Annotated in this window: 58 protein-coding genes, 1 tRNA gene and 5 pseudogenes (2 of these 64 only partly in view); 25 read left to right on the forward strand and 39 right to left on the reverse strand. The window is 39.1% G+C overall.

The annotated features are described in order from the left end of the window. Both fmt and def read right to left on the reverse strand, forming a co-directional pair. On the reverse strand, positions 1-508 hold the 5' portion of the coding sequence (fmt, locus tag HNQ69_RS04285) for a methionyl-tRNA formyltransferase (RefSeq protein WP_183228842.1). Its footprint begins 422 nt before the window's first position; 508 of the gene's 930 nt are visible here — the first part of the coding sequence; the start codon lies at positions 506-508; its stop codon lies off the left edge, out of view. Continuing rightward, on the reverse strand, positions 508-1,038 hold the full coding sequence (def, locus tag HNQ69_RS04290) for a peptide deformylase (protein ID WP_183228843.1): 531 nt from the start codon (positions 1,036-1,038) through the stop codon (positions 508-510). Before def ends, fmt begins: the two co-directional genes overlap by 1 nt. A 90-nt stretch (positions 1,039-1,128) precedes the next feature. Here def and HNQ69_RS04295 point away from each other — a divergent pair, with 90 nt between their 5' ends. Both HNQ69_RS04295 and HNQ69_RS04300 read left to right on the forward strand, forming a co-directional pair. Beyond that, on the forward strand, positions 1,129-2,313 hold the full coding sequence (locus HNQ69_RS04295) for a DNA recombination protein RmuC (protein WP_183228844.1): 1,185 nt from the start codon (positions 1,129-1,131) through the stop codon (positions 2,311-2,313). 109 nt (positions 2,314-2,422) lie between these two features. Beyond that, a complete protein-coding gene (locus HNQ69_RS04300) occupies positions 2,423-3,010 on the forward strand; it encodes a transglycosylase SLT domain-containing protein (protein WP_183228845.1) in 588 nt (195 codons plus the stop codon). 454 nt (positions 3,011-3,464) lie between these two features. Here HNQ69_RS04300 and HNQ69_RS04305 read toward each other — a convergent pair whose 3' ends face one another. Both HNQ69_RS04305 and HNQ69_RS04310 read right to left on the reverse strand, forming a co-directional pair. After that, positions 3,465-3,716 (reverse strand): BQ00720 family protein, encoded by a 252-nt coding sequence (locus HNQ69_RS04305; protein WP_183228846.1) that lies wholly within the window; start codon positions 3,714-3,716, stop codon positions 3,465-3,467. A 26-nt stretch (positions 3,717-3,742) separates the two neighbouring features. After that, positions 3,743-4,174, reverse strand: a complete 432-nt coding sequence (locus HNQ69_RS04310; RefSeq protein ID WP_183228847.1) for an Hsp20 family protein — start codon at positions 4,172-4,174, stop codon at positions 3,743-3,745. Positions 4,175-4,293: 119 nt separating this feature from the next. On the opposite strand from HNQ69_RS04310, the gene nth reads away from it, so the two are divergent. The 10 genes from nth (at position 4,294) to HNQ69_RS04360 (ending at position 14,042) form a co-directional block, all read left to right on the forward strand. Next, on the forward strand, positions 4,294-5,034 hold the full coding sequence (gene nth, locus HNQ69_RS04315) for an endonuclease III (protein WP_183228848.1): 741 nt from the start codon (positions 4,294-4,296) through the stop codon (positions 5,032-5,034). Between the two features lie 169 nt (positions 5,035-5,203). After that, a complete protein-coding gene (rpmI, locus tag HNQ69_RS04320; RefSeq protein WP_183228849.1) occupies positions 5,204-5,407 on the forward strand; it encodes a 50S ribosomal protein L35 in 204 nt (67 codons plus the stop codon). Positions 5,408-5,440: 33 nt separating this feature from the next. Then, positions 5,441-5,842, forward strand: coding sequence for a 50S ribosomal protein L20 (rplT, locus tag HNQ69_RS04325; protein ID WP_183228850.1), 402 nt, complete (start codon positions 5,441-5,443; stop codon positions 5,840-5,842). A gap of 95 nt (positions 5,843-5,937) precedes the next feature. Beyond that, positions 5,938-7,011 (forward strand): phenylalanine--tRNA ligase subunit alpha, encoded by a 1,074-nt coding sequence (pheS, locus tag HNQ69_RS04330; protein WP_183228851.1) that lies wholly within the window; start codon positions 5,938-5,940, stop codon positions 7,009-7,011. Positions 7,012-7,054: 43 nt separating this feature from the next. Then, the gene (gene pheT / locus HNQ69_RS04335) at positions 7,055-9,469 is read left to right on the forward strand and encodes a phenylalanine--tRNA ligase subunit beta (RefSeq protein WP_183228852.1); all 2,415 of its coding nucleotides are present in this window, start codon (positions 7,055-7,057) and stop codon (positions 9,467-9,469) included. 285 nt (positions 9,470-9,754) lie between these two features. Continuing rightward, positions 9,755-10,663, forward strand: a complete 909-nt coding sequence (locus HNQ69_RS04340; RefSeq protein WP_183228853.1) for a metal ABC transporter substrate-binding protein — start codon at positions 9,755-9,757, stop codon at positions 10,661-10,663. Then, positions 10,660-11,490: a manganese/iron ABC transporter ATP-binding protein gene (locus tag HNQ69_RS04345; RefSeq protein ID WP_183228854.1), complete on the forward strand. Its 831-nt coding sequence runs from the start codon at positions 10,660-10,662 to the stop codon at positions 11,488-11,490. Before HNQ69_RS04340 ends, HNQ69_RS04345 begins: the two co-directional genes overlap by 4 nt. Continuing rightward, positions 11,487-12,353, forward strand: coding sequence for a metal ABC transporter permease (locus tag HNQ69_RS04350; protein ID WP_183228855.1), 867 nt, complete (start codon positions 11,487-11,489; stop codon positions 12,351-12,353). Before HNQ69_RS04345 ends, HNQ69_RS04350 begins: the two co-directional genes overlap by 4 nt. Further along, positions 12,350-13,255 (forward strand): metal ABC transporter permease, encoded by a 906-nt coding sequence (locus HNQ69_RS04355; protein ID WP_183228856.1) that lies wholly within the window; start codon positions 12,350-12,352, stop codon positions 13,253-13,255. Before HNQ69_RS04350 ends, HNQ69_RS04355 begins: the two co-directional genes overlap by 4 nt. Positions 13,256-13,655: 400 nt before the next feature. Further along, complete coding sequence (locus tag HNQ69_RS04360; protein ID WP_183228857.1) at positions 13,656-14,042, forward strand: YbaN family protein; 387 nt, start codon at positions 13,656-13,658, stop codon at positions 14,040-14,042. Between the two features lie 325 nt (positions 14,043-14,367). On the opposite strand, the gene pncB is transcribed toward HNQ69_RS04360, so the two are convergent. The 18 genes and pseudogenes from pncB to HNQ69_RS08495 form a co-directional block, all read right to left on the reverse strand. Further along, on the reverse strand, positions 14,368-15,672 hold the full coding sequence (pncB, locus tag HNQ69_RS04365; protein WP_183228858.1) for a nicotinate phosphoribosyltransferase: 1,305 nt from the start codon (positions 15,670-15,672) through the stop codon (positions 14,368-14,370). A 75-nt stretch (positions 15,673-15,747) separates the two neighbouring features. Further along, positions 15,748-15,894: a hypothetical protein gene (locus tag HNQ69_RS08415; protein WP_484478990.1), complete on the reverse strand. Its 147-nt coding sequence runs from the start codon at positions 15,892-15,894 to the stop codon at positions 15,748-15,750. Positions 15,895-15,998: 104 nt separating this feature from the next. Beyond that, a complete protein-coding gene (locus HNQ69_RS08420) occupies positions 15,999-16,265 on the reverse strand; it encodes a GH36-type glycosyl hydrolase domain-containing protein (protein ID WP_484478991.1) in 267 nt (88 codons plus the stop codon). Positions 16,266-16,306: 41 nt separating this feature from the next. Continuing rightward, positions 16,307-16,639 carry a GH36-type glycosyl hydrolase domain-containing protein gene (locus HNQ69_RS08425; protein ID WP_484478992.1) on the reverse strand — a complete coding sequence of 111 codons (333 nt, stop codon included), beginning with the start codon at positions 16,637-16,639 and terminating at the stop codon, positions 16,307-16,309. Between the two features lie 173 nt (positions 16,640-16,812). Beyond that, positions 16,813-17,115 (reverse strand): annotated as a pseudogene (locus HNQ69_RS08430) (hypothetical protein); the annotation flags it as partial. 140 nt (positions 17,116-17,255) lie between these two features. Continuing rightward, positions 17,256-17,465, reverse strand: a complete 210-nt coding sequence (locus tag HNQ69_RS08435) for a hypothetical protein (RefSeq protein ID WP_484479003.1) — start codon at positions 17,463-17,465, stop codon at positions 17,256-17,258. Further along, positions 17,399-18,228 (reverse strand): annotated as a pseudogene (locus tag HNQ69_RS08440) (hypothetical protein). The gene HNQ69_RS08435 and the pseudogene HNQ69_RS08440 overlap by 67 nt, the downstream one beginning before the upstream one ends. Then, on the reverse strand, positions 18,123-18,653 hold the full coding sequence (locus HNQ69_RS08445; protein ID WP_484478993.1) for a hypothetical protein: 531 nt from the start codon (positions 18,651-18,653) through the stop codon (positions 18,123-18,125). Before HNQ69_RS08445 ends, HNQ69_RS08440 begins: the two are co-directional and overlap by 106 nt. A gap of 77 nt (positions 18,654-18,730) precedes the next feature. Beyond that, positions 18,731-19,135 carry a hypothetical protein gene (locus tag HNQ69_RS08450; protein ID WP_484479004.1) on the reverse strand — a complete coding sequence of 135 codons (405 nt, stop codon included), beginning with the start codon at positions 19,133-19,135 and terminating at the stop codon, positions 18,731-18,733. Continuing rightward, positions 19,018-19,389 carry a hypothetical protein gene (locus tag HNQ69_RS08455; protein ID WP_484478994.1) on the reverse strand — a complete coding sequence of 124 codons (372 nt, stop codon included), beginning with the start codon at positions 19,387-19,389 and terminating at the stop codon, positions 19,018-19,020. Before HNQ69_RS08455 ends, HNQ69_RS08450 begins: the two co-directional genes overlap by 118 nt. A gap of 76 nt (positions 19,390-19,465) precedes the next feature. Further along, on the reverse strand, positions 19,466-19,621 hold the full coding sequence (locus tag HNQ69_RS08460; RefSeq protein WP_484479005.1) for a hypothetical protein: 156 nt from the start codon (positions 19,619-19,621) through the stop codon (positions 19,466-19,468). Positions 19,622-19,821: 200 nt separating this feature from the next. Continuing rightward, positions 19,822-20,046: pseudogene (locus HNQ69_RS08465) on the reverse strand (hypothetical protein); the annotation flags it as partial. Positions 20,047-20,118: 72 nt separating this feature from the next. Beyond that, positions 20,119-20,364, reverse strand: coding sequence for a hypothetical protein (locus HNQ69_RS08470; protein ID WP_484478995.1), 246 nt, complete (start codon positions 20,362-20,364; stop codon positions 20,119-20,121). Between the two features lie 9 nt (positions 20,365-20,373). Then, on the reverse strand, positions 20,374-20,628 hold the full coding sequence (locus tag HNQ69_RS08475) for a hypothetical protein (RefSeq protein ID WP_484478996.1): 255 nt from the start codon (positions 20,626-20,628) through the stop codon (positions 20,374-20,376). Positions 20,629-20,843: 215 nt separating this feature from the next. Then, on the reverse strand, positions 20,844-21,146 hold the full coding sequence (locus HNQ69_RS08480; RefSeq protein WP_484478997.1) for a hypothetical protein: 303 nt from the start codon (positions 21,144-21,146) through the stop codon (positions 20,844-20,846). 473 nt (positions 21,147-21,619) lie between these two features. Then, positions 21,620-22,111, reverse strand: coding sequence for a hypothetical protein (locus HNQ69_RS08485; RefSeq protein WP_484478998.1), 492 nt, complete (start codon positions 22,109-22,111; stop codon positions 21,620-21,622). Between the two features lie 664 nt (positions 22,112-22,775). Then, complete coding sequence (locus HNQ69_RS08490) at positions 22,776-23,048, reverse strand: hypothetical protein (RefSeq protein ID WP_484478999.1); 273 nt, start codon at positions 23,046-23,048, stop codon at positions 22,776-22,778. Continuing rightward, on the reverse strand, positions 23,021-23,425 hold the full coding sequence (locus tag HNQ69_RS08495) for a hypothetical protein (protein ID WP_484479000.1): 405 nt from the start codon (positions 23,423-23,425) through the stop codon (positions 23,021-23,023). Before HNQ69_RS08495 ends, HNQ69_RS08490 begins: the two co-directional genes overlap by 28 nt. Before the next feature lie 85 nt (positions 23,426-23,510). Between HNQ69_RS08495 and HNQ69_RS08500 the strand changes: the two genes are divergently transcribed. Further along, positions 23,511-23,648: a hypothetical protein gene (locus tag HNQ69_RS08500; protein WP_484479001.1), complete on the forward strand. Its 138-nt coding sequence runs from the start codon at positions 23,511-23,513 to the stop codon at positions 23,646-23,648. Here the strand turns inward: HNQ69_RS08500 and HNQ69_RS08505 are convergent. The 4 genes from HNQ69_RS08505 to aroA all read right to left on the reverse strand — a co-directional run bounded on the left by HNQ69_RS08505 (position 23,645) and on the right by aroA (position 28,427). Further along, the gene (locus HNQ69_RS08505; RefSeq protein ID WP_484479002.1) at positions 23,645-23,902 is read right to left on the reverse strand and encodes a hypothetical protein; all 258 of its coding nucleotides are present in this window, start codon (positions 23,900-23,902) and stop codon (positions 23,645-23,647) included. The two genes, HNQ69_RS08500 and HNQ69_RS08505, sit on opposite strands and share 4 nt — an antisense overlap. Positions 23,903-24,614: 712 nt before the next feature. Beyond that, a complete protein-coding gene (rpsA, locus tag HNQ69_RS04375) occupies positions 24,615-26,321 on the reverse strand; it encodes a 30S ribosomal protein S1 (protein ID WP_183228859.1) in 1,707 nt (568 codons plus the stop codon). A 133-nt stretch (positions 26,322-26,454) separates the two neighbouring features. Further along, positions 26,455-27,102, reverse strand: coding sequence for a (d)CMP kinase (cmk, locus tag HNQ69_RS04380; RefSeq protein WP_183228860.1), 648 nt, complete (start codon positions 27,100-27,102; stop codon positions 26,455-26,457). Then, positions 27,099-28,427 carry a 3-phosphoshikimate 1-carboxyvinyltransferase gene (aroA, locus tag HNQ69_RS04385; RefSeq protein WP_183228861.1) on the reverse strand — a complete coding sequence of 443 codons (1,329 nt, stop codon included), beginning with the start codon at positions 28,425-28,427 and terminating at the stop codon, positions 27,099-27,101. The genes cmk and aroA overlap by 4 nt, the downstream gene beginning before the upstream one ends. A gap of 186 nt (positions 28,428-28,613) precedes the next feature. On the opposite strand from aroA, the gene HNQ69_RS04390 reads away from it, so the two are divergent. The 3 genes and pseudogenes from HNQ69_RS04390 to ilvD all read left to right on the forward strand — a co-directional run bounded on the left by HNQ69_RS04390 (position 28,614) and on the right by ilvD (position 31,618). Further along, positions 28,614-28,985, forward strand: a complete 372-nt coding sequence (locus tag HNQ69_RS04390) for a TIGR02300 family protein (protein ID WP_183228862.1) — start codon at positions 28,614-28,616, stop codon at positions 28,983-28,985. A gap of 121 nt (positions 28,986-29,106) precedes the next feature. Beyond that, positions 29,107-29,182, forward strand: a tRNA-Ala gene (locus HNQ69_RS04395). 614 nt (positions 29,183-29,796) lie between these two features. Further along, positions 29,797-31,618, forward strand: a pseudogene (gene ilvD, locus HNQ69_RS04400) (dihydroxy-acid dehydratase). A gap of 353 nt (positions 31,619-31,971) precedes the next feature. Here ilvD and mutS read toward each other — a convergent pair. After that, the gene (mutS, locus tag HNQ69_RS04405; protein WP_183228863.1) at positions 31,972-34,704 is read right to left on the reverse strand and encodes a DNA mismatch repair protein MutS; all 2,733 of its coding nucleotides are present in this window, start codon (positions 34,702-34,704) and stop codon (positions 31,972-31,974) included. A gap of 216 nt (positions 34,705-34,920) precedes the next feature. On the opposite strand from mutS, the gene HNQ69_RS04410 reads away from it, so the two are divergent. Beyond that, positions 34,921-37,218, forward strand: a complete 2,298-nt coding sequence (locus HNQ69_RS04410) for an NADP-dependent malic enzyme (RefSeq protein ID WP_183228864.1) — start codon at positions 34,921-34,923, stop codon at positions 37,216-37,218. A gap of 53 nt (positions 37,219-37,271) precedes the next feature. Here the strand turns inward: HNQ69_RS04410 and secB are convergent, their stop codons facing one another. Then, positions 37,272-37,754 carry a protein-export chaperone SecB gene (gene secB, locus HNQ69_RS04415; RefSeq protein WP_183228865.1) on the reverse strand — a complete coding sequence of 161 codons (483 nt, stop codon included), beginning with the start codon at positions 37,752-37,754 and terminating at the stop codon, positions 37,272-37,274. A 142-nt stretch (positions 37,755-37,896) separates the two neighbouring features. Further along, the gene (locus HNQ69_RS04420) at positions 37,897-38,403 is read right to left on the reverse strand and encodes an FxsA family protein (protein WP_183228866.1); all 507 of its coding nucleotides are present in this window, start codon (positions 38,401-38,403) and stop codon (positions 37,897-37,899) included. 185 nt (positions 38,404-38,588) lie between these two features. Here HNQ69_RS04420 and HNQ69_RS04425 point away from each other — a divergent pair, with 185 nt between their 5' ends. Then, positions 38,589-39,281, forward strand: a complete 693-nt coding sequence (locus HNQ69_RS04425) for a Tim44/TimA family putative adaptor protein (protein WP_183228867.1) — start codon at positions 38,589-38,591, stop codon at positions 39,279-39,281. Positions 39,282-39,338: 57 nt separating this feature from the next. Further along, the gene (locus tag HNQ69_RS04430; protein WP_183228868.1) at positions 39,339-39,929 is read left to right on the forward strand and encodes a Smr/MutS family protein; all 591 of its coding nucleotides are present in this window, start codon (positions 39,339-39,341) and stop codon (positions 39,927-39,929) included. Between the two features lie 967 nt (positions 39,930-40,896). Here the strand turns inward: HNQ69_RS04430 and HNQ69_RS08315 are convergent. The 5 genes and pseudogenes from HNQ69_RS08315 to HNQ69_RS04450 all read right to left on the reverse strand — a co-directional run bounded on the left by HNQ69_RS08315 (position 40,897) and on the right by HNQ69_RS04450 (position 45,407). After that, on the reverse strand, positions 40,897-41,283 hold the full coding sequence (locus HNQ69_RS08315) for a MoaF-related domain-containing protein (RefSeq protein ID WP_425486674.1): 387 nt from the start codon (positions 41,281-41,283) through the stop codon (positions 40,897-40,899). Further along, positions 41,208-41,444 carry a hypothetical protein gene (locus tag HNQ69_RS07865; RefSeq protein WP_246348491.1) on the reverse strand — a complete coding sequence of 79 codons (237 nt, stop codon included), beginning with the start codon at positions 41,442-41,444 and terminating at the stop codon, positions 41,208-41,210. The genes HNQ69_RS08315 and HNQ69_RS07865 overlap by 76 nt, the downstream gene beginning before the upstream one ends. Before the next feature lie 800 nt (positions 41,445-42,244). Beyond that, positions 42,245-43,231, reverse strand: a complete 987-nt coding sequence (locus HNQ69_RS04440; protein WP_183228869.1) for an Hsp33 family molecular chaperone — start codon at positions 43,229-43,231, stop codon at positions 42,245-42,247. A gap of 33 nt (positions 43,232-43,264) precedes the next feature. Continuing rightward, positions 43,265-44,189: pseudogene (argF, locus tag HNQ69_RS04445) on the reverse strand (ornithine carbamoyltransferase). Between the two features lie 3 nt (positions 44,190-44,192). Further along, positions 44,193-45,407, reverse strand: a complete 1,215-nt coding sequence (locus HNQ69_RS04450) for an aspartate aminotransferase family protein (protein WP_183228870.1) — start codon at positions 45,405-45,407, stop codon at positions 44,193-44,195. A 457-nt stretch (positions 45,408-45,864) separates the two neighbouring features. On the opposite strand from HNQ69_RS04450, the gene HNQ69_RS04455 reads away from it, so the two are divergent. Then, a complete protein-coding gene (locus HNQ69_RS04455) occupies positions 45,865-46,395 on the forward strand; it encodes a GcrA family cell cycle regulator (protein ID WP_183228871.1) in 531 nt (176 codons plus the stop codon). A gap of 680 nt (positions 46,396-47,075) precedes the next feature. Here HNQ69_RS04455 and HNQ69_RS04460 read toward each other — a convergent pair. The 5 genes from HNQ69_RS04460 to ccmA are packed head-to-tail and all read right to left on the reverse strand — an operon-like array spanning position 47,076 to position 50,003. Next, on the reverse strand, positions 47,076-47,675 hold the full coding sequence (locus tag HNQ69_RS04460; RefSeq protein ID WP_183228872.1) for a DsbE family thiol:disulfide interchange protein: 600 nt from the start codon (positions 47,673-47,675) through the stop codon (positions 47,076-47,078). Then, entirely contained in the window at positions 47,650-47,901 is a 252-nt protein-coding gene (locus HNQ69_RS07870) for a hypothetical protein (RefSeq protein ID WP_246348495.1), read from the reverse strand. The genes HNQ69_RS04460 and HNQ69_RS07870 overlap by 26 nt, the downstream gene beginning before the upstream one ends. After that, on the reverse strand, positions 47,889-48,668 hold the full coding sequence (locus tag HNQ69_RS04465) for a heme ABC transporter permease (protein ID WP_183228873.1): 780 nt from the start codon (positions 48,666-48,668) through the stop codon (positions 47,889-47,891). Before HNQ69_RS04465 ends, HNQ69_RS07870 begins: the two co-directional genes overlap by 13 nt. Before the next feature lie 43 nt (positions 48,669-48,711). Continuing rightward, complete coding sequence (ccmB, locus tag HNQ69_RS04470; protein WP_183228874.1) at positions 48,712-49,380, reverse strand: heme exporter protein CcmB; 669 nt, start codon at positions 49,378-49,380, stop codon at positions 48,712-48,714. Beyond that, the gene (ccmA, locus tag HNQ69_RS04475; protein ID WP_183228875.1) at positions 49,377-50,003 is read right to left on the reverse strand and encodes a heme ABC exporter ATP-binding protein CcmA; all 627 of its coding nucleotides are present in this window, start codon (positions 50,001-50,003) and stop codon (positions 49,377-49,379) included. The genes ccmB and ccmA overlap by 4 nt, the downstream gene beginning before the upstream one ends. A 299-nt stretch (positions 50,004-50,302) precedes the next feature. Between ccmA and acnA the strand changes: the two genes are divergently transcribed. The 5 genes from acnA to recF form a co-directional block, all read left to right on the forward strand. After that, complete coding sequence (gene acnA, locus HNQ69_RS04480; protein WP_183228876.1) at positions 50,303-52,990, forward strand: aconitate hydratase AcnA; 2,688 nt, start codon at positions 50,303-50,305, stop codon at positions 52,988-52,990. A gap of 229 nt (positions 52,991-53,219) precedes the next feature. Beyond that, entirely contained in the window at positions 53,220-53,486 is a 267-nt protein-coding gene (gene rpsT / locus HNQ69_RS04485) for a 30S ribosomal protein S20 (RefSeq protein ID WP_183228877.1), read from the forward strand. Positions 53,487-54,195: 709 nt separating this feature from the next. After that, complete coding sequence (gene dnaA / locus HNQ69_RS04490; protein WP_183228878.1) at positions 54,196-55,761, forward strand: chromosomal replication initiator protein DnaA; 1,566 nt, start codon at positions 54,196-54,198, stop codon at positions 55,759-55,761. 188 nt (positions 55,762-55,949) lie between these two features. Further along, positions 55,950-57,071, forward strand: coding sequence for a DNA polymerase III subunit beta (gene dnaN, locus HNQ69_RS04495; protein WP_183228879.1), 1,122 nt, complete (start codon positions 55,950-55,952; stop codon positions 57,069-57,071). Positions 57,072-57,091: 20 nt separating this feature from the next. Next, positions 57,092-57,505 carry the 5' end (the start) of a DNA replication/repair protein RecF gene (gene recF, locus HNQ69_RS04500; protein ID WP_183228910.1) on the forward strand. Its footprint extends 720 nt past the window's final position, so the window shows 414 of its 1,134 coding nt (coding positions 1-414); it begins with the start codon at positions 57,092-57,094; its stop codon lies beyond the right edge, outside the window.

Here is a 57,505-nt window from a genome sequence, read left to right on the forward strand (position 1 = left end):
TGTTTGAAAGTTCATCAGTGGTGGTATCCTCAGTAATAGGGATAGAGCGTGATAGAGCAATAGGCCCCGTATCAAGCCCTTCATCCATTTTCATAATCATTATTCCCGTTTCTTTATCACCAGCCATAATTGCACGCTGAATAGGCGCAGCCCCACGCCAGCGTGGCAAGAGTGAAGCATGAGCATTAAAGCAACCAAAACGTGGTGTTTCAAGAATAGCCTTCGGTAAGAGAATTCCATAAGCAACGACAACAGCTGCATCAACGCGAAGCGCCGCAAAGTGGGCTTGCTGTTCGGTTGTTTTAAGTGTTTGAGGTGTGAATACAGGAATGGATTTTGCTTGTGCTGCGTTGTGAACAGGTGAGGGGATTAGTTTTAGTCCACGACGTCCTGCTGGGCGGGGGGGTTGGCTGTAAACAGCCACAATATCATGGCCTGCATCCAATAAAGCATGTAAAATGGGAACAGAAAAATCAGGTGTTCCCATAAAACTTAACCGTAATGCCATTACAAAATTGCTTCCTGTGTGTTTTTTTCTTTCGCGCGTTTTTTAAATTTTCGTATCACCATATCGCGTTTGATTTTTGAAATGTGATCAATAAAAAGGCAACCGTTTAAATGGTCAATTTCATGCTGTAAGCAAGTGGCTAGGAGATGATCCGCTTCAATTTCTGTTCGTTTTCCTTCGCGATCTGTATAGCTAACGCAGAGGCGTTTTGGACGTTCAACTTCCGCATAATACTCAGGAATAGAAAGGCAGCCCTCTTTGCAAATATTGCGCTCATCTGAAAGCCATAAGATTTCAGGGTTAATAATAACAAGTGGATTTTTTGGGTCATCATTTTTGGAGACATCCATGACCAACATACGAAGGGGTACACCAATTTGAATAGCAGCAAGACCCACCCCTTGGGCATCATACATGGTTTCCAGCATGTCATCAGCGAGTTTTTGGAGAGTTGAATCGACATGCTCGACAGGTTTGGACACTTCTCGTAAAATCGGATCAGGTAAAGTAACTAAAGATCTAATTGGCATAAGCAGAGATTAATCAATGGTTTGTTACGGGTCAATATTGAATAACAGATTCTTGCATTTTTTTACGTTAAGAGCGTTATATTATTTTTCATGTTTGATTCGTTTTTTTCTTTTATATTCACTGATGAGTCTTTTGTTAAGCTGAATGCTTTGCTTTTACTTATACTCGTTTGTTTAATATTTTTTATTCTAATACGTTCTCATCACAGAAAGGCACTTTGGGAAAGTGAAGCTGCTGAACGTGCCCGTGAAGCACAAATGCAGATGGCTACATTGCTAAAAACACAAGCTGAAATGCAAGGGCGGATGCAAATGATGGCAGAAATTTTTGGTCAAAGACAGGCTGAATTGAATAAGTCACTCAGTGAGCAGCTTAATGGGATCACAGCTAATTTGGGTCAAACACTTCAGGTACAGACCAAATCGACTTATGAAAATTTAAATCGTTTGCAAGAGCGTTTAGCGGTGATCGATGCAGCGCAAAATAATATTCAGTCGCTTACAGGGCAGGTTGTTCAGCTACAGGCCATTTTAAGCAATAAGCAAACGCGTGGTACTTTTGGTCAAGGGCGGATGGAAGCAATTATTGTGGATGCTCTACCAACAAATGCCTATGTTTTTCAGGCAGTTCTCTCAAATGGAAAGCGACCAGATTGTCTCATTCACATGCCGAATAAAGCACCTTCTCTTGTTGTTGATGCTAAATTTCCTCTCGAGGCTTGGAATGCAATGCGTAAAGCAATATCAGTGCAAGAACGTCAAGAGGCAGAGCGCCAATTTCGTACCGACATGGAAGTTCATATTCGTGATATTGCACAAAAATATTTAATTCCTGGAGAAACACATGATACTGCCCTTCTCTTTGTCCCATCGGAATCGATTTTTGCAACAATTTATGAGGATTTTGAGTCATTGGTACAAAAAGCCAATCGAGCACATGTGATTATTGTCTCACCATCTTTGTTGATGTTATCTATTCAGGTTGTCCAAACCATTATGAAAGATGCACGGATGCGTGAACAAGCGCATTTGATACAGTCTGAAGTAGCAAAATTGATGGAAGATTTTGGACGGATGGATATGCGTGTTCGTGCGTTACAGAAGCATTTTTATAAAGCGGGTGAAGATATAGAGGGAATTTTAATCTCATCCTCAAAAATTATGAAGCGGGCTAATCGCATTGAAACTTTTGAATTAAAAGACAATAACTCTGAATCAACGAAAATGGCAACATCTGTGCAGTCGCAAACATTGCATTTGGTTGATGAAGAGTGAGGAAAGCAAAGCTTTTTAGTAATTACAAATATCGTTATACTCTTTATGGATTGGTAATAATTTTTTAGTATCCACATCTCATTATTTCCTAATGAGAGGAAAAAAGGATATGCGAAACCTTTTGTTTTTAGGGGCATTGGTGTTTCTGCTAGGGGGATGTGCAACAAGCACCCCCATCTATACAAATAATGCTTGTGCCATTTTAGCTCAAAAAGATGGTTTTTTTGATAATTGGAGAAAGGCTTCTAAAAGAGCAGAAATGCGCTATGGGATTCCTATGCCTATTATTCTTGCTACCATTAATATGGAATCGAGCTTTCGTCATAATGCACGTCCTCCGCGCACAAAACTGCTTGGTTTTATTCCATGGAAGCGTCGGTCAACAGCTTATGGTTATTCTCAAGCGCTTGATAGTACATGGGCAATGTATCTTCGCTCTACAGGAAAGTCTTTTGCGCGTCGTACTAATTTTGCAGATGCTGCTGATTTTGTTGCTTGGTACCATCGTCAAAGTGTTCAGCGCAATGGTGTGAGGTTTGATGATGCCTACAGCCTTTATTTAAATTATCATATGGGGCATGGTGCTTATGCCCGCAGTAGAGGACATGTAGCGTCTGCGCTTGCACAAGCAGCACAGCGTATGGCAAGAATATCGAGACAGTATGAACAGCAACTAAAGGCATGTGGGCAACGTTAAGGAGGGCTATAAAATAGCTGGTCAAGGATTGTGTTAGTTTTGAAATTGGCTTAAATGTCGGATTTTTTATAGCTCGAATGAGCAATATAATTTTTATGATTACACGAATTGAATAAATCCAGGTAATAAAAAATTTTTGCAATGCATTTGAGGGATTTCTTCATCAAAAATTTTTTTTAAAAGGAAAATACAATTTCAGGAGGTAAAAAGTTTAATCTAAAGCCTGCCAAAAGAAGAAATGAAAAAGCACTGATACATACATTCCAAAAAGATTAGTAGTTTATAAGAGGAATGGCGTAGAGTTAAGCGCAACCATACTTTTTAATTAGCAGTTATGATATTCTTGAAACGAAAATTATTTTGCTCCAATAGATCCATAAAAAAGCTTATCATTATGCTTTCTCAGGCAAAATTGATAGAGCTAGGTGTTTCAATTATTTTTTTTTGAGATAATCTAGTGCAGAGTTACAATTTGTAGTTCATGCTCATTGGCCCCCGCAAGAGCGATAGAGCGCTCATCAGATAAAATAATCGGATAACCTGTTTCACCAAAAAGAGCCCATATTGTAATGCCTGGGGTCATTGGTGGAAGATCTGGAAAGTTTTTAGCGAGGTCATCTGTACAAACCTTTTTTAAATAAGCGATCTGCCCTACCTCAGAGTAAGATGTGTCTCGCAACGACAAATTGTGTTTATGCACTCCCATTTCATTACTCCTTTACGCCTTGACTCTTATGACTCACGACTTCTGACTTTAATCGGAATCTGCTTTATTTGTTTTTTTAGTTTTGGTTGGTGTAGATTAATTGATAAAAGACCATTTTTCAACTCGGCATTTGTCACATGCATTCCCTCGGCGAGAACAAAGGTTCTTTGGAATTGGCGTGCTGCTATACCGTGATATAAATATTGACGATTGTGATTGTTTGTTTGCTTACCGTGAATAATCAATTGATTGTCGTCGAGCAAGATATTGAGATTATTAACTTTAAATCCAGCAACAGCCAAAGTTATGCGTATATGGTTTACGTCATCGTTTTTGTGTAAACGCTCAATATTATAGGCTGGATAAGCGTCATCCGCTTTACCAATACGTTGTAATGTTTTTTCTACAGTTTCAAATCCTAAAAGAAAGGGATTGGAGAAAGGCGTCACATGTGTCATTGTGAATATCCTCTTCAAAGCGACTTTGCTTGACTAAGTTCTATAAAAAGCGTTCGCTGCATCCCTCTCATATGGCGATTGTGGATAATAACTTCAAGAGAGAATATTGAGAGAGTTCAATGGCTCAAAAAACAAAAAAATTATCACAGACGCGAAAATCTTCTGGAAGGTTGTACGCGCAAGACGAAATTGAGGAAATATTTCGTCGTTTTTCTATTCAACGTCCGATGCCTAAAAGTGATCTTATCTATACCAATGTTTTTACTCTTTTGGTTGCAGTTGTTCTCTCGGCTCAAGCGACAGATGTGAGTGTTAATAAAGCAACAAAAGAATTATTTCGCCTTGCGGATCAACCAGAAAAAATGGTTGCATTAGGAGAAGAAGAAATTGCACGCCATATTCGTACAATTGGTCTTTGGCGTGCAAAAGCGCGTAATGTTTATGCGCTTTGCAGTTTTTTAATTGACCACTTTGGTGGTCAAGTGCCTGATAATCGTGAAGCCCTTATGAAACTTCCTGGAGTGGGGCGTAAAACGGCTAATGTTGTTCTGAATGTTGCTTTTGGTCAGCCTACATTGGCGGTAGATACGCATATTTTACGCCTTGGAAATCGTCTTGGTTTAGCACCTGGTAAGACACCAGAAATTGTTGAAGAAAAGTTACTAAAGATTATACCCGCTCATTATCTTCGTTATGCGCATCATTGGCTTATTCTACATGGTCGCTATATTTGCCAAGCGCGTAAAATACAATGTACACGGTGCATCATTGCTGACCTCTGTAAAGCAGCAGTAAAAACAAATGCAATTCCAGCGCCTTTGGTTGAAGTTCAGGGCAATGGAGCACCGATTTTTTTTTGATATGGTCTTGCTATTTTATGTATACTGGCTTATGGAAATGCTGTTGGAACCGCCCGGCAGGGCATGCCGTGGCTGTTTAAATGCTTATTCAAGCGTTGGTCCGCTTGAATGAAGAAATCCACTTTAATGAATAAAGTTGTAAATAAATAAAAATGTATGGAGTAGCAAAATGCCCAAGATGAAGACCAAATCATCCGCTAAGAAGCGGTTTAAAATCACTGCGTCAGGCAAAGTTAAGGTCGCAGCTGCAGGTAAACGCCATGGTATGATTAAACGTTCGAATAAATTTATTCGCGATGCACGTGGAACAATGGTTTTGAGCGAACAAGATACGAAAAAAGTTATTCATCATTATTTGCCGAATGGTTTGTAAACCTTACGCTTTTGATTTTGAGGAGAGTATTACATGGCACGTGTAAAAAGAGGTATGACAGCGCACGCTAAACACAAAAAAGTTCTGAAACAGGCTAAAGGTTTTTACGGTCGGCGTAAAAATACCATTCGTGCAGCTAAGGCAGCAGTTGATCGCTCAAAACAGTATGCTTATCGTGATCGTAAAAATAGGAAGCGTAATTTCCGTGCTTTATGGATTCAGAGAATTAATGCGGCTGTTCGTGCAGAAGGTTTGACTTATGGGCGTTTTATTGATGGTTTATCAAAAGCTGGTATTGAAGTTGATCGTAAAGTTCTGTCAGACATAGCCATCCACGAAAAAGCAGCATTTTCCGCTTTGGTAACTTCCGCAAAGGAGGCTTTGGAATATTTAAAGGATACGACGCCTAATGCTTTTGAAGGCGCTGTAAAATAAGCCAGTCGTGTTCTCTTAAAGCGTTTATTTATTCGGGATCCCGTACTGGTTGTTGCTAGTGCGGGTTTTTTTTATTCAAAAAATAGGCAAAAAATATGAGCGACATTGAATGTCTAGAACAAGAAATTTGTTTAGCTTTAGAAGCAGCGAGTGATGAACAGGCACTTGAAACAGTGCGTATTGCGGCGTTAGGTAAAAAAGGCAGTATCTCTGAAAAATTAAAAGCTTTAGGGAAGATGACTGCTGAAGAACGACATAAAGTGGGACCAGTTCTTAATGGATTAAAAAATCGCGTTTTAGAGTTATGGGCGCAGAGGCGTGATCTTCTAAGGCGCCAAGCAATGGATGTGCGTCTTTCTCGTGAAACGGTTGATGTGACCTTGCCTGTTCGTTCTTCTCCTATAGAACGGGGACGTATTCATCCTATCTCACAGGTGATTGAGGAAATCATAGCCATTTATACGAATATGGGTTTTTCCCTTGCAGAGGGCCCCGATATTGAAACAGATTATTATAATTTTACGGCATTAAATTTTCCTGAAGGTCATCCAGCGCGTGAAATGCATGATACCTTCTTTTTTGATATTGGTAAAACGGGAGAGCGGAAATTATTACGCACGCATACCTCACCTGTACAAATTCGTACAATGGAAAAGCAAAAGGCACCGATACGTATCATTATTCCTGGAAAAACTTATCGTATGGATTCAGACGCAACGCATTCGCCTATGTTTCATCAGGTAGAAGGCCTTGTGATTGATAAAACCTCTACCATTGCACATATGATGTGGCTTCATGAAACCTTTTGTAAAGCTTTTTTTGAAGTTTCTTCTGTAAAGATGCGTTTTCGTCCCTCTTTTTTTCCTTTTACTGAGCCGTCTATGGAGGTCGATATTCAGTGTGATCGTTCTGGTTCAGAAGTAAGGTTTGGGGAAGGGCAGGATTGGTTGGAAATCTTAGGGTGCGGAATGGTGCATCCTCGTGTACTAAAAAATGTTGGTTTTGATCCCGATGAATATCAGGGCTTTGCATGGGGCATGGGCATTGATCGTATTGCCATGTTGAAATACGGCATGCCTGATTTGCGTGCCTTTTTTGATGCAGATCTGCGGTGGTTAGATCATTATGGTTTTCGCTGCTTTGACATGCCTGCTTTTTCCCTGGCTTAAGCGATGTGTGATCTTAAAAACAGTTTTCATATGAGGTTTTAAAATGAAATTTACATTGTCCTGGTTGAAAGATCACTTAGAAACAGACGCATCTCTGAATGCAATTTGCGATAAACTCACAGCTATTGGTCTTGAGGTTGATCATGTTGATGACCGTTCTTCTTTAAAGGGTTTTGTAATTGCAAAAGTTTTAACGGCAATAAAACATCCTGATGCAGATAAACTTCAGATTTTGTCGGTAGATACAGGGGCTGGTACACCTATTCAGGTTATCTGTGGGGCACCAAATGCACGTGCTGGGCTTATTGGTGTTCTTGCTATACCAGGGACTTATGTTCCTGGACTTGATGTCACGCTATCTGTAGGCAAAATTCGCGGTGTTGAAAGTTTTGGGATGATGTGTTCCCAAGCAGAGCTTGAATTACCAAATGAACATGATGGAATTATTGAGCTTCCAGATGATGCACCTATTGGAGGTTCGTTTGCTGCTTATGCAGGTTTAGATGATCCGGTCATTGATATTGGTTTGACCCCTAACCGTGCTGATTGCACAGCTGTTCGTGGTATTGCACGTGATTTAGCTGCCGCTGGAATGGGACGATTAAAAGAATTGTCTTTGCCACAATTTGACGCTTCCTTTGAAACGTCGCTGCAAGTTTCTTTAGATTTTTCGAAAAGCGCATTGTTATGTTTAGGCTTTGCGTGGCGTGAAGTTCGCAATGTTCAAAATGGGGTATCACCACAATGGATGCAGCAGCGTTTGCGTGCTATTGGTTTGAGACCGATTAATGCATTGGTTGATATGACCAATTATATAAGTTTTGATCTTGGCCGTCCACTTCATGTTTTTGATGCAGATAAGATTAAAGGGAATTTGCGTGTACGATGTGCTTATGAGGGTGAACAGCTTCAGGCTCTTAACGGAAAAATCTATAATTTGGGCGTTAAAGATTGTGTCATCGCAGATGACGAAGGAGTTGTTTCGATTGCCGGTATTATGGGTGGTGAAAGAACAAGCTGTGATGAGATGACATGTCGGGTTATTATTGAATCAGCGCTTTGGGATGCTCAGAGCATTGCGCAGACGGGTCGTGCCTTAGGTCTTATCAGTGATGCTCGTTATCGGTTTGAACGGGGTGTTGATCCAGCTTTTATGGAAACAGGGCTTGAGATTGCAACAGAATTGGTTTTACGCCTTTGTGGTGGTGAAGGTTCAAAGAGGAGGGTCGTTGGTTATCAGCAACCAGGAATTAAACAGATTGTTTTTCCTTTTTCTGAAATTAAACGTTTAACACATTTAGAAATAGAACGTGCACAAGTTGTGACTATCTTGGCAAGACTTGGATTCGGTATTGAAGGAGAAGGAGATGCTGTTACGGTTAAAGTACCAACATGGCGCTCTGATATTGTTGGCAAAGCTGATTTAGTAGAAGAAGTGATGAGGATTTATGGGCTGGATAAAATTAAGCCCATTCCGTTAGCAGATTTTGCAGAGGGAAAAGGTCCAGTTTTAACATGCGCACAGGTTCGTTCACGCATTGCGCGTTTGGCTTTAGCATATCGCGGTATGAAAGAGGCTGTGACCTGGTCTTTTATTTCTGAAAAACAAGCGCTGGTTTTTGGGGGTGGTCAAACACAGCTTAAATTAGTAAATCCTATTTCTACTGATCTGTCTGTAATGCGTCCTTCTCTTTTGCCTGGTTTGCTGGTGGCTGCACAAAAAAATGCTGATCGTGGTTTTCCAGATTTTGCATTGTTTGAAGTTTCTAGCATCTATGAAGACGATACAGCTGATAAACAACAACGTGTTGCTGGTGGGATTCGCCGTGGAACAGAACGATTTGAAGGAGCAGGGCGCTTTTGGAATGGTAATGCGGTAGCAGTTGATGTTTTTGATGCAAAAGCTGATGCATTGGCTGTTTTAGAAGCGTGCGGTATGGATATCAGCAAGGTCCAAATTGAAGTGGGAGCACCTGATTGGTATCATCCTGGTCGTTCAGGGGTTATAAAGCTTGGATCAAAGGTTATTCTTGGTTTTTTTGGTGTTTTTCATCCTGTTACGTTAGAAAAGTTAGGTGTCAGTGGTCCTCTATGCGGTTTTGAAATTTTTCTTGATCAAATTCCAGAGTCAAAGAAAAAGCCAACGAAAAGCCGTTCTCCTTTGAAATTATCGCCTTTTCAAATGGTGCGACGTGATTTTGCATTCGTAGTGGATAAAACAGTTGCTTCCTCTCTTATTGTGCGTGCTGCAAGTGGAGCAGATAAAAAACTTATTCATTCAGTGCAGATTTTTGATCTTTTTGAAGATCCAAGTCTTGGTGAAGATAAGAAATCTGTTGCGATTGAAATTGCTATTCAACCCGTTGAACGTACTTTAACCGATGAGGATCTAGAAGAGCTTGCTTTGAAAGTCGTGGAAAAAGTCACGAAGATGACAGGCGCATGTTTGCGCTGTTGAGTTTTCTTATCCTCTATTGGTTTTTTATAAAGAAGGAGCACTTTTGCGTGTTCTCTTATTTTTTAGGCATTCAAAGTTTATAGAATTTCTTGAAATGGATTTTCATATCAAAAAAGCCTCTTTTTAAGTCGTCTTTGTTCAAGGCAAAAAAATGTTTTAAGAATCTTTAAAAGTTATTTTTTCTCCTAATCCTTCATTGCAAATTAGAAAGATAACTGCTATTGATATATAATAATGCAAATCATTTGCAATAAAGAGAGAGGCTATGAAGGAAAGAGAGAATCGATGAGCGTAAAAACGTTTTTTACCATAATGTGGGGGAGTATCGTTTTTCTTACACCCAATTTTGCTTTGTGTGCTGGCAAATTTAAAGCTGTTACGACTTTCACCATCATTGCTGATATGGCGCGCAATGTGGCAGGTGATGCTGCTGATGTTGAATCAATCACAAAACCGGGTGCTGAAATTCACGAATACCAACCGACACCTCGCGATCTTATGCGCGCGCAGGGCGCAAATCTTATATTATGGAATGGATTAGAGTTGGAGCTTTGGTTTGAAAAGTTTTTTCAAAATATCAAGGATGTTCCAAGTGTTGTTGTTTCAGAAGGTATTGTGCCAGTTAAGATTGGTGAGGGACCTTACAGTGGTAAGCCCAATCCTCATGCATGGATGTCACCAACTGCAGCTTTAATTTACGTTGATAATATTCGCGATGCTTTTATAAAATATGACCCTGAACATTCTGCTACTTATAAAGAAAATGCCGAAATTTATAAGAAAAAGATTCGCTCAATGATTGATCCAATTAGGGCTAAATTGGAAGTATTACCAAAAGACAAACGCTGGCTTGTGACCAGTGAAGGTGCATTCAGTTATTTAGCGCGTGATTTTGATTTGAAAGAACTCTATCTTTGGCCAATTAATGCTGATCAGCAAGGGACACCGCAGCAAGTGAAGCATGTTATTGATATGGTTAGTAAATACAATATTCAGGTAGTTTTTTCTGAGAGTACTATTTCGCCTGCGCCTGCTAAACAAGTTGCAAGAGAAACAGGGGCTAGATACGGTGGTGTGCTTTATGTTGATTCTTTAAGTGAGAAAAATGGTGAGGTGCCAACCTATATCGATTTATTACGTGTTACAAGTGGACGTATTAGCAATGCCTTATTATACGGAGTAAAAGATCAATGATAGGATCTGGAATATTTGCTCAAGGGGTAACGGTAACGTATCGGAATGGACATACAGCTTTGCGCGAAGTGAATTTTGAGAGCCCAAAAGGTTCCATTATGGCATTGGTTGGCGTTAACGGATCAGGTAAGTCAACATTGTTTAAAGCTATTATGGGGTTTGTGCGACCATCAAAAGGAAAAATTCGCATTTTTGATTTGTCAGTTGATACGGCTTTGAAACAAAATCTTATTGCTTATGTTCCTCAGAGTGAGGAAGTTGATTGGAATTTTCCTGTTCTCGTTGAAGATGTTGTTTTGATGGGGCGGTATGGCCATATGAATTTCTTTCGCTATGCGCGAGCACGGGATTATGAAGCTGTTCGCATTGCATTAGAACGCGTTGATATGTTGGCATTTGCCAAGCGCCAAATTGGTGAACTTTCTGGAGGTCAAAAAAAGCGTGTTTTTCTAGCACGCGCTCTTGCACAGCAAGCAAAAGCTATTTTATTAGATGAGCCATTTACAGGGGTTGATATCACAACGGAAGATAAAATCATTGCGTTGTTGCAAGATCTGCGTAAAGAAGGCGCTGTAATATTGGTTTCTACACACAATTTAGGCTCTGTTCGTGAATTTTGTGATCACACGGTTTTAATAAAGGGAACTGTTTTAGCTTCTGGGTTAACAGAAAGTGTCTTTACAAAAGAAAATCTTGAGAAAACTTTTGGTGGTGCTTTGCACCATCATATTTTTGATCTTCAAAGCATGAAAAAAAATAATGTTTTTACAGGGAATAAACAGCCTCTCATTCTTGAGAATACTCAAAGTATGGAGCATGTTGCATGATTTCTTGGTTGCTTGAACCGCTGAGCTATCAATATATGGTTAATGCAATGTGGGTTTCAGGGTTAGTGGGATGTGTTTGTGCCTTTCTTTCTGCTTTTTTGATGTTAAAAGGTTGGTCATTGATTGGTGATGCACTTTCCCATTCGATTGTACCTGGAGTAGCAGGGGCTTACCTTTTAGGCTTACCTTTTTCACTTGGAGCTTTTTTTTCTGGTGGGCTTGCTGCGGCAGCAATGCTCTTTTTTAATCATCGAACAAAGCTAAAGGAGGATACTATTATTGGGCTCATTTTTTCTTCCTTTTTTGCTTTTGGATTGTTTCTTAAATCATTAAAACCGATGGCTGTTAATATTGATACGATTGTTTTGGGAAATATTTTAGCCGTTAGTTCATCAGATATACTACAATTGGCTTTTATTGGTTTTTTTTCTTTGTTTATATTGCTTTTGCAATGGAAAGATCTCCTTGTTTCTTTATTTGATGAAACACATGCGCATGCTATTGGATTAAACGTAAAGTTTTTAAAGATTCTCTTCTTCACACTGCTTGCTGCTTGCACTGTCGCTGCAATGCAAACGGTTGGAGCGTTCTTGGTTATTTGTCTTGTTGTGACACCGGGGGCAACAGCTTATCTTTTAAGTGACAGGTTTGCGAACGTTTTAGTTATTGCAGTTATGATTGGGACATTTACAAGCGTATTGGGTGTTTATGTGAGTTATTTTTTGAATGCGCAAACAGGTGGCGTTGTTGTGCTTTTTCAAGCGTTTCTATTTATGATGGCTTTTATTTTTGCTCCTAAACACGGTTTTATTGCTGCGCGCTTACGTATAAAAGCGGCAAAAAGAGGTGTGGTGTTATCATGATTGATCAATTACTCCTTCCTTTTCAGTTTTCTTTTATGCTTAAGGGTATGGTTATTGTCATGATCCTTTCTGTTCCAATGGCCATGCTTTCTTGTTTTCTTATTTTAAAAGGATGGGCGCTTTTAGGAGATGCAATTTCCCATGCGGTTTTCCCTGGCGTTGTGATTGGTTATATGACAACACCGTGGGTGATAACATTTTTGACTTCTTTGCCATTTGCTTGGTTTCAACATGTGCGTCCAGCCAATGTTACAATGACTTTGATTACTTGTGGTGCTTTTGTTGCGGCTATGGTTTGTTCTCTCCTGACGGGTTTTTTAGGGAGTAACAGCCGTATCAAACAAGACACGGTGATGGGGGTTGTTTTTTCATCAATGTTTGGTTTAGGACTTGTTTTGGCAACGTCTATTTATAGCAGCTTAGATTTGAATCATATTTTATTTGGTAATCTCTTAGGGGTTAATTGGCTTGATATTGCGCAGACGGCGATCATTTCTATTATTGTCACTTTTATTTTGGGAGCGAAATGGCGCGATTTTATGCTGTATATTTTTGATTCAGTTCAAGGCCGTGCGATGGGATTGCGAATATCAGTGCTCCACTATACTCTGTTAACAATGATTTCTCTCACGATTGTTGCAGCCTTAAAGGCTGTGGGCATTGTTCTTGTTATTTCTTTATTAATAGCACCGGGAGCTATTGCTTATCTTATCACGAAGCGGTTTTCTTTTATGTTGGTGATTGCTGTACTTGTTGCAGCTTTTTCCGGTTTTCTAGGAATTTATCTAAGCTTATTTATTGGCTCTGATTCTGCTTCTACAATTGTATTGATTTTAACACTCATTTTCATTGCCATTTTTATATCGATTTTCTTTCGTCGAGTCACTGTTCAAGAAATTTAAGTGTGATAAATTTCATGCATATCAGCCATGCATTTTTGTGTCTTGTCTATCGTATTTATTTTGTATAAAACGACAGGGCTAGGTTATTTTCCTCCTAATGTCTAGCAAAGGGATGCGGTGTAATTCTCCCCCCCGAACGCTGCATTCATGATTAAGAGGCTGCACTGATTTATTCTGCAGCCTTTTTTATTTTTTAGCTTCCTAAAAATTTATGCTGATTTCTTGAAAACCTTAAAATGATCATCATATTGCGCGGCTACTTAATATTTAGAAGAAAGTATCATAAGAAATTTATTTATGAATGAATTGGTGTTAGGGAATAGTTGTCCGTTAAAACATATCATATGAAAAGCAGTGGGATACAATGGTAATCTTTTATAGAGGAAAATAGCACGAAAGGATGGAAAACGATTTTAAGATATCTCGCCTTGTGCGTATTTTCATTTCTATAATGGGGTGGGCAATGGTTGTTTTGGGTATTATCGGTATAATGTTACCTATTATGCCAACTGTACCTTTTTTATTATTTGCTTCATGGTGTTTTGCTCGTTCATCACCACGTTTTCATCGTTGGTTGAATGATCATCGCGTTTTTGGTCCACCTATTAAACGATGGGAGGAAAAGCGGGCCATTCCACCATTTGTTAAAATTTTTGCGATAGTGAGTATGGTGGGTGGCTTTTTATCCTTTCTAGTGATGGTGCATCCTGCTTTGTGGTTTGCCTTATTGGTTGTTGCTATTTTGCTGTTGATTACTATTTACATTGTGACGCGTCCTTCTGCATAATGACAGAAATAAAAGATTTTATGAGTTGAAGATTTTTTTATTTTTACTGATTTATGAAAGTCACTGACAGGAGTCATCGTCTCAAAATTAGGGGATACTGTCTATTTAAGATATATACGAGCTGATAAGCTTTTTGAGAATGTTATACTATGCGTATAGTATTAGATAAATGATATGTTCGTAAAACAATTTTATGAGCAATGATAGACTATCTTTATAAAAAGGTGCTTATTTTATTAATGATAAGAGAGTCTGCATCAGCTTACCAGTATTAGTTAGCAATTTTATAGCCATTTGTCTTTAATTTTATACAAATCTGACTTATTTAAGTCTTTATGGGTCTAGCGATACGTTTTTCATTGCCGAAAAAATTGAGATAACGTTGTATTTCTCTTGGGGTACCGATAGTTTTTTCAGGATTATCTGACAATTTTACGGCTGGTTGACCATTTGCATGAGTAACTTTACAAACAAGGGAAAAAACATCAAATGTTGCGATTTTCTGAGGTGCACAGCCTGCAAAATCGTTAGTAAGATCTGTTCCCCATCCAAAATTCATACGCACTTTACCATGGAAGTGATGGTAGGTTTTTTCAATTGTATCGACATCAAGCGCATCAGAAAAAATCAATAATTTTTCACGTGGATCTTTTCCTTTTTCTTTCCACCATTGAATAATGCGTTCGCCGCCCTCAATAGGGGGAGCACTATCAGATCTAAAACCTGTCCAATCAGCTACCCAATCTGGGGCATTGCGTAAAAATGCTTCTGTGCCAAAAGTATCAGGCAAAACAATGAGAAGATTACCACCATAATAACGATTCCAATCTTGCAAAACCTGATAAGGCGCCTTGCTCAGTTCATTATCATTATTGGCGAGTGCAGCAATGACCATAGGTAATTCATGTGCATTGGTCCCAAGAGCTTCTAAATCTGTATCCATGGCGAGGAGAACATTAGAAGTTCCCGTAAAAGAATCACCAATGCCTTCCTTTAATGCTTCGACACACCAGCGTTGCCATAAAAAAGAATGGCGACGTCTTGTGCCAAAATCAGATATTCTGATATCAGGTAATTTTTTAAGACGTTCAACTTTACTCCACATTTTTGCTTTGGCACGTGCATAAAGGATATCGAGAGCAAAACGCCCAAATTTTTTCATAGCAGCACGTGAACGTAATTCACTGATAATAGCAAGGGCAGGGATTTCCCACATGGAGCTATGGGTCCATGGACCATGAAAATGGAGAATATATTGACCATCTTTGCGGGTTAGTTCATATTCTGGTAGTTGAAAATTCTCAAGCCAATGAAGAAATTCTGGTTCGAAAATTTGTTTACGTCCATAAAATGTATTACCAGCAAGCCAAATCATTTCTTTTTTCGTAAAGCGCAAGCTAAGGGCATGATCAAGTTGGGCACGCAACTCACCTTCATCAATATCGTCGGCAAGACGTATTGTTTTTGTACGATTTATGAGGGAGAAGGTAACATTGACATTGGGGTAAAGTCCCCAAATCATTTGCACCATAAGAAGTTTATAAAAATCCGTATCGAGAAGTGAACGAATAATAGGGTCAAGCTTCCAGGTATGGTTGTAAACACGTCTCGCAATGTCTGGATGATTCATAACCCTTTTTCTTTCAGTCTCGTGGAATCTAAAATTATTTGTGCACTAACACGATCAATATAGGGAACACGCAGACTATAACAACTCTAAGGTTTTGAGCAAGAATAAAAAAGCTTTTTCTTTTTTAGATTTGATGGCACGTATGATTTTATGTTTTCCTGTTTTTTGTAACGGTATTCCTGCATGAACGCCTGTATCTTTTTTACCATTCATACTGAGCATATTTTCAGATCCCTATTTCACTTTAATGATGTAAACGGCATCATGAAATTTCATTTTGCTTCATATTTTAGCCATAAGGATGGCATGTTTGGATGTTAAAATAACTAGTCGCCTTGAAGGCGAAATCCAAGAATAGCCTGTGTTGCGGCGCGATAAAACCATCCTCCTGAGCCTATATACCATGTCCAACCGTCTTGTCCACGATGTGGTTCAACGGTATAAATATCTGCAGCCATAACATAAGGTTTAACGCGATAAATTTCAGGATCTTGTCCATGAGTAATTGGGTTGATCATAGAAAACAGAGAATAAGCTCTGTCTGCTTCAGCCATTTCAGCAAGTGCTAGAATGCTCCAAATGGCACCATGCATGTATTGACCGCCATTTTCTGGAATTCCTGTAGGATAACCTTTTATCTAACCGGGTTCGAGAGTAGTTTTATCAAAAGGTGGCTAGAAGAGACGTATAAGACCGCCTTTTTCATCGCACAGGTGTTCAAGCATTGATGCCATTGCTGTTTTTTGGCGTTTGAGAGATGCCATTTGAGAAATAGCAGCCCAAGATTGCGCAATGGTATCAATTTTGCATCATCATTTATTTTAGAACCAAGAGGCGTTCCATCATCAAAATAACCACGTTGATACCAAGCACCAGCCCATCCATTTTTTTCTAGGGAGTTTTTCAAATGCTCAAGATATGTACTCCATGCTTGCATATGGTTGTTATCACCACGTTTTTTTTGCAAGAGGAATAAATGCTTGTAGTGTGGCACCAAGAAACCACCCCAACCAAATGGTTTCCTCTTTTCCTTCGATGCCTACTAAGTTCATGCCATCATTTCAATCACCGCCTAAAATAAGGGGGAGTCTATGTGATCCAGAGCCTTTGATAGCAAGATCTAAAGCTAAAGCACAATGTTCATAAATTGTGGCGACCTCTGAAGATTGTGTAGGTTGAAAGTAAGAATTGTGTTATCCTTCGGTCAGAGGAGGCTCCTTCAATAAAATTAATTGGGGTACCAAGAAGTGTGTAGTTACCAGTGGTGTTTACATAAAGAGCTATTCCATATGCAAGCCAAACGATGTCATCAGAAATACGTGTACGAACACCGGCATTTGTATCAGGCAACCACCAATGCTGTACATCGCCTTCAAGAAATTGATATCCTGCAGCTTTTAACAATTGTTTACGCGCCAGTTGTGGTTCAAATAATAACAAGGATAAGTTGTCTTTTAATTAGTCGTGGAAGCTAAATACACCACTGGCTTGATAAAAAGCTGCGCGTGCCATTATACGGCAAGCATATGTTTGATCAGGGAGCCAATGGTTGACCAAAATATCAAAAGAGGGATCAAGTGTTTTTACTTGGAGTGGGAAAAAAAGTCACTCCATTGCTGCCTTTGTTGTTTGAGCAGCGTTTTGAAATTAGTTTCACGCACTTGGTCTAGCAATTTTTCAGCTTCTTGCCTGTTTTCAGCACTGCCAAGATAGAAAATGATTTCTTTTATTTTCTCTGGTTGAAGATCAATATCATAGGCGAATGCTGAACAAGGATTACATCCTGCTTCAATTGTATTTTTAAAAGAGCACCAGCTTTACAGATCGCCTGAGGATATGTAACCGTTCCCGTTACACCGATAAATTCAATGCGATCGGTGATCGTACTTGTTGGTATTTGTGATGCTGATAAAAATACCACTTGTTGCGATTTTTCGGTGTGATAAGGATTTTGAATAAAATGCACACCACATTTAGGTCATAAGAAGAAAGTATAAAGGGTGCATATTTTGTGCGGACATTGCATAAAATCCATTCAACATAATTATAAAGGCGTAAATTGCGTGGTTCTTTCCATTCATTTTTGAGGATAAGGCGTGAAAGGCGAATCGGTTTTTTCAAATCGATTGTGGGGGTCAGTTCTAAAGCAATTTCTGAATGTGTGGATTTAAAGGTTAAAAATCCAAAACCATGGCAAGTCTCATAGATAACATTTTCATCACATTCGACAGCAGAAATAGATGAGAAACCTTTTAAATACAGACGATCAACAAGATAAAGTGCTTCTCCTGGACGATTGCAAATGGAATCATTGCTTCAAGAGATTAATTGATAATCACGGCTATTGTTAGCCCAAGTAAAGAGTGCGCCTTCAGCAGAAACATGAAAGCTAAAGCTGCTGTTAGCAATAATATTAATCCACGGTGTGGTGGTTTGTCCGTGAAGGCGTATTACATAATGGTTATGGTTGTTAAAACCACCATAATCATTCCAGTATTGTATATCTTTTCTATCAACGGAGAGAAACGGTGGTTTTTGTTGACTGATAAGACCAATGGAAGTAAAAGGATTTTTTTCAGTTCGTGTTGCAGTTGGTCTTCTTTCGTTATATTTTTGGTAATTGAACGCAATAATAAATAACATAATAAATAATAGAGCTCTTGATGACTCTTTCGAGTTCCTAAATCAAAATCACTTACTTCAAGCCGTTTAAGTTGTTCAGACAAAGACCCATTTTGGGCGTAAAGGACAATACGGGCTGATGCAAGAAGCATTTTAAAACTCTGTTCATTCATCTGATCACGCCGAAACGTGAAAATATGTTGACGTTCACCTGTTTCATGAATGTGGTGACGATAAGGTTCGCATACCCATTCAATAGCATGTTGTGTATTTTGTATATAGGAAAATGTTTGTTCATTGAGAATGATCAGATCCACAATAAGCCCACGCATACGCCAATATTCATGGGCTTTAAGCATTCACGCAGGACAGTTATATCTCCCTCATTATCTAATCTGAGAAGACAAATAGGAATTTCTCCTGAAAGTGGTATAGGTCAGAGATCAGATTGTTTACCAAGTATTTTGGCTAATGTTTTTGGAGGGAGACGCCATGCTCGATCAGGATAGAGAAGCGGTGTTATATATTTTTGATAAGTAAAAGCTTCTTTAAGGTTAACGCCGTTCTGGTAGAGCGAGACTTGTGAACGTGTCCATGTCATTGAAAATTCCTGCTGGAATATATTGGGGTGTCGATAACGTTTAATATGATTTGGCAACGTTTCTTTTGCATGAACAGCAAAAGTCCAAAAGATAAGTTCAGCTTTTTCATTTGCTGGAATTTTTATATGGCATCGGAGTGAAATAATAGGATCAAGAACATAACCTTGGCTTTTGCTAAAACGAGTATTTTTATCAAAAGCAGCAGGTTGATGAATGGATCGTCCTCGACAAGTAAACAGTGAGTGATCTGTTTCAGCTTCTGTTTCTTGAAGATTCTCATTATATCGGTAACAAAATGGGCAATGTGAATCTCAGGGTCACTAGAAGAACGTTTGCGCCTTTTAGCGAAAATTGTTCTTCCTTCTTCAGCAATTTCTATTTCTATAAACATATGTGAAAAGACAGGATGGGCGCAATCCGTGTCCATGGTTGCAAGTGCGAGTTCGCCATACGAGGTTACTTCAATGAGACGGTCCTTATGCGTTATATTCATAAGTTGAATACGTCTTCCTTTGCTGCACCCTTCAGATTGTAATAAGACCTTTCAAGGGTTGATTGAATACTATCAACTATTTTTGGATATTCAGCGTTTTCATCTGTAAAAATGCAAACAGTTTCTTTTTCAACAATACGTGTTGGTTCCCAGTAACAGACCACCAACGTCCATTATGCGTATCACGTAGAAAGAATAAAGTGCCTTGTTGAGCTTCTGTCGGGTCAGGCATAAAACGTGTAATCACATAATCATACTAACGGCTGTAGCCAGAATCATTAGTTGTCAGCATTGTAGAATAGGGACCGTTAGATAAAAGCAAAGTTGCACGTGGTTTAAGCAGTGGATTCTTGATAATACGAAAGGGGCGTCATCAAATTCTCGAGAGTTATGACGCATGCGATTAACCGCCTTTGTATGAATGATGGGAATTTAATGCGACGCTCTTTCCTGTAATAAAAATTGAATTACTTTAACGATTAGATCATGGTGGAAACGGTCACGTCTCCGCCCTTGAAAAATAATATTGTCTATAGCGAGAATGGACATGCCATGATGGTGCGCATAATAATTGCGTACAACGGCGTATTTTTCTCCTGTTTTTATGCGTGAAGGAGTAAAGTCGACAGAATCGTAATAACCATATGTTCCTAAAGTGCTAAGATCACGTAGTCGTTTTAAATTGGTTACGGCTTGATGAGGTGCGTATTGTTCCGCTAGAAGGTTGGCCTAGGGAGCAATAACAGCATTGCGTAAGAGCCCACGTTGGAGTCCGAGGCTCGGAGCACAAAAATTGGCATATTGGTAATTCATTAAGTGGTCGTGAGCATTAAATGTAGCTTCTGAAATACCCCATGGTAATCCGCGTTTTTTAGCGTATTCTATTTGATGACGAATAATCAATCGATTCGTTTGGTCTAGGAGAGATCGCAAAGGTTCGCATATAAAAAGAGACGACATGAGATATTCGAACATGGATCCCGACTATGATAAGAGTGCACCTTTCCAACCAATGGGGACGAATAGTCGACCAAGATGAAGCCAGTGTTTAACTTTTATATCTCCTTTTGCTATGGCAAAAAGACTTGTGAGCCGGGCTTCTGAAACAAGCAGATCGTAACAACTTTCATCGAGTTTGTTTTCTTGAACACGGTATCCAATAGCCAAGAGATGCCGTTCAGTTTGTTCTAAAAAATCAAATTTCATATCAAAGGCTATTTGCCGAGCCTTTACAGCCAAAGTGCTTAATTGTTTGCATAGTTTTTTGCTATCATAGGCACCAACAGTATCGTGATGATGGGCATTACAGGTTTCTAAAAGACATTTAGCCCATGAGAGTGCGCGAGCGGATTCTGTTGTTTGAACTTTTTAATTAAGTTCAGCTATTAGGTGAATAATATCACGGGCAGTGAGTGAAGGGTTATTAAGATGAGAAGTCATCGTATTTGTTTTTTCTACAAAATCACAAACGGAGTGATCAAAATTGACGATACACCCTTCAATTTTTTTTGTAAGGGACGTAAACTTGGTTGATTATCTGAAATTTCTTTGACAGTTTCAGTAAGAATGGTATGAACATCACACAAGCCTGCTCGATCACTTTGAAAAAAAACATAAGGTGGTTCAGCCCATTCACTTAAGGCTGAAGCAAGTGTCACCAAATGGCCAGCGAGATTTCCTGAATCAACGGTTGATACATAGGTAGGCAAGAGAGGTTTGAGTGTATCTGTTGCATACCAATTGGTAGAGATGTCCACGGAATTTTTCCATTTTTTCAAGAGTGCTTAATGTACATTCAATGCTTGGAATAGCCTCTTCAAAACTAATCCAGCCAAAATCACGCGCAGTAATAACAGAAAGAAGATAAACTCCAATATTTGTAGGAGATGTACGATGAGCAATAAGAGGTTCGGGATCTTCTTGAAAATTATCAGGTGGTAAATAATTGCTTTGTGCATTGACAAAGGTTGCATAATAAACAAGTCCTTCGAGCAATATGTCGGAGTGTTTTTTTATCTTCGGAAGATATATCAAGAGTATCTTGAAATGTTGATGGTTGACTGACAAACCACGCAATAAAGGGTGAAAAAACACGCGATTCTAAAGGGTAAAGCAATAAAGCTTGCGAAAGCATTAGACAAGAGAGGAAGTACTATAGCAAGAATGCCTGTAAGCGATGCTGGCCACATTGTAAGAATGTAGAAGCCAAGACTGTTGCGAATCGACCTGGTTAAGGCAGAAGTTTTCCATTCAAGCAGGTATTTTTTGAAATCATCATGCGATAAAGTGTACGAATAATCGCATCAGTCATAAAATAAACTGAATGAGTAAGAAATATATTTCCACCTGTGAGGGTTGTTTTTTTCAAAATTAATTGAAGATCTCCGCGCAAATAATAATCAGTATTGGATAGAATAAGAGTTTGTAATACGCCTAAAATTGATGAGATGAAGAGGCTAAGCAATAAGAATGTTTGCCAGATAATTGCTGTTTTAAAAGGTAAAAGAGACCATCCTGTGATTGCTGCGATCAACCACATAAGCGGTGTGAGAGAATGGCGCAAATTATCTTGTATTTTCCAACATGTCGTGGAGCTAATTTGATGAGGGAGAAAAAGATAACGCAAGAGTTGCCAATTACTGCGAGTCCAACGGTGATAACGTGCAACATCAACATTATAGGCTGTTGGATAATCCTCAATCACTTCTACATTAATATACATGCAGTACGTGCATATCCTCCTTCTAAAAGATCATGACTAAGAACAGTAGTTTCTTTAATTTTACCATTAAGAGCTTATTGAAACACATCAATATTATAACAAGCCTTTTCCAATGAAAGTTCCTTCTCCCAAAAGATCTTGATAAGTGTCAGAAACAGCAAAGACATAAGGATCAATTTCACGATTGGTGGAAAAAATTCGTTGCAGAATTGATGTTTCTTTTCTTTTTGTAAGAGAAAATGTAATACGAGGCTGTAAATGCTATAGCCTTTTATAAATTCTCCATTTTGTGGGTCGAAAATAGGGTGGTTAAGTGGATGATTCAGTTTTCCAACGAGCTTTGTGACACTTGCAGGGGTAAGCCGTGTTTCTGCATCTAGAGTTATAACAAAACGGCAATTCATGGGGAGATGTGGATTTTGGGGATAAAAGCTTATATTTTTTTATCGCCTCTTAATAGCAGATTGAGTTCATGAAGTTTTCCACGCTTTCTTTCCCATCCCATCCAGCAGTTCTCGCTAGTATTATAAAGACGTTGACGGTGTAAAAGAAAAAAGAGCGGAATATCATCGTGATGATAATGTTTATTGAGTTTATCGATACTTTTTTGCGCATAATGTAACAGATCAAAATCATCTTATGTTTCTCTCAAAGAAGAGTCTACCTAATCTGTAATGAGGGCGAAATGAATGGCACCTTTTGGATTAGAAAGATAGTGTACTTCAAGATTGCGCACTTGCTCATCAATGTAATCGCACGATGTGATTAAAGTAGGTACAACAACCATTGTGCGTGCATGTTGGGGAATACCCTCTTTATATTCATAACCAATGAGTTGTTTTGGCGGAATAAACCATGAAACAACAATGTTGAAGAAGGCAAAAATAGCATCCATAGCAGGGAACAAGGCTAGTGCGGTAAAGAAAGGGGCATCCATGGTGCCCATGGTGCTATGTCAGATCTTTGTAAGCGAGCGTAGACTGAAAGCAGAAGAAAAAGGGGTAAAAGAGAAACAGGAATTGCAATGATTTTTATCTTTGAATAGCAGAAAGACTGTGCCCACTTTATGAGTAGAGAGGTGGTGTAACTACAAACTTTTTCAAAAGCATAACGCTCATCATCGACGAGATACCACCTAACAGAGGACTTGTTATTATGAAGGATCTCTTTAGAGGAAGAATGTGCCATTTTTATAGCTTTGCGTGCAACTTCCAATTCACTAAGAGGCGAAAGACGTGCAATTTTTTCAATTACTTGTCGATAGATATTACGTGAGTGAGAATCAATTTCGGAAAAATCACTATTTTCACGCAAAATAGAGTTTACAGAGCTGACAGTTTCAAACCATACTGTCCGATCGATATTGTCAATGGCTTTAAGGCTACAAACAATATTACCTATGTTTACACCATCTGTCGCTTGGCGGGTATGTTCATCGGTTGTTACAATTTCTAAGCTGCTGCTTTGGCTTTGTAATTGCTTTTCAAGCCAATTTAATGCGGTTGTTGAATCGATAGATGCACCACGTAGACGCTAGAATAAAGTGACTGAAAAGGTTGGATAAACAGTGAATGGTTCATATTGCGTAAAAGCGGTATGTAATTTTGTTTTATTGTCTGTAAGAGCAATTTTATTGGCTACTTGATGGGCAAGATGACGCATATATCGTGTTTGTTCAATATGTAATGAAAGGCGACAAACATTTTCAATTAACAGCATTTGTATAACAGAATAGAGTGTCCATAATTCACTAATTTTGAGGGCACATACTTCTTGAAACCCATTGATCATAGCTGTGAAGTGCTTTTTGTGAAAATCTGCTATCTGTATGCGCAATATAAAGCCAAGCTAAAGCAAAAATACGTGGTATTCCTGCCTTTTGTTTATAAAGAGGAAGTTGCTTGATGAGGGAGTTGGATAAATTACGGTGTAGCAGGTGTATGGTTTTGTCAATGGTATAATGATTATCAATAAGCCATTGAGCAGAGAGCGCAATGGTTTCATCATTCCGAGCAGCGATATCGCTGGTCTGAAAAGCATGGAGAATAAATTTAGCATTCTCGCTTAACCTTTTATGGAAATTGTTTTCTCCTTTATATTCAGGAAGTAAGTTTTCTTTTTCAGAGGCTAATATCACGACCTAATTTATAAAGTTCTTCCTGTGATTTATAAGTTGAGCAAATAGGAAGGTTGGTTTCAGTGAGGGAGCGACTTGTTGTTTTTTGAGAAAAGAAATACTTCATGAAAGGTATTGTGAATGCCTTAAGACTCTAATGCTATTTCATTATTCCGTTTTTTTATATTTCATCGGCTGTAAGCATTGTATCGTAATAATGATAAGTTCATAGAAAGAAAATAGACTTTTTGTTTTTCTTTGAGAGTATTTGTCATTTTTTATGAGAGAATTGAAGAAACAAGTAGATAATTTCTTCGCAAAATAAAAAAGGTCGCTAGAAAGATAAGCGACCTTAGTTTTGACAGGTATTTTATAATAATTAGATAATTAATCTTGTTCTTGTTCTTGTTTTTTCAAAACTGCGCCAAGAATATCACCAAGAGAAGCGCCTGAGTCTGTAGAGCCATATTGTGCAACAGCCTCTTTTTCTTCTGCAATTTCTAAAGCTTTAATAGACACTGAAAGTTTACGTGTTTTTTTATCAAAAGCAGTGATGCGGGCATCAACCCTCTGACCAATTGAGAAACGTTCAGGGCGCTGCTCATCACGGTCACGGGCCAATTCGGCACGGCGAATGGTTGTTTCGAGATTGTGATCAATCAATTTTACATCAATGTCATTGTCATTAACGGCGATAACCTCACATGTTACAACAGCACCTTTGCGCAGTTCGCCAGCAGCAGCTGCCTCTCCAACTTTATCGCTAGAAAGTTGCTTAATTCCAAGAGAGATACGTTCTTTTTCAACGTCAACATCAAGGACCACAACTTTAACAATATCACCTTTATTGTAAGCATCAATAACCTGTTCACCAGGGCGGTTCCAGTCAAGATCAGAGAGATGAACCATTCCGTCAACATCGCCTTCAAGACCAATGAAGAGACCAAACTCTGTTTTATTTTTAACTTCACCTTCAATTTGCGAATTGACAGGAAATTTATTGGCAAAAGCGACCCACGGATTTTCAAATGTTTGCTTTAAGCCAAGAGAAATACGCCGTTTAGAAGGATCAATTTCAAGAACAACAACTTCTACTTCTTGTGATGTGGAGAGAAGTTTTCCCGGATGAATGTTTTTCTTTGTCCAACTCATTTCGGAAACGTGGATGAGTCCTTCAATTCCTGGTTCGATTTCAACAAAACCACCGTAATCAGTAATGTTTGTAACAGTCCCAGTAATTTTTTTACCAACTGGGTATCTAGCACTAATGCTTTCCCACGGATCACTTTCAAGCTGTTTCATACCAAGAGAGATACGGTGTGTATCTTGATTGATGCGAATAATTTGCACTTTAATCATTTGACCAATTGTGAGGACTTCAGATGGGTGGTTAACACGCCGCCATGCCATATCTGTAACGTGCAAGAGACCATCAACTCCACCAAGATCAACGAAGGCACCATAATCGGTGATATTTTTAACAACACCTTCAACAATTTGATTTTCTTCAAGATTTTGTACGATTTCTGAACGTTGTTCAGCACGACTTTCCTCTAAGACAGTCCGACGTGAAACGACAATATTCCCACGACGACGATCCATTTTCAAAATTTCGAAGGATTGTGAATTATGCATGAGAGGTGAAACATCGCGAATAGGGCGAATATCAACTTGACTGCGAGGTAAGAAAGCGACAGCACCATCGAGATCGACTGTAAAGCCTCCTTTTACTTGGCTAAAGATAACACCTTCGACGCGTTCACCGGCATTGAATTTTTCTTCTAAACGAATCCAGCTTTCTTCACGCCGTGCTTTTTCACGCGATAGAACAGCTTCCCCCATCGCATTTTCAATGCGTTCAATGTAAACGTCAACTTCATCGCCAACTTGTAAGGAACCGTCTTTTCCTTTAGCTCCAAATTCTTTGAGTGGAATACGTCCTTCGACTTTAAGTCCAGCATCAATAATAGCCATGTCTTTTTCGATGGCAATGACACGCCCTTTAACAACGGATCCTTCATTAAGGTCATTGGTTTGGAAGGATTCCATGAGAAGGGTTTCGAAATCCGCTACTGTGGGATTATATTGTGACATAAGAACTCCTGATACATACCTCAATTATAAGAGGTATAAGCGCTAGGTTAGTGTTGACACGAGGTAACTTCCTGCCTTTTCCCTTAATACAGGAAGAAAAGTTAGCGCTCAGCCGGAAATTACCTTGACGACTTCATCCAATTATACGCTCTTTTATGATTGGATCAATAAAAGTGCGTGCAATTGCAAATGTTGCCTCTATACTCAATTCTGACGTATCAAGCAAGTGGGCGTTTTTCGCTGGTTTTAATGGGCTTTGTTTGCGCGTTATATCGCGATTGTCACGTTGTTTAAGGTTGGCAAGAATTTCATGATAATCTATTTGGACTCCTTTTTTTAAAATCTCTTGATAACGACGTTTTGCCCGTGTTTCAACGTTGGCTAGAATATAAAGCTTAACATCGGCATTAGGGTAGACGACAGTACCAATATCACGCCCATCAAGTACACTGCCAGGCAAAATTTCAGCAAATTTGCGTTGTTTTGCAACAAGAATTTCACGTACAGCCGGTATAAGTGCTATTTTTGAAGCAGCTTCACCAAGTTCATGAGAAGAGAGAAGAGTTGGATTTAAAGTATCAAAATCAAGTTCTGTGGCACAAGCAAGAGCACTTTTTTCATCATCGAGAGCCAATTTTTGTTGTAAAAGTGCGTGCGCAACACCGCGATAAGTGAGACCAGTATCGAGATGGTGAAGATGATAATGAGCAGCAATGTTGTGTGCTAATGTCCCTTTCCCTGAAGCTGCTGGTCCATCAATTGCAATAACAAAAGGTTTCAAGAAATTTTCCCTCCAAGTTGTTTTGTGAAAGGGATAAATTCTGGAAAGCTGGTAGCGATCATTCGTTTATCATCAATGGTTACAGGTTTTTCTGATGCTAGTCCAAAGACTAGAAAGCACATGGCAATTCGATGATCAAGATGTGTGGTGACGTTTCCACCACCCAATCCTTTTGTGGAGTTTTTTCCATAGACAATGAGAAAATCTGCACCTTCTTCACACTCTACGTGATTAATCTTTAGTCCTTGAGCAACCGCAGACAGTCGATCTGATTCTTTAACGCGTAACTCTTCAAGTCCTAACATAATTGTTTTGCCTTCAGCAAAAGCTGCTGCTACCGCCAAAGCGGGATATTCATCAATCATTGATGGGGCGCGTTCTTTGGGCACAGTTACGCCTTTTAGCGGTGATGATTGGACCCGCAAGTCGGCAACAATTTCTCCACCTGTTTGGCGTTGGTTCAAAAGTTCAATTTGAGCGCCCATTTCCCACAATGTTTCGATAAGCCCCATTCGAGAACTGTTTATAAGAACATTTTCAATGGTGATGTCGGAATCTTCTACAATAAGAGCTGCTATAAGAGGAAAAGCTGCAGAAGAGGGATCACCTGGAATATCAATAGTTTGTCCGGTAAGGTGTGGTTGGCCATGGAGATGGATAAAACGCGTTCCTTCTGCATCTGTTTCGATTTCAAGTTCAGCACCAAACGCTTTTAATATTTTTTCCGTATGGTCTCGCGTAGGAACCTGTTCAATAACAGTTGTGGTACCAGCAGTATTGAGTCCGGCAAGCAGGATAGCTGATTTAACTTGGGCAGAAGCCATTGGAACACGGTAGCAAATTGGGTTAGCCGTTTTCGGTCCATAAAGCGTTAAAGGGAGAAAATCGCCATGGGTTGCTTCAATTTCAACACCCATTAATCGCAGTGGGTCGAGAATGCGTCCCATTGGGCGTTTGGAAAGAGAGGCGTCGCCGATAAAAGTTGTTTTCATATGATAAGGACCAACCATTCCCATAATTAGGCGGGCACCTGTTCCAGCATTGCCAAAATCTAAAGGTTGTTGTGCAGCTAAGAGGCAGCCATTCCCGGTTCCCCGAATAATCCAAAGATCATTTTCTTTATAAATATAGGCTCCCATAGCTTGCATAGCGGCAGCGGTTTTTAAAACGTCATCGCTTTCAAGCAATCCATGAATATGTGTTTCACCATTTGCTAACCCTCCTAATATAAGCGACCGATGGGAAATTGATTTATCTCCTGGTATTTTAATTTTTCCAGAAAGATGCGTAGATTTATAGGCGGTTATGGGTATTGCTTTTTTCATAGAAGTTCTATCTATTTCTACCTGCATTTTTTTAAATTAAGCATCCTTTAGCACATGCTTTAAAAAGCGTCATGAGGAAATCCATATGGAACGATGTATTTATCTTTGACAAAGATATTATTTTTTGATTAAGCACCATAAAATTTATTTTTTAATAGAATTATAGTTAATTAAGAGGCATGGTTTATGGCAAAACAGGAACTTGGAACTAAGCGTATTGATCCAGAAACGGGAAAGAAGTTTTATGACCTTAACCGCGACCCCATTGTGTCGCCTTATACAGGAATTTCTTATCCGCGTTCTTATTTTGAGGTTGCGGCAGCTGAAGCAAATAGTGAAGAAGACGTTGATACTGAAGAGCTTGATACAGCACTTGAGAAATCTGCCTTTATGCTTCTTGAAGAGGATGGTGACGATTCTAAAGACGATGATCTTCCTGATTTGGAGGATAGTGATGTTGATCTCAGTGATGACGACGATACGTTTTTGTCGCACGATGATGATGATGATGTTTCCGATATTCTCGGAGGCGGTGTTTCTAATGATGATGATTCTTAAGAGAAGTATGAGGGTATTCTTTTTATTAAATGCAAATTCTTCTTGATCTTCGATTTTTATCGTTCTAAAAAAATTTTTAATATTATTTTCCGTTCTTTTAAGGGGATATATGTCTTTATGTGGGGCTATAGCTCAGCTGGGAGAGCGCTTGCATGGCATGCAAGAGGTCAGCGGTTCGATCCCGCTTAGCTCCACCAAAAAGACCAGTATGTTTTGCTTAGCAAGGCACAAAATTAAAAAATGATTTTTGCGTGGCTTGAGAAAGCTACTTTATTCATAGTAGTTGCTTCGAGAGTAATTTCTTTTTCTCAATGGTTTCATAAGAAGTCTGTTTATAATTGCCCGCTATACGTCTTTTGTTTATAATATTTATGAGGTTTTATTGGAATGAAAGCGAAGGGGCAGGTTTGGGATATTGGGGGTCCGCCCAAAGATATTGGGTCGCTTATCATTCGTGATAGAAAACCGTATAAAAGGAGCACCTGAAAAGAGAAGTTGTACGGATAAAGACTTTTTTCATATAAGTAAAGGTTAAACATTGTTTTTAGCAACCCAAGTGAACGCTTGCTCTAAGGTTTTCTAAATCTAAGGATTAAAAGAGGCTCTTAGCGGTCCTCTGAACGATTCAGAGAGTATTTATAACCTATTAGGCCATGAAACAATGGCTGTCGAAAATAGGGGCTTCTCGTGACTTTTTATAACTTAAATGTCTCAAAAGAGGTATTTTTCTCGTTCTAATACGTAAGCTCTTGTTTTTAGGATTGGTTTCCAGCACAACAAAGAAAATGGAATTATTTGAGGGGAAAAAATAATACCTTTTTACCATTCAAGAATATCAACTCATGGGCGCAATATGGTAGGGGCTCGTGGTCTTTGGCGTGCAACAGGGATAAAAGAGACTGATTTTTGCAAACCTATTGTTGCTATTGCGAATTCTTTTACCCAATTTGTGCCAGGGCATGTCCATTTAAAGATCTTGGGCAATTGGTAGCACAGGAAATAGCTATTGCTGCCGGTGTTGCGAAAGAGTTTAATACAATTGCTGTAGATGATGGAATTGCTATGGGACATGATGGAATGCTTTATTCTCTACCTTCACGTGAAATTATTGCTGCTTCTGTTGAAGATATGGTCAATGCCCATTGTGCTGATGCTCTTGTCTGTATTTCCAATTGCGACAAAGTTACACCCGATATGTTGATGGCTTCTTTACGCTTGAATATTCCAACAATCTTTGTTTCAGGTGGTCCTATAGAAGCGGGAAGATTAAATGGAAAGATCAAGATCTTACTGTTGACTTAGTTGATGCAATGGCTGCTGTAGCCTCTGAGCATAATTCAGAAAAAGAAGTTGCTGAAATGGAACGTGCTGCTTGTCCTACATGTGGTTCTTGTTCAGGAATGTTTACCGCTAATTTTATGAATTGTCTGACCGAAGCATTAGGGTTTGCTCTTCCTGGAAATGGATCAGTGTGAGCGATGCATGCAAATCATCGGATTCTTTTCGAAGAAGCTGGACAACAGATTGTTGCATTGGTCAATGCGTTGTGATGAAAAAGGTGATAAGACAATTTTGCCACACTCTATTGCTTCGCGCAAGGCTTTTGAAAATGCAATGACTGTAGATATTGCCATGGGGGATCAACCAATACAGTGCTCCATCTTTTAGCGGCAGCACAAGAAGGTGAGGTGGATTTTACCATGACGGATATTGATCGCCTTTCACGCCATGTTCCTGTTTTATGCAAGGTTGCCAATATGCATAGGGAGGATGTTCATCGTGCTGGTGGTATTATGGGACTATTAGGGGAGTTAGATGCGGCTGGACTTATTGATGCATCGGCTTATACCGTTCATACAAAAACGATGAAAGAAGCTCTTTGTCGTTGGGATGTAAAAAACCAATAAACCAACGATCCATGAATTTTATCGTGCAGCTCCAGGTGGTGTTCCAACACAAACAGCTTTTAGTCAATCTTGTCGTTACAATACCCTGGATCTTGATCGTGAAAAGGGTGTGATTCGCGATAGCAAACATGCATATTCGCAAGATAGAGGATTGGCGGTTCTTTACGGAAATCTTGCGAAAGATGGCTGTATTGTGAAAACAGCAGGTTTTGATCAATCAATTTTAACTTTTAAAGGTCTAGCAAGAATTTTTGAAAGCCAGGATTCAGCTGTTTCAGCGATCTTGACCGATAAAGTTAAATCAGGTGATATTGTTTTATCCGTTATGAAGGTCCATGTGGTGGACCTGGAATGCAAGAAATGCTCTATCCAACAAGTTATTTCAAATCTAAAGGATTAGGAAAGGTTTGTGCACTTATAACAGATGGTCATTTTGCAGGTGGAACTTCAGTGCTTTCTATCGGACATGTTTCACTAGAGGCTGCTGAGGGAGGCGCAATTGCTCTAGTAGAAGAAGGGGATATCATAGAAATTGATATTCTTAATCGTACGATTCATATGGTGGTTGATGGCGTTGAGATGATGCATCATCGTACCAAAATGGAAGCAAAAGGGAAAGCGGCTTGGCAATCGGTTGAGAAGCGTGAGCGGAAGGTTTCAAAGGCTCTCAAAGCGTATGCAGCGATGACAACTTCTGCTGCTAAGGGTGCGGTTTGTAGCATTTGATTGAGTGAAGAGTCTCGTTTGTGGAAAATAAACAGAATTCTTAGAAATTTTGTGAACATTGTTTCATAATGTTCCAAGCTGATTATTTTACTGCTGTGGAAGAATAGTTTGAACCGGAGTAAGTAAAATTTTAGGAAAGAAGTAAAAGTCGAATGATATGATTATTGGGTGCTACGAATTTCTTTTTTATGAAAAAAACAATTTATTTTAAGAGGGATTATGTATTCGCCTTCTTTTTGCTTCCTTTAATGCTACTTAAGATTTATTGCGTGAAAGCGTGATCATATAGTGAAGAGTCAATGTAAGTTAGAATAATCAAAAAAGAAAACTTTCTTTGATTTTTTATAAAGAATTTAGTTTTTTCCCAGTTGTTTAAGACGATAAAGTTCTTCTAAAGCTTGCTTAGGAGAAAGTTCGTCGGGATGGATATTTTTTAAAGCCTCATGAAGTATACAACGATTTTTTGTTTCTTCTATGGGGAATGTTGCTTTAAGCGAAAAAAGCGGCAAATCATCAATTAATTTATGGCCTTTTCCCGCCATTTCACCCTGTTCTAATTGGTGTAGAACATCTGTAGCACGTGTAATAACCGCTGCGGGAAGTCCAGCAAGCTTTGCGACTTGTACGCCGTAGGATCGATCAGCAGCTCCTGGTGTGACTTCATGAAGAAAAACAACCTCACCATCCCAGTTTTTAACTTTCATGGTTACATTATGAAGGCGGTCGAGTTTTTCGGTCAGTGCTGTCATTTCATGAAAATGCGTGGCAAGAATAGCACGACAGTGATTCACTTCATGAAGATATTCAACGGTTGCCCAGGCAATGGAAAGTCCATCAAAAGTTGATGTACCCCGCCCTATTTCATCAAGAATAACAAGGGAATGGTGACTTGCATGATTAAGAATCGTTGCTGTTTCAACCATTTCCATCATAAAAGTTGAACGTCCTCGGGCAAGATCATCAGAAGCACCAACACGACTAAACAAGCGATCAACAACGCCAATATGTGCTGAAGTTGCTGGAACAAAGGAACCCATTTGTGCCATGATAGCAATAAGAGCGTTTTGTCGTAAAAAAGTTGATTTTCCTCCCATATTGGGACCTGTTAAAAGCCAAATTGCTGCATATTGATGGTTTTCTTGTACAGAGAGATCGCAGTTATTGGCAACAAAGGGTTCTGCTGCTTGCTTGCGTAGAGCTTGCTCTACAACAGGATGGCGTCCTGCAGTGATATGAAAGGTAAGGGAATGATCAATTTTAGGACGACAATATCCTTGCTCTTCAGCAAGATGCGCTAATGCAATGGATACATCCAAAACAGCAAGCGCTTCAGCAGCTTTACGGATGAAGTCAACCTGTTCGGTAATTTCATGAACGAGAGTATCAAAAATTTCCAATTCAAGCATCATGGCGTGGTTAGCAGCGTGAGCAATACGGCTTTCAAGGTCTGCAAGCTCTGTTGTGGTAAAGCGCATAGCATTTGCCATGGTTTGTCGGTGAATAAAACGTGCTTTGGCTTGTGGGCTATTTGTGAGTGTGGATGCTTGTACATTTGTTACCTCAATGAAGTAGCCTAGAATATTATTATGCTTGATTTTAAGAGTTTTAATATCTGTTTCTTGAGCATATTGCGCCTGAAGTTCAGCAATGATACGGCGAGACTCATCACGCAAAGCACGCATTTCATCAAGCTCTTTATGGTATTGAGGACGAATAAAACCGCCATCACGTTTAAGCAGTGGAAGATCATCAGCTAATGCTTTTTCTAAATGACAATACAAAGCAGTCGGTAAATGTGAGAAAATCTGCTGTACATCACTTATTTCTTGAGGAAGCAATTCATCATTCAGGAGTTGATTAACTTCACGAATAATTTCAAACCCACGCTGAATTGCAGCCATATCACGAGGACCTCCTCGTCCAAGAGCCAAACGTGAAACTGCGCGAGGCATATCTGGCCCCCCTTTTAAAATAAGCTTTATGGCTTCTGCAAGGGAAGTATTGCGTAGAAAAAATGCAATCGAATCGAGACGATGATCAATAGCTGAAGATGTCGTGAGAGGAGCAATGAGGCGATCGACGAGCAGGCGTGATCCTCCTCCTGTTACTGTACGATCAATAGCTTTTAGTAAGCTTCCATCACGTTGTCCTGATGTGGTTCGAACAAGTTCAAGACTTAGTCTGGTTGCGGCATCAATAAAAAGGGTAGCACTTTCATTTTGGCGTTCAGGGCGCATGAGAGGAGGACGATGCGTGATTTGCGTCTTTTCGATATAACGAATGGCAGAGGCGATTGCGGAGAGTTCGGAGCGTGAATAATCGGCAACACCTTCAAGGGTTGAGAGTTTAAAATAACTGCAAATATCGCGTTCAGCGGTGATTGTGTCAAAGAGACTAGCAGGTTGAGGTGAAACGATGCGATCAAGAACATTAAAAAGTGACTTATGGGATTTGTCATGAAAAAAAGAGTCAGCGACAATGATCTCTTGTGGATCTACACGCATAATATCTGCCAAAAGTTTTTCATGGCGGCTTTCTGTTACACGAAATATGCCTGTTGAGATATCAATCCAAGAAAGGGCAAAGTCTTCTCCATTGCTGGTTTTGACTCGGGCAAGTGTCATGAGATAATTGGCACGCGTTGGATCAAGGAGTTTTTCTTCTGTTATAGTTCCAGGTGTCACAAGGCGGACAACATCACGCCGAACAACCGATTTTGATCCACGTTTTTTTGCTTCTGCAGGATCTTCTATTTGTTCACAAACAGCAACGCGATAACCACGAGCGATCAGTTTTTGTAAATAATCATCCGCAGCATGAACAGGAACCCCACACATAGGAATATCTTCACCCAAATGTTTGCCGCGTGTTGTGAGTGTGATTCCTAAAGCCTGAGCGGCTTCAATGGCATCATTAAAAAATAATTCATAGAAATCACCCATACGGTAAAAGAGAAGGGAATCGCTATTGACGGCTTTGATTTCTATATACTGCTCCATCATAGGTGTGAGGCGTTGTTGATGGGGAGCAGATGAGGAGTCAGGCTGTGGGATTAACTTATTTTTATGGTTGATTTTCTTATCCATCTTTACGCGCTCATTTCCTTCAAGTGAGGCTTTGAAGCCCTTTTTTGTTTACTTCAATGTTTATCTTCATTATTTCTATATCTTTGAATTGAAACGCATGAACAGGTCTATCATAGCAAGCATAATGATTTCTAGCATGTGAATCAAATTTTAAAATCGAATAATGACGGGCATTATCGAACAGAATTTACACTGTTTTCGGAAAGCTTAAGTAAGATGAAAAAAAGTGATCAAGATCAGAAAATGCAGCAAACGGTTTATAATGCCAGCGAGCGTGAAGCCCTTGATTTTCATAGTCGCGGTCGGCCTGGAAAGCTTGAAATTATTGCGACAAAGTCGATGGCAACACAGCACGATTTAGCACTGGCTTATTCTCCAGGTGTTGCTGTTCCGGTTAAAGCAATTGCTCAAAATCCAGCGTTAGCTTATGATTATACGACAAAGGGCAATCTTGTTGCTGTTATATCAAATGGAACAGCTATCTTGGGTTTAGGCAATTTAGGTGCACTTGCATCTAAGCCGGTTATGGAAGGCAAAGCAGTACTTTTTAAGCGCTTTGCAGATATTGATTCAATTGACCTCGAAATTGATACAAACGATACGGAAAATTTTATCAATTTGGTACGTCATCTGGAACCCTCTTTTGGTGGTATCAATCTTGAAGATATTAAAGCACCTGAGTGTTTTATTATTGAGAGTCGCCTACGCGAAGAGTTAAAAATTCCTGTTTTTCATGATGATCAACACGGGACAGCAATTATTGTAGCTGCTGGTGTGCTTAATGCCCTATATTTAACTGGGCGCGATATGCAAAATACACGGTTAGTCTGTAATGGTGCTGGTTCTGCTGGAATTGCTTGTATTGAACTCATTAAAGCGATGGGATTTCGGTCTGAAAATATCATCTTATGTGATACGAAGGGTGTTGTCTATGAAGGCCGTGAAGAAGGGATGAATCAGTGGAAATCTGCTCATGCTATTCGAACAGATAAACGCACCCTCGTCGAAGCAATGGAAGGCGCTGACATGTTTTTCGGTGTTTCTGCTAAAGGTGCTCTTACCCCTGAAATGGTAAAGTCAATGGCTCCTCAGCCGATCATTTTTGCTATGGCCAATCCCGATCCAGAAATTACGCCGGAAGAGGTTATGCAAGTGCGTCGTGATGCCATTGTAGCAACAGGTCGTTCGGATTACCCAAACCAGATTAATAATGTTCTTTGTTTTCCTTATATCTTTCGTGGTGCACTTGATGTGCGTGCAACGGTTATCAATGAAGAGATGAAGATTGCTGCTGCAAGGGCTCTTGCAGATTTGGCTCATGAAGAAGTACCTGATAGTGTTGCAGAAGCTTATCGTGGAAAGCGATTGAAATTTGGTCCGAATTATATCATCCCTGTTCCTTTTGATCCGCGTTTATTCACTGTTGTTTCAAGGGCGGTGGCAAAGGCGGCCATGGAAAGTGGTGTTGCACAAAAGTACATTGATGATTTAGAGGCTTATGAACGTGCTTTGCAAGCAAGACGTGATCCCATTTCTTCTATAATGCGTGGTGTTTATAATCATGTCTGTCAAGCGCCAAAACAAATTGTTTTTGCAGAAGGTGAAGAAGAGTCAGTAATGCGGGCAGCTGTTTCCTATGTTCATCAAAAATTAGGGCAAGCAATTTTGATTGGTCGTGAGGAACAAGTGAGGGAAACCGCTGCTATTGCTGGCATTGACCTTGAGCGTGAAGGTATTTCTATTATGAATGCTAAGCTCTCCGATCGTACGGATGCTTATGCGGATTATCTTTATAAAAGGATGCAGCGCCAAGGTTGGTTATTGCGTGATTGTTATCGGTGTATCAATAATGATCGCAACTATTTTTCCGCTTGTATGGTGGCATTAGAGGATGCTGATGCAATGGTGACAGGGTTAACACGCAATTATGAGACAGCCTTAATCGATATACGTCGGGTGATTGATGAAAAGCCAAAAGAACGTTTGATTGGTATTTCAATGGCTATTTGCCGTGGGCGCACTGTGTTTATTGCGGATACAGCTATTCACGAAGATCCTAACGCTGAGGAACTCGCTGATATAGCGGAACAAACAGCTTCTTTTGTCCATGGGTTTGGATATCAACCACGGGTAGCATTTGTAGCATTTTCTACTTTTGGCTATATGAAAGGAAAGGTTACACAGCATATTCAGGATGCTATTAATATTTTGCATAAACGCAAAGTTAGCTTTGAGTTTGATGGGGAAATGAGTGCCGATGTGGCGCTCAATTTGAAATTGATGCAACAGTATCCCTTTATGGGATTAAAGGAACCAGCTAACATTTTGATAATGCCTGGATATCACGCTTCTTCTATTGCTAGCAAAATGCTACAAGAGTTGGGTGAAGCAACTATTATTGGCCCTATCTTGATTGGATTGGAAAGATCTGTTCAAATTGTACCGTTTAGTGGAAACGATGCAGATGTTATCAATATTGCAATGTTAGCCGCTTACCATGCGAAAAAGTTATAGAAAATAAAGGCCTCTGATATTTCAGGGCCTTTTTTATAATAAAGAACAAGTTTTTAGGATAGTTTTATCTGACTCTGACTGTCTTTTTGTTCTTCAGCAACACGCTTTTGAAACAATGCTGCAAAATCAATTGGATCAATCCACAGAGGTGGGAAACCACCATTTTGAGTAGCATCAGAGATGATTTGCCGAGCAAAGGGAAACAAAAGACGGGGACATTCAATAAAAACAAGAGGCATAACATGCTCTTGTGGAACGTTTTTAATATGAAAAACACCACCGTAAATCAGTTCTACGTGAAAAACTATTTCAGTATCATCATTGGCTTTGACGGAGAGGGACAAAACGACGTCGTAATTATCGTCACCAATTGGATTAGCGTTGACATTAATATTTATATCGATTTGTGGTGCCTTTTCACGTGGACGCAGTGAACGAGGAGCACTTGGGTTTTCAAATGAAAAATCTTTTAGATATTGAGTCAATACAGCAAAAACTGGCTCTCCACCACTGTTGTTCACTTCACCTTCAGCCATAGTACAAACCTTCTCAATTATAATGGGTATACTTTTATTCTAGATTTAAAGATCAAGTTGGTTATCATGCCTTGCACAAGGTTGCAAGAAATGCTTCCCTTGTCTTGACTATTTTTAAAGTTCATTAAAGATTTTTTGCATTTCAATGATTATCATCATTTTTCCGCCATGAAGATTCTCTAAAATTATAAATCTCGTAATCTTCTGCTTTAAGATCAATTATTTTTTCAGAATCATTTTGAGCGTTGGTTTTATCTTTAGTATGAATATTTATTTTGTTTCTAAATGATGAAAAGAAATGCCAAACTATAGAACGGATTGGCTTAATAAGGAGTAATATTCCTAAAATATCGCTAACAAAGCCGGGAAGAATAAGCAAAATTGCAGCAAGAATGATGAAAGCATCAGGGAGGATATTATTCTCTAGTATCTGTCCTTGAATGAGTTCACGTTGCATATTTTTAAAAAGGCTAAACCATTGAATTCGCAACAAAATAATCCCAGTGATTGTTGTAAGAATAATCAAACTCAAAGTTGCCAGAATTCCAATTTCTTTTCCAACAAAGATAAAACCAGCGATTTCGATCAAGAGAGCGCTGAGCAAGATAATGATAAAAAAGCGAGGTTTTATAGTGTAAGATTTTATCACATGAAAGTTTCCTTCTCAGTGTTTAGAATAGAAAATTATAAGAGCCATCTTTTTAAACATAAATGAATAAAAGCTATAAAAATATTTGAATGATAAATTCCCTATTTTACATGTTTATTGATAAATGCTATTGACTGCAATGTGTTTGTTATAGAGCATTTTAGATTTGGAGATGAACAGCGCTTATGGAATTTGACGTTATACTTGTCATAGCTCTTGTTATTATGGTTATCGTTTTTGTACAACTCCGTAATGTATTAGGAAAACGAATTGGCTTTGAAAAACCTCCCTTCGATCCTTATTCACGTTCTTCTGAAAAACAGACTGAGACAGAAACAACCGACAACATTGTTTCGTTCCCTCATAAGGGTAATTCGCAAAAGAGCGATTTTAGCGAAATTGATGCTATTTCCCCAAAAGGAAGCGCGTTGAATGAAGGTTTGCGGGCACTCCGTAAGATCGATACCCATTTTTCTCCTCAATTTTTTATAAAGGGTGCCCAAATTGCTTATGAGATGATCATAACAGCTTTTGCTAAAGGTGATCGCGATCAACTTAAAAGATTACTGTCTGAGAATGTTTTTGAGAGCTTTTGTGCTGCCATTGAGGAACGTGAAAAAAATAATGAAAAAGTCCAGCTTACTTTTGTTGGAATTAATAAGATCGAGTTTGTCTCGGCAGCAATACAAAACAAGGACGAATTTGTAACTGTACGAATTGTCAGTGAAATGATTTCTGTAACCTATAATGGGCAGGGAGAGCGGATAGACGGTGATCCTGATGCAATTGTAGAAATTAGAGATGTTTGGACATTTGTTCGCAATAGCCTATCGTCCGATCCAAATTGGAAGCTTTTTGCAACCGAAGATGAAAATTAAGATCTTTTTCGTCCATAAAATCGTAATAATAAGCTTTATAAGAGTTTAAAAATTGAAATGTCTAGGGATGAATGGAGACAAAAAAGGGATTTATTGCCTTCACAAGACCATCTTTTGTGGGAGATGGTTTGTCGCACAATAATACCACTTCATGGTAAATTCCACTCTAATATTGTAAAAAATGATTCAAATATAGACAAGAACAAACAGCATGTAACTCAAATCTTTCCATTGTCTCAGGAAAATCAGCAGAGATCAACAGTGGTTAAAAGAGAAAAGGGGAGAGTTGCACAAACACATAATATTCATTTCTTCGATCGTGTTGCATATCGTAAAATTGCCAAAGGTCATTATCCACTTGAGGCGCGTCTTGATCTTCATGGTTGTGCGCAGAAAGAAGCTTATTTTTTCTTGAAAAATTTTCTACAATCATCTCAGCAGAGTGGATTGCGTTATGTGCTTGTGATTACAGGAAAAGGTCAATCACCTGGGAGTGATGGTGCTTTGTATAAATTTGTCCCTCATTGGTTATCAACATCAGCTTTTCGATATTATGTTCACGCCTTTGAGCAAGCGGCTCGCCAGCATGGTGGTGGGGGTGCGCTTTATATTTGGTTGCGCCGTTTTGTGTCTGAGAAAAGGGTATGATGTTGTTTAAGCTGTTCTGGCTTAAGATCAGTTTTAGGTATGGCATTTGCGTAGGTAATGATTCTCTTTGCAACATAATCAACTATATAGCCTAATAACTAGATCGCAGGAGTTTTGTCGATGCTTTGGGACGGATATTTGTGTGCTTTATTATTATTTTTTGGATAACCGCAAAACGAAAAAACTGAAAACATAAATTAGAGATAATCGAACTATTGAAATGAAAGAGCAGTTTGGAAAAAACTGCATTAATTGTGACCTTTACACTCATTTCTTGTTTTCGGGGACATGTGTGTTTTGTTCGTTGGTTCACATATTTTAAGTTATGGCATTAAACTGGATTAAGCTGTAGCACGTTAAGATAAATTATATCGTTTTCAATTTTTAGTTTTCTGGATGCAATAGTCTTTAAAAAGATAGAACAGATTGGCCCCGGATTGATTATATTGTTATTGACGATTTATTGCGTGTGATCGATTTTTCTTGCAGAACTAACTATGACTGAAGATTTTATGCTAATTCTAATATAGCTTAGCCCATATAATAGGAGACTTATGAAATTGTGAAATTTAATATATAAGGCGTATATATATTTTAAAAGCCAAAATATTTTTTTCATTATTAATCATAAAATTGCAAATGTGATGATAAAAGATAATATGGGCAAAGATTTTTGTCATGTACTGGAGTTCCTGTACTTTCTGGGAGCGTGATGTAAGGTGTGATTTTTCAGAAGCTGAAGTAGTAGGGAAAAGAAGTTCACCAAACCAATAAGAAAGTGATAACAGTAGAAAAAATTAAATATGTTACAGTGGGGATTAAAGGTTAACACAATAAATAAGAAAATTAGGATTAGCATGGAGCTAATGAGTACAGCAAATATAACAAAAGGCAGGGTGTACTCATTAGCTCTTTGGAAATACAAAAAAGAAAAATAGAAAGCAGATATCTACTTTTTATAGATGTGTCATTGGATTTTGATTGTTCCCTTCATATGGGCGAATGAACCATCTTTTTCCGCAATATTGGTATCGACTGTTGCTGTATTCCCGTCTTGAACATGAACGACATTAGAACCTCGTTTTAGGTTCATGCCAGTAAACCATAATACATTTTTGCTGACTTCAATAGCGGTATATTCCCCTGTATCTCCGATGCCTTTAAAAGCACCAGATGTTCCTTTAAATGACATGGTCCGGTTAGCATAGAAGTTAAGTTCAAAAACAGCTCCACCAAAGTTTACTTCTGCTACTTTGCCAATAGGAGGATAAGGATTATTTATATGCCAAGGAGTTTCACCGGTAAAAACTTTTGCTCCAAATTCAAGAGGTTGTTGACTAGGAAGTCGGGATATTTTTTCTCCATATCAGAAATAATGCTGGAAGAGTCCTTATGTGAAATGGCAGCATTTTTATAGTCAGTAAGGGATGTTTTTACAAAATCAAGCAATGCCGGAGATGTATCATTTTTAATATAGTGTCCAGGAATGACCATTTCTGGTTTCAGTGATTGCATATCCTCAATGCATTTAATCCCACAAATCAATATCCTGAATGGTTGATGTATCAGTCATCCAAAGATGTCCGCCGGTCGATACGGAGACGCCGCCAAGTACGGTTTTCAGAGAAGGGATCCATAGATAACCGTGTGCTGATCATTTCTATCCTGTCGAATATCGATATCCTGATCTTCAATAATCAATTTATGAGAGGTTACAACATTAGGAATATATAATTCTTATGAAGCATCAGTTTCCATTGTTTCTTGCCACACATTTCTTTTTGCATCTTTGGTAGCAGAGATTAGATAGGCTATTTGTGCAGTTGATATTATTTGTGCTTGAGGGACCGCTTTTTTAATTTTATGTAGTCCAAAATAATAATCAGGGTCACTATGTGAGATAAAAATGTATTTTGGATTTTTTGATCATTTCAACAAGTTGTTGAGCGTACTTTTTTGAAATTGCGCATCAATGAGTATAGCCTCGTGATTGCCATAAATTAGCGTGGATGTAACAGGAAAAATGGCTTTAGCTCTAGGATTGAAAGTTTTTAGATTCAATGTGGAGGCTGAAGCTATTGTAGACAAAGTCACTGAAGTGAGAAATAGTGCATTGGCTAATTTTTTCATTTGAGGCCCTCCTAAAGTTACTTACTCTCTACCTATAGAAGTTATCAACTAGGGCCTCAAGTGAATTATTTTTTATTCTTTTTGGCATTTTTCTTGCTTTAGGGGATAGAGACTCCTATTAATTCTCGTCTGAAGCTAGTTTGTTTCTCTTAGTAAGCTCTTATTGCTGACTTATAGTATTGAATTTATATTTTAAAACGGTAAATTGTTGAACAAAATTCACATGTGACTGAAATATAGTTATTTTCAACCATTTTTTTACGTTCATCAATTGGAAAGCTTTCTAGTATTTCTTTAATTTTTTCATGCGAACAAGAACATTGATCCATAAGAGAAATGGGTTTAAAAACTCTGACACCCTTTTCATGGAAAAGACGAAACAATAGCAATTTACTGCCGACTTGGGGATCGGTCAATTCTGCATTTTCAGTGGTTGCTGTCAGTGCTTTGGCTTCTTGCCATTGGTTTTCAAGTTGGGCACGGGTTTTAGTTACTTCTGGTTTTTTATTGGGTTCATGTATTTTATGATGAGACGATGCTTGAGGTAAGAATTGAATCAAAAGTCCTCCTGCTCGCCAGTTTTTCTGTGGTTTGCCTGTTTGGTCGCGGTTGATCAATATAGCGACTGCTAAACGGATATCGGTGGGTATTTGCTCTGATTGGTCAAAATAGGTACGGGAGGCTTCTTGTAAATTTGATCCATCTAATGCAACTATTCCCTGATAGGGCTTTGTGTGTGGACCTTGGTGGATGGTGAAGGCTAAAGTACCTTTTCCGAGAAGTGTTTCTGAAGAGGTTTGATCATTGGCTATTGCTTGTTTGAGCTTTTCTTCATCAAAACGAGCATACCCGCGTAAACTAGAGGGAGGAGAAAAGTCACACACCAACATCTTAACCGGTCCATTGGAATGGGTTTGTAAAGTAAATTTTTCCTTAAGTTTTAGGGAGGTTCCAAGTAGAACAGTTAAGACTAAAGCTTCTGCTAGAAGGTAAGAAACTGGTTCAGGATATTGATGTCTTGTGAGAATAGAATTTAAAGTTTTCCCAAGTTGGACAGCACGTCCACGGATACCCAGTTCTTCGACTTGAAAGGGAGTAACAGTATCATCTTCACTTAAGTAGATATTGTTGAGAGAGAATTCATCTGTTGCTTGTTCGCGTTTTTCACTCATATCTTTGCCTTTTGTATGATTTATTTTAGTAAGTCATTGTGGAGAGAAAAACGTATCTTGTAAACACCAGGAGAGAATTGCTTTTTGGGCAGGAAGACGATTTTCAGCTTTATCAAAAACAACGGAATGCGATCCATCTATCACGGTATCGACAACTTTTTCACTACGATGAGCAGGAAGGCAATGCATGAAAAGAGCATAGGGTTTGGCTAATTTTATTAAAGCTTCATTGACTTGATAAGGCTGAAAAATAGAATGATTGCGGGCACGAAATTCTTGTCCCATGGAAACCCATGTGTCAGTCATAATACAGTCAGCATCTTTAGCAGCTTTTTGGGGATTATGGGTCAGTGTAATATGAGCCCCTCATTCATGGGCCCAGTATACAAATTTCTCTTGTGGTTCGCAGCCTTTTGGAGTGGCAATGCGCAGATGAAAGTCAAAAAGAGTAGCTGCTTCAATTAAGGAATGAAGCACGTTATTGCCATCTCCCATCCACGCAAATATTTTTATTCGCAACTGGTCCACGGTGTTCTTCATAGGTCAGGATATCTGCTAAAATTTGGCAAGGATGTGTGTCATCTGTGAGGGCATTAATGACAGGAATTTGTGCATATTGTGCCAACTCAAGCATCTGGTGATGGAGTGTTGTGCGTAATGTAACAATATCCACAAAACGCGATCAGACGCGTGCTGTGTCAACTATGGTTTTACAATGATCAAGCTGCATCTCTGAACTCGTTAGCATGATCATCTCTCCACCAAGTTGGTGCGTGCTGATATCGAATGAAATACGGGTTCGTGTGGATGATTTTTAAAAATCATTGCGAGTGTTTTACCAACAAAAGGTTTTAAACCTTTCCCTGCTATATGCTTTAAGGTTTTTCACATAATAGGTAATAGCGCGTGCTATTGGTGGGATTAAAACGGATAAGTAGGTGAAGTGGCGAAAGAGCATTTGTCAATGTTTATGATACTTACCTTTTTTGTTTATTTGCGAAAGATAAGCAATTGCTTTTTCAATACGGTGCAAGCTTTCATCTACTTCTTCTTCCTTGATGATAAGGGGAGGCAATAAACGCACTACGTTGTTGTTGGCACCAACACTTAGAACATATTCCTTTTCCAAGGCATTCACGACAACATTTGAGGGAACAACACACTGAATACCTAGCATAAGACCAACACCGTGAATTGCACAGATAATATCTGGATAACTATTGAGAATGCTCAAAAGTCCACTTCTTAGCTTGTTTCCCATGTGCTGAACATGATGGAGAAAGCCTGGTTCTAATATGATATCAAGAACACTATTGCCTACAGCCATCGCAAGAAGATTGCCTCCAAAAGTTGATCCATGGGTCCCTGGTGTCATACTTTTTGCAGCTTTCTCTGTTGCAAGACAAGCTCCTAACGGAAATCCCCCACCCAGTCCTTTTGCGAGGGTAAGAATATCAGGTATGATATCACTCCATTCATAAGCAAAAAGCTTTCCTGTTCGTCCAATGCCCGTTTGAACTTCATCCAAAATGAATAACAAGTTATTATCATCGCATATTTTGCGCAAAAATCTTAAATATTCGTGAGAGACTGTTCGTATTCCTCCTTCACCCTGAATGGGCTCAATAAGAATGGCTGCGGTATTTTTATTGATAGCGTTGCGCAAAGCGCTTTCATCACAAAAAGGAACTTGAACAAATCCACCAGCTTTTGGTCCAAAGCCTTCAAGATATTTTTCATGCCCGGTAGCAGCAAGCGTTGCAAGTGTGCGTCCATGAAATGCACCTTTAAAAGTGATAATTTCAACGCGTGTTGGATACCCAGATGCATAATGAGTGTGACGAGCAGTTTTAAATGCGCATTCTAGTGCTTCAGCGCCAGAATTGCAGAAAAAAACTTTATCAGCAAAGCTGTTTGCACAAAGCCGTGTGGCAAGAGCTTCTTGTTCAGGTGATTGAAAAAGATTGGAAATATGCCAAAGTTCTTCAGCTTGTTTCTTGAGGGTTTCAACCAACTTTGGATGTGCGTGGCCTAATGCATTGACAGCAATGCCAGATGTCAAATCAAGATAACACTCTCCTTTATCGGAAATAAGCCATACACCACTGCCTTTTTTAAAATGCAAATCACGTCGAGCAAAGCATTTGTAAAGTGGCTGTATAGCGTTAGCTCTCATCATTATTTCCTTTATTTTTTAAACTTTACTGTATAATAAAAAAACAATTTTTAGGTACAGATTATTCAGTGTTTCATTACGATCAATTATCGTGTCCACATGATGGATCATTACACTGATTGGTAAAAAGTCAATAAAGGTTTTATAAAGAAGCACTTGTAGGGAAAAGCCTTAAGAAAAAACAATATTTGGGGCCTATTTTTGATCCGCAAGTTGGGGAAAACATTTTAAATAGGCTCTTTAAGAAGGAAAGACTCTTGTAATCAAGTCCGTGCATATTGTAGTTTAAATTAGCAAGTGAGATTGTGTTTCAGTTCGTAAATTCTATAGGTTGAATGAGGCTTTTGTGTTCGGGGAGGATATAAAAGTTTTTCATTGAGCTCATTGAAAACATGATTGAGACATGCGAAGGTGCAACAAGCGTATCTCAATGAGATGATCGAAGTGGAGTGCAGGTATGAGTTGGACATGTGAACGTGTTGAACTTCTTAAGAAGTTTTGGAGTGAAGGTTTAAGTGCGAGTCAGATTGCAGCTCAGTTGGGTGGAGTCAGCAGAAATGCAGTGATCGGTAAAGTGCATCGATTAAAGTTACCAGGACGTGGTAAGATTGCACCAGGGGTGTCGCGTACACAAAAGATACCTGTTAGCCCATCGGCTCCACCACGTGTGCGTCGCACCCCATCGACAGTAGTACCAACAGATTCTGTGTCTTGCAGTGTTGGAGCAACAGCTTTAAAGATGGAGATTGTGACAGAGGATGTGACAGAAACGAATATGCCTACGAAATCAAATGTCGTTGTGCCTATATCACGTCAGCTCAATCTTTTACAATTGAGTGAAAATACATGCAGATGGCCCGTTGGAGATCCTTTGTCATCAGACTTTCATTTTTGTGGTGCTGATGCTGGTGAAAATAATCCCTACTGTGCCTTTCATGCTAAAATAGCATTTCAGCCAATATCTGAAAGACGGCGGATAAGAATATAATAAGGGTAATCTCTCTTGATCTTTTGTACAATATCATTGAGTTTAAGCTTAATGTATAAGCTATTATGAGAAAAAAATTGTAAAGTTAGAGCTTTTAATAAATATAGAACCCCTTTTTATCAGAAGACTTATTCAAGTGGTATTTTTTCGTATTATTACATAGTCATGTGTCATAAGGGGGCAAATTGTTATCTACTTTCACACACACTCTTAATTAAGTTTTACGGGCTTCCAAAACTTCTATAGCAATATCTTTTAAAAAGTGGAGATTTGTGTAGAGTCTCGCATTTTTGTGTTTTTGAATGGGGATGTTTCTCGTGAAGAACAGCACTCACTTTTCAGCTAAGCACTTGTTTTAAAGATCTCTTTCTTAGCTCTTAATTTCATCACTTATGAAAGTGGTATAGTGCAAAATTCATGGAGCATACCCATTTTTACGCTTATGAAAATACAAGTTAGCACTGTCATTATATTTCTCATTTTCCAACATTACGCTTGCTTTTAAGAGAATTCATAAGAAATATATTGAGTCTTTTTCTAAACGATTTTTATCCACACATCGCCTTTTTGTGACATGTAGCAAGCATTTTAAATGATTCATTATCAAGAGCTTGAAATGAGACAATCTAATTGTGGTCTCATTTAATTAATAGAGGGAACTAATAAATTACTTTTATGAATCAATCTATTGAAGTTTTTGTCATGATCGCTTTTTCGATTTTTGGCAGGATTTTTTCCTGGTAAATTTGCCATGTTAAAGGGCCAACATGTTTGGCAATAATAATGCTTTCTTTATTCAAAAGAAAAGTTTCTGGTGGTCCATAGACTCCCCAGTTAATAGCTGTATGACCTGAAATATCAAAGCCAATCACTTTAAAAGGATTCCCAAAACTATTCAGAAAGCGTTGGGCATTTTCTTGGCTATCCTTATAATTAATGCCAATAAGATCAAAACGTTGATCTTGTGCAATTTTCATGAGAAGTGAATGCTCTTCGCGACAGGAAAAACACCAAGATCCCCAAAAATTGACCAATGTTATGCGTCCTTTAAACTGTTCCGAATTTAAATAGTTTTTATTGCCTAGTAAGGGAAGATTGATTTTGGGAGCCGGTTTTTCAACGAATGTGCTTGGAAGAAGAGAAGTATCATTGGGGTGTTTATTATCTATAAAGTAGAAGAAAAGTATAATGAGAAGAAGAAAAAACACAAATGGTCCAAAAAGACCAAACATAACGAATAAAGATATGTTTTTTTTAGGTTTTTGAAGGGTGGTTTTCATTATATTTTCCTTTCCGAAAGAGCTCTTTTTTGTTCAGCTGTTGTAGGATTTTCTTTTGATAGAAAGCTTTACACAGGATGTGCCCAATAAGACAAAGAAGGGAGATGGCGGAAAATATATAGCTCAAAATAACAATTTGTTCATGATGAAGAGTACCGAGGAAAAAGTCAATTTGCTTAGAGAGATTTCCTAAAAGTCCGCTGTGGGTGCTGTTTAAATCGAACATGATGAAGAGTCCTTATGTTCTGCACGACGGGCTTTTTCGATCTGAAGTATTTGGATATGACGGCTATTGATCTCGTTACGCATAACCATCAAATAGACCAAAATAAACATAAGGCTAAAACAAAGTATCATTGTTATAAGGGGCCATAACATAGCGTGTTCGATTGTTGGGCCTCCTTTGCGCAAAAGCGATGCTGATTGATGCAGTGTATTCCACCAATTAACGGAAAATTTTATAATGGGGATATTTACAAGCCCAACGAGTGTGAGGATTGCTGTTGCGCGTGCAGCTTTTGCTTGATTATTAAAAGCGCGTGCGAGCATGACAATGGCAAGATAGATGAAAAACAAGATCAAAACTGATGTGAGTCGTGCATCCCATACCCACCATGTTCCCCATGTTGGGCGTCCCCAAAGAGAACCTGTGATCAAGGATAGAGCTGTAAAAACTGCTCCGATGGGTGCACCACATTTGAGTGCCACATCAGCAAGATGGTACTTCCAAATCAAACTTCCTAAAGCAGCAACACTTATTATGATATAACAAAATGTAGAGAGCCACGCGAATGGCACATGAATATACATAATCTTGACGGTCATACCTTGTTGATAGTCATCAGGAGAACGTATAATTAGAATAAGTCCTAAAATAAGAAGGCACAATGTTATACCAGTTAACCAAGGCAAGGCGACACTGCTTATTTTCATAAAACGGGTTAAACTGGCTGGGAGTGATCTCATTTCATGTATGTGGGATGTTTCATTCATGAGATCTATAATAGGCAGAGTTTCGCTGTGCGGCAATCATCTTTTACTCTTCTAATAAAAACTTGAGTGTTATAGCGGCAATAAAAGAGCTAAAAATACTCAAAAGAAGCGATAAAGCAATAAGAAGAGTCAAGGAAGAGAGAAAAGAAATATTTGGGTTTGTTGGAGCTGTCGCAGCTGAAACACCAAAAATCATGATTGGAATGATCCATGGTAAGATGATAATAAAAATGAGAAGAGTACTATGTAACAATGACGTTGCAAGGGCAGCCCCTATAGCGCCAATGAAAATAATGGCAGGTGTTCCGCATAAGAGGGTGAGTATTGTTGTAAAAGTTATCGTGGCATCTAAATGGAGCATGAATGCTAAAATAGGAGTAACAAAAATAAGAGGAAGCATCGTCCCCACCCAATGGGCAAGGCATTTGGTAAATACAATCAGTATGAAACTTTGTCTTTGTCCAGAGAGAATAAATTGGTCAAGACTTCCATCATCGCGATCGGTTTGAAAAAGTTTATTCAAATTGAGAAGTCCTGCGAGAAGAGCTCCAAACCATAATATACCTGGACCTATTTGTGCGAGAATTTTAGGATCTGGCCCGATGGTGAAGGGGGTTATTATAGTAATAGCGATGAAAAACAAAAGTCCTGTTAACGAAGAGGATTGTGGCGCTAAGGTTAATCGCAGATCACGCCAGAACAGTGCTTTCATGTTTCTCTCTCCTGGGGTGATGAAAATTTTTCTAGAGCGATTTTATGATTTTCTGGAATGCCAAGGGGGGTATGCGTGGCAGCGATAATTATACCGCCTTGGTTGAGATGGCGCTGGAAAATATTGACAACGATAGTTTGAGCATGGCTATCCAGTCCAGACATTGGTTCATCTAAAATCCAAATAGGACGATGGGAGAGTAAAAGGCGAGCGATGGCTACACGTCTTTTTTGCCCAGTTGACAGAATATTAAAGGGTAAATTTTCAAGATCAGAAAGACCAATATCGGCAAGGGCTTCATGCGGAGAGCGCAGATGTTGTCCATAAAATGCCGACCAAAATTGTAGATTATCCAGAACGGATAAAAGAGGTTTCATGGCATTTTGTGTGCAAAGGTAATGACATGCCGTTGCTACAGGATAAGTTTGTTCATGGTCTTTAAGACTTACATGGCCTTCGGCAGCTTCAAAAAGACCAGTGATGATTCGTAGTAATGTAGATTTTCCGATTCCATTTGGTCCTGTGATTGTCATAAGTTGCTGTGGGAATAAACAAAAAGAAAGACCTTGGAACAGCACTTTTTCATTTCTGTAAGCCGCCAAATCTTCGCCTGATAACACCATGTGATTGCCTGTTTTGCATTTATTTTTATAATCTTTATTGCATTCTAGGATAAAAAACACGTTTTTTATGCAATTGTACCTAGAATAGTTCTAACAATAGTTCTATAAGCTATGTGTTACATCAATATCGGATGTAGAATGGTTTTTAGCGCTGGTTTCCGAATTTGCCGATGAGAAAGGTGGAGGGGGAAGTGAATGGCGAAGGTGGTTGCATCTGCGCTCAAGCTGCGACCTTGATTCGTGGTTTGTGTTGTTCATTCCGGGAAATTGAGTGGTTTGTAGTATGAGGGTGGACGGTTATGACTCAAATTGATAGCTTTAATTGTCGCAGAACTTTAAATGTTGGTGGCAAGGAGTATACTTATTACAACTTGATTGAAGCAGAGAAGAACGGGCTCGAAGGTGTTTCTCGTTTACCATTTTCGATGAAAGTGATTCTTGAAAATTTATTACGGTTTGAAGATGGTCGTACGGTTAAACAAGAGGATATCTTAAACGTTGCTAAGTGGTTAAATGACAAAGGCAGTGCTGGTGCAGAAATTGCCTATCGACCTGCACGCGTTCTTATGCAAGATTTCACAGGTGTCCCTGCGGTTGTTGATCTTTCTGCGATGCGCGAGGCTATGGTCAAACTTGATGGTCAGGCTGAAAAAATCAATCCTCTTATTCCCGTTGATCTTATTATTGACCATTCAATTATCGTTGATGATTTTGGCACTCCCATGGCCTTTAAGGAGAATGTTGAGCATGAATATGAACGTAATAGTGAACGCTATCGTTTCCTGAAGTGGGGGCAGCAAGCTTTTCAAAATTTTCGCGTTGTACCTCCAGGAACAGGGATTTGTCATCAGGTTAATCTAGAGTATTTAGCACAATGTGTGTGGATGAAAGATGAAGGGGGGCAGCAAACGATTTATCCTGATACCTGTGTGGGTACGGATTCCCATACAACTATGGTGAATGGTTTGGGTGTTTTGGGTTGGGGTGTTGGTGGTATTGAAGCCGAAGCGGCAATGTTAGGCCAACCCGTTTCGATGTTGTTACCTGAAGTGATTGGTTTCCGTTTAACAGGCAAGCTTAAAGAAGGTGTAACGGCTACTGATTTAGTATTGACGGTGACACAAATTTTACGCAAGAAGGGCGTTGTTGGTAAGTTTGTTGAGTTTTTCGGTCCTGGCCTAGAACATATGACACTCGCTGATCGAGCGACGATTGGGAATATGGCGCCTGAATATGGGGCAACCTGTGGGTTTTTCCCAATTGATAAGGAAACAGTGCGTTATCTCAATATGACAGGGCGTGATGAACATCGGATAGCTTTAGTGGAGGCTTATTCCAAAGCACAAGGGATGTGGCATGATGAAGCCATAGCTGATCCCATTTTTAGTGATACAATTGAATTAGATATGGGAAGTGTTGTGCCTTCTATGGCTGGTCCTAAACGTCCTGAAGGGCGTATTGCATTGGAAAGTGTTGCGCAAGGCTTTAAGAAAGCTTTGGTCGAGGATTATAAGAAGACTTATGGACAAAGTGACCGTTATCAGGTCGAAGGTGAGGAATATACGCTTGGCCACGGTGATATCGTGATTGCTGCAATTACCTCTTGCACGAATACATCAAATCCAAGCGTTCTTATTGCTGCAGGTCTTTTGGCACGTAATGCTGTGGCAAAAGGTCTCAAGAGCAAACCATGGGTTAAGACTTCTCTTGCGCCTGGATCACAAGTTGTTGAAGCTTATCTTCACAATTCAGGTCTACAAAAAGATTTGGACGCACTAGGGTTTAACTTAGTGGGGTTTGGATGCACGACATGTATTGGAAATTCTGGTCCTTTATACCCAGCTATTTCCAAAACAATTAATGATAATAATTTAATTGCAGCTGCAGTTCTTTCAGGTAATCGTAATTTTGAAGGGCGTGTATCACCTGATGTGCAGGCGAATTATTTAGCTTCACCACCGCTCGTTGTTGCACACGCTTTGGTAGGAACGGTGTGTAAAGATTTAACAAAGGAGCCTCTCGGAGTCGGTTCAGATGGTCAACCCGTTTATTTGAGAGACATTTGGCCAACTTCCAAGGAAATACAGGAATTTATCGAAAAGAATATCACGCGTAAGCTTTTTGCCGAAAAATATGCAGATGTTTTTAAGGGAGACGAAAACTGGCAAAAAGTTCAGATTCCTACAGGGGCAACTTATTCTTGGGATGAGCAATCAACATATGTGCGTAATCCACCATATTTTGAGAATATGCAGAAGATTCCAGGTGTCTTACCGGATATTAAAAACGCACGGATTTTAGGTCTGTTTGGTGATAAAATCACAACAGATCATATTTCTCCTGCTGGTTCTATTAAAGCTGCTTCTCCTGCTGGAAAGTATTTAACCGATCATGGCGTTAAAGTGGCTGATTTTAACCAGTATGGGACCCGTCGTGGGAATCATGAAGTCATGATGCGCGGGACCTTTGCTAATATTCGTATTCGTAATTTCATGCTCGGAGAAAATGGTCGTGAAGGAGGTTATACAATTCATTATCCTTCAGGAGAAGAGCAAGCAATTTATGATGCAGCAATGGCATACAAGCAAGAAGGCGTTCCGCTCGTTGTATTTGCCGGTATTGAATATGGTAATGGGTCATCCCGTGATTGGGCTGCTAAGGGCACTAATCTTCTTGGTGTAAAAGCAGTGATTGCTCAATCTTTTGAGCGGATTCATCGTTCTAATCTTGTTGGTATGGGGATTGTTCCTTTTGTATTTGAAGAGGGTGCAAGCTGGCAGTCATTGGGTTTAAAAGGTGATGAAAAGATAACAATTGAAGGGATTCATAATTTAAAACCCCGTCAAAAGACTATTGCTACAATTACTTTTTCTGATGGAACAAAAAAAACTGTTCCCTTGTTGTGCCGTATTGATACTGAAGATGAGTTGGATTATTTGCATCATGGTGGAATTTTGCAATATGTTTTACGTAATCTAGCAGTTTAAACCGCGTTTGTTTAGAAGTATTTTTAAATTCTTTCAGGTGGTTATTAAATTAGGAATTCATTTTTTTATGCCCATCTTTGAGAATTCGATTGACGTTGCCTTTAGGGTTGCGTTATAAACCGTGCGGTTATCAGCAGATTTATAGTTTTGCTTGGGTAGGATTTGTTTATATGGATAGAGGTGTCGTTTAGACTCATTTTATCTAATGTGTTGAAAGAGAGATATATTTATGGCGAATACACCTTCCGCTAGGAAAGCGGTGCGCAAAGTTGCTATGCGCACGCAGGTTAATAAGGCCCGCCGTTCACGCGTTCGTACTTTTATGCGTAAGTTTGATGATGCTTTAGCTACTGGTGATAAGGCATCTGCGGAACTGGCATTTAAGAATTTTGAACCTGAAATTATGCGTGCAGTTTCCAAGGGGGTTTTTCATAAAAATGCTGCTGCACGAAAAGTGTCACGTTTAGCAAAACGTTTAAAGGCTCTTAGCGTTTAAGTTTTTTCCGTTTTTAGAAATTAGGCCAGCATCTCTACAGGTGCTGGTTTTTTTATTTTTTGATGGTCCTATACCTTTTTTAAAAGGTGGGGTTCTACAGCGAATCTTTTTATGAAAGAGTAGAACGCGTTTGTATGGTTATCCACAAGCTTTGTGGATTTTTGCAGAGTCTTTTTTGTCAAGTATTTTTATTTTTTTTTTTTTGATCTGACGAGATTCTTTATTATTGGTAAATTTAGAGAAAAAAAATGAATTGAATCAATAATTTTTCTCATTCCTTGTTTAGATGAGTAGGTTTATAGCGGCTTTTTAGAGATTTTTGATTTCATTTTAGCCTCTTGCATTTTATCTCTGGTGTTTTGTATGGTTCTTGCGAAAACTAAAAACATACAGGGTTCACATCAGTTCCTTATCCTGTGTTATCTTGAGTTTAGAATGCTTTGGTTTAGGCTATATGGGCTCTCTGTTGGACAGGTTTTCTAACGCGTTTTTTAGTTTTTTGTTTGGTATGTTTGCCATGTTTGCCATTTTAGAAGAGTGGGTCATATCATGAGCATAAGTAGATTTTATTGGTCATCTTTGTTGATGGGGTTGTAATGAGACTATCCTAAGGGAGGGTGAGTAATCATTTGGGGTAGGACGTTTTGCCTTTGCTAAGTTAATTTTTAGCTTTTGGGTAAGACAAATTTAATTTTTATCAGGATGGAAGATGGTGGATAAATTGAACTCGAAAGCTAGCTCCTTTAAAAAGGTTTCTGTAAATATCCTGTCGGCGGAGAAAATAGTTAATATGACGGGTAGTGGTGTGGCAGTCAGTAGAAATGCTTCCGGAGGGCATCCGGTTATTTCAGAGGAAGAAGGTGCGGCAGCTTTTGCGCGTGTTATGGCACAGTTAAAAGCGCAAGTTGGTATTGAAGCTTATACCAGTTGGTTTGGTCGCTTAAAGCTTGCTGAATATAGCCGTAATCTTGTAAAGCTTTCTGTTCCTACAGCATTCTTGCGTTCATGGATTAATAATCATTATGGTTCTCTTTTGACAAATTTGTGGAAACAAGAGAATTCAGCTGTTCTTCGTGTTGAAGTTATTGTTCGCGGTATGAAGCGTGTTTCAGGAGGTGTTGTCTGTAAAACGAATACAGCCCCTGTTGTCCTAGAAGAGCAAACGATGCCATCTTTTGTTGAGAATTACACAGAGCGTTCTGCAAAGAATCTGCAAGCAGGTGTTTTTGGTTCACCACTTGATTCTCGCTATAATTTTGAAAGTTTTGTGGAGGGTTCTTCTAATCGTGTTGCTTTAGCTGCTGCGCGTTCGATTGCAGAAGGGCATAAGAGTGCTTTAAGGTTTAATCCTCTTTTTATTCATGCATCTGTTGGTTTAGGAAAAACACATTTGCTTCAAGCTATTGCTGCTACTGCGCTGAAGCGTTTATCGTCTGCACGGGTTATTTATTTGACCGCTGAATATTTTATGTGGCGTTTTGCGACGGCTATTCGTGATAATGATGCTCTTTCTTTTAAAGAGCATCTTCGTGATATTGATCTTCTTATTATTGATGATATGCAATTTTTGCAGGGAAAGTCGATTCAGCACGAATTTTGTCATTTGCTTAATATGTTGCTTGATAGTGCGAAACAAGTTGTTGTGGCTGCGGATCGTCCACCAGCAGAACTAGAATCGCTTGATCTTCGTGTTCGGTCTCGTCTTCATGGAGGCGTGTCCCTTGAAATTGAAGCACCCGATTATGAGATGCGTCTAAAGATGCTGCATCAGCGGTTAAAGATAGCACAACAAGATGATAACACGATCGCAATTTCTGATGATATTCTAGAATATATTGCGAGAACAGTTCTAGGGTCGGGACGTGATATTGAAGGAGCTTTTAATCAGTTATTGTTCCGTCAGTCATTCGAGTCTGATTTATCCTTAGAACGGATTGATGAGTTATTGGGTCACTTGACACGTTCTGGTGAACCTAAACGTATCCGGATCGAAGAAATTCAACGTACGGTTGCGCGTCATTATAATGTTTCTAAACAGGATTTGTTATCAAATCGTCGAACACGTACAGTTGTAAAGCCGCGACAGGTTGCAATGTATTTAGCGAAAGTGTTGACACCTCGTTCACTACCAGAAATTGGACGTCGTTTTGGTGGGCGTGATCATACGACAGTTTTACACGCTGTCCGTAAAATTGAAGATTTGGTTTGTGGTGATCAGACATTAGCTAAAGAGCTTGAATTGCTTAAGCGGTTGATTGGAGAGCAAGCTGCATAATCTTTACGATTTTTCTTTCTCTGGAAAAGTTTCGCAGAGGGTTTAGTGAAGAGAGCTATCTTTTCTTATACAGGATTCACTTGCCATTTTAAGAGATGTTGAATAAAGTTCAGTAGATGATTCTTAAGGGGATAGGTTGTTTCTCTAGAGAATTTCTATAGTTTTTGGTAAATTACAACAGGCATTTTATGCGTATTATAGTTGATCGTAATCAATTTCTCAGATCTCTTGGTCGTATTCACCGTGTGGTGGAGCGTCGTAATACTGTTCCCATTTTATCGAATGTGCTGATTGATGCAGAGAATGGGAGTATACAATTAAAAGCGACGGATCTTGATTTAGAGGTTACAGAATCTTTTACAGTCAATGTTGAACAAGCAGGGGCAATAACTGTTCCTGCATATTTGCTCTATGACATAGTTCGAAAACTTCCTGATGGTAGTGAAATTGTATTGTCAGTTGATGAGAATCAAGCAAGTACAATATCAGTTGTTTCAGGTTGTGCACATTTTCAGCTTCAGTGTCTTCCAAAGATAGATTTTCCAGAGTCACTTCCTGGGCAGTTTAGTTATCGTTTTTCTTTATCGGCATCGGGGTTAAAACATTTACTTGATTGTACGCAATTTGCTATTTCTACTGAAGAGACTCGTTATTATCTTAATGGTATTTATTTTCACGTTATTAATGACGGTGTTCTGAAGCTGCGTTTAGTTGCAACCGATGGTCATCGTTTGGCGCAAGTTGATATGGAGGCGCCTTCAGATATTGATGGTATGCCAGGTGTCATTATTCCTCGTAAAGCCGTGGGAGAATTACAAAAGCTTCTTTCAGAAGAAGTTGATGGTGATGTATGTGTGGAGCTCTCAGAGACAAAGATTCGTTTTTCTGTAGGCTCTGTGGTTTTTACATCAAAGTTAATTGATGGAACATTTCCAGATTACCAGCGCGTTATTCCTCTTGGAAATGATAAAAAATTGATCGTTAATAGGCAGGATTTTTCTTCTGCGGTTGATCGTGTTTCGACAATTTCGAGTGATCGTGGGCGTGCAGTGAAGTTAACGATTGAGCAGGGGCAATTAAAGCTTGTCGTTAATAATCCTGATTCGGGGAGTGCAGAAGATCAATTAGCAGCCACTTACACATCTGATCCGCTTGAAATAGGGTTTAATTCACGTTATCTTTTGGATATTGCTGGACAACTTTCAAGTGACGAGATGGTTTTTATGTTAGCTGAATCTGCGGCTCCAGCACTGATTCGTGATAATGATGACACGGATGCGCTTTACGTGCTAATGCCTATTCGCGTTTAGGGACTGTTATTTTGCAATGCGTGGCTGATCATGTGCACAAAGTCGCAGTGAGGCAGCTAAAGCTTGTACGTTATCGCAATTATTCTTCCTTTAATATACGGTTTTCAGGTCAGCATGTGGTTTTTACTGGTCATAACGGTGCTGGTAAGACAAACCTTTTAGAAGCGTTGTCTTTTCTTTCTCCTGGTCGTGGTTTGCGGCGTGCGGCTTATTCTGATATTAGTTTTTCAGGCGGTGGAGGTGAAGGATTTGTTGTCTTTGCGCGTCTTGAATGTGCTCTTTATGGCGAAGTGAATATTGGTACAGCTTTTGAAGTTGGCGATAACAGTCGAAAAGTACATATTAATGGTGTGAATGAAACAAGTGATTGCCTAGCAGATTACTGTCATATTAGTGTCCTGACTCCTTCAATGGATGGACTTTTTACAGGTCCT

The sequence above is a fragment of the Bartonella callosciuri genome (genome assembly GCF_014203215.1).
Taxonomy (GTDB): Bacteria; Pseudomonadota; Alphaproteobacteria; order Rhizobiales; family Rhizobiaceae; genus Bartonella; species Bartonella callosciuri.

Excerpts from the sequence above, each read along its gene's own strand:
- def (WP_183228843.1), bottom strand. The coding sequence starts at position 1,038 with ATGCCAATTAGATCTTTAGTTACTTTACCTGATCCGATTTTACGAGAA.
- HNQ69_RS04295 (WP_183228844.1), top strand. The coding sequence starts at position 1,129 with ATGTTTGATTCGTTTTTTTCTTTTATATTCACTGATGAGTCTTTTGTT.
- HNQ69_RS04300 (WP_183228845.1), top strand. The coding sequence starts at position 2,423 with ATGCGAAACCTTTTGTTTTTAGGGGCATTGGTGTTTCTGCTAGGGGGA.
- HNQ69_RS04305 (WP_183228846.1), bottom strand. The coding sequence starts at position 3,716 with ATGGGAGTGCATAAACACAATTTGTCGTTGCGAGACACATCTTACTCT.
- HNQ69_RS04310 (WP_183228847.1), bottom strand. The coding sequence starts at position 4,174 with ATGACACATGTGACGCCTTTCTCCAATCCCTTTCTTTTAGGATTTGAA.
- nth (WP_183228848.1), top strand. The coding sequence starts at position 4,294 with ATGGCTCAAAAAACAAAAAAATTATCACAGACGCGAAAATCTTCTGGA.
- rpmI (WP_183228849.1), top strand. The coding sequence starts at position 5,204 with ATGCCCAAGATGAAGACCAAATCATCCGCTAAGAAGCGGTTTAAAATC.
- rplT (WP_183228850.1), top strand. The coding sequence starts at position 5,441 with ATGGCACGTGTAAAAAGAGGTATGACAGCGCACGCTAAACACAAAAAA.
- pheS (WP_183228851.1), top strand. The coding sequence starts at position 5,938 with ATGAGCGACATTGAATGTCTAGAACAAGAAATTTGTTTAGCTTTAGAA.
- pheT (WP_183228852.1), top strand. The coding sequence starts at position 7,055 with ATGAAATTTACATTGTCCTGGTTGAAAGATCACTTAGAAACAGACGCA.
- HNQ69_RS04340 (WP_183228853.1), top strand. The coding sequence starts at position 9,755 with ATGAGCGTAAAAACGTTTTTTACCATAATGTGGGGGAGTATCGTTTTT.
- HNQ69_RS04345 (WP_183228854.1), top strand. The coding sequence starts at position 10,660 with ATGATAGGATCTGGAATATTTGCTCAAGGGGTAACGGTAACGTATCGG.
- HNQ69_RS04350 (WP_183228855.1), top strand. The coding sequence starts at position 11,487 with ATGATTTCTTGGTTGCTTGAACCGCTGAGCTATCAATATATGGTTAAT.
- HNQ69_RS04355 (WP_183228856.1), top strand. The coding sequence starts at position 12,350 with ATGATTGATCAATTACTCCTTCCTTTTCAGTTTTCTTTTATGCTTAAG.
- HNQ69_RS04360 (WP_183228857.1), top strand. The coding sequence starts at position 13,656 with ATGGAAAACGATTTTAAGATATCTCGCCTTGTGCGTATTTTCATTTCT.
- pncB (WP_183228858.1), bottom strand. The coding sequence starts at position 15,672 with ATGAATCATCCAGACATTGCGAGACGTGTTTACAACCATACCTGGAAG.
- HNQ69_RS08415 (WP_484478990.1), bottom strand. The coding sequence starts at position 15,894 with ATGCTCAGTATGAATGGTAAAAAAGATACAGGCGTTCATGCAGGAATA.
- HNQ69_RS08420 (WP_484478991.1), bottom strand. The coding sequence starts at position 16,265 with ATGCATGGTGCCATTTGGAGCATTCTAGCACTTGCTGAAATGGCTGAA.
- HNQ69_RS08445 (WP_484478993.1), bottom strand. The coding sequence starts at position 18,653 with ATGCTTAAAGCCCATGAATATTGGCGTATGCGTGGGCTTATTGTGGAT.
- HNQ69_RS08455 (WP_484478994.1), bottom strand. The coding sequence starts at position 19,389 with ATGAATATAACGCATAAGGACCGTCTCATTGAAGTAACCTCGTATGGC.
- HNQ69_RS08460 (WP_484479005.1), bottom strand. The coding sequence starts at position 19,621 with ATGCCTGACCCGACAGAAGCTCAACAAGGCACTTTATTCTTTCTACGT.
- HNQ69_RS08470 (WP_484478995.1), bottom strand. The coding sequence starts at position 20,364 with ATGTTCGAATATCTCATGTCGTCTCTTTTTATATGCGAACCTTTGCGA.
- HNQ69_RS08485 (WP_484478998.1), bottom strand. The coding sequence starts at position 22,111 with ATGTATATTAATGTAGAAGTGATTGAGGATTATCCAACAGCCTATAAT.
- HNQ69_RS08490 (WP_484478999.1), bottom strand. The coding sequence starts at position 23,048 with ATGGATGCCCCTTTCTTTACCGCACTAGCCTTGTTCCCTGCTATGGAT.
- HNQ69_RS08500 (WP_484479001.1), top strand. The coding sequence starts at position 23,511 with ATGTTTACACCATCTGTCGCTTGGCGGGTATGTTCATCGGTTGTTACA.
- HNQ69_RS08505 (WP_484479002.1), bottom strand. The coding sequence starts at position 23,902 with ATGATCAATGGGTTTCAAGAAGTATGTGCCCTCAAAATTAGTGAATTA.
- rpsA (WP_183228859.1), bottom strand. The coding sequence starts at position 26,321 with ATGTCACAATATAATCCCACAGTAGCGGATTTCGAAACCCTTCTCATG.
- aroA (WP_183228861.1), bottom strand. The coding sequence starts at position 28,427 with ATGAAAAAAGCAATACCCATAACCGCCTATAAATCTACGCATCTTTCT.
- HNQ69_RS04390 (WP_183228862.1), top strand. The coding sequence starts at position 28,614 with ATGGCAAAACAGGAACTTGGAACTAAGCGTATTGATCCAGAAACGGGA.
- mutS (WP_183228863.1), bottom strand. The coding sequence starts at position 34,704 with ATGGATAAGAAAATCAACCATAAAAATAAGTTAATCCCACAGCCTGAC.
- HNQ69_RS04410 (WP_183228864.1), top strand. The coding sequence starts at position 34,921 with ATGAAAAAAAGTGATCAAGATCAGAAAATGCAGCAAACGGTTTATAAT.
- secB (WP_183228865.1), bottom strand. The coding sequence starts at position 37,754 with ATGGCTGAAGGTGAAGTGAACAACAGTGGTGGAGAGCCAGTTTTTGCT.
- HNQ69_RS04425 (WP_183228867.1), top strand. The coding sequence starts at position 38,589 with ATGGAATTTGACGTTATACTTGTCATAGCTCTTGTTATTATGGTTATC.
- HNQ69_RS04430 (WP_183228868.1), top strand. The coding sequence starts at position 39,339 with ATGTCTAGGGATGAATGGAGACAAAAAAGGGATTTATTGCCTTCACAA.
- HNQ69_RS07865 (WP_246348491.1), bottom strand. The coding sequence starts at position 41,444 with ATGCAATCACTGAAACCAGAAATGGTCATTCCTGGACACTATATTAAA.
- HNQ69_RS04440 (WP_183228869.1), bottom strand. The coding sequence starts at position 43,231 with ATGAGTGAAAAACGCGAACAAGCAACAGATGAATTCTCTCTCAACAAT.
- HNQ69_RS04450 (WP_183228870.1), bottom strand. The coding sequence starts at position 45,407 with ATGAGAGCTAACGCTATACAGCCACTTTACAAATGCTTTGCTCGACGT.
- HNQ69_RS04455 (WP_183228871.1), top strand. The coding sequence starts at position 45,865 with ATGAGTTGGACATGTGAACGTGTTGAACTTCTTAAGAAGTTTTGGAGT.
- HNQ69_RS04460 (WP_183228872.1), bottom strand. The coding sequence starts at position 47,675 with ATGAAAACCACCCTTCAAAAACCTAAAAAAAACATATCTTTATTCGTT.
- HNQ69_RS07870 (WP_246348495.1), bottom strand. The coding sequence starts at position 47,901 with ATGTTCGATTTAAACAGCACCCACAGCGGACTTTTAGGAAATCTCTCT.
- HNQ69_RS04465 (WP_183228873.1), bottom strand. The coding sequence starts at position 48,668 with ATGAATGAAACATCCCACATACATGAAATGAGATCACTCCCAGCCAGT.
- ccmB (WP_183228874.1), bottom strand. The coding sequence starts at position 49,380 with ATGAAAGCACTGTTCTGGCGTGATCTGCGATTAACCTTAGCGCCACAA.
- ccmA (WP_183228875.1), bottom strand. The coding sequence starts at position 50,003 with ATGGTGTTATCAGGCGAAGATTTGGCGGCTTACAGAAATGAAAAAGTG.
- acnA (WP_183228876.1), top strand. The coding sequence starts at position 50,303 with ATGACTCAAATTGATAGCTTTAATTGTCGCAGAACTTTAAATGTTGGT.
- rpsT (WP_183228877.1), top strand. The coding sequence starts at position 53,220 with ATGGCGAATACACCTTCCGCTAGGAAAGCGGTGCGCAAAGTTGCTATG.
- dnaA (WP_183228878.1), top strand. The coding sequence starts at position 54,196 with ATGGTGGATAAATTGAACTCGAAAGCTAGCTCCTTTAAAAAGGTTTCT.
- dnaN (WP_183228879.1), top strand. The coding sequence starts at position 55,950 with ATGCGTATTATAGTTGATCGTAATCAATTTCTCAGATCTCTTGGTCGT.